61 protein-coding genes, 4 tRNA genes and 1 rRNA gene (1 of these 66 running past the window's edge) are annotated in these 56,381 nt (G+C 47.0%); 53 read left to right on the plus strand and 13 right to left on the minus strand.

Annotated elements, in window-relative coordinates:
• The first annotated feature begins 150 nt into the window (after window positions 1-150).
• The 46 genes from rrf to rplQ all read left to right on the plus strand — a co-directional run bounded on the left by rrf (window position 151) and on the right by rplQ (window position 32,087).
• Window positions 151-266: ribosomal RNA gene (gene rrf, locus B5D26_RS12010) — 5S ribosomal RNA — on the plus strand.
• Between the two features lie 180 nt (window positions 267-446).
• Entirely contained in the window at window positions 447-1,412 is a 966-nt protein-coding gene (locus tag B5D26_RS12015; protein ID WP_078745975.1) for a biotin--[acetyl-CoA-carboxylase] ligase, read from the plus strand.
• Window positions 1,413-1,559: 147 nt separating this feature from the next.
• Window positions 1,560-1,644 (plus strand) — tRNA-Tyr (locus tag B5D26_RS12020).
• Between the two features lie 8 nt (window positions 1,645-1,652).
• Window positions 1,653-1,726: transfer RNA gene (locus B5D26_RS12025), tRNA-Gly, on the plus strand.
• 2 nt (window positions 1,727-1,728) lie between these two features.
• Window positions 1,729-1,804 (plus strand) — tRNA-Thr (locus tag B5D26_RS12030).
• Window positions 1,805-1,937: 133 nt separating this feature from the next.
• A tRNA-Trp gene (locus B5D26_RS12035) sits at window positions 1,938-2,013 on the plus strand.
• Window positions 2,014-2,069: 56 nt separating this feature from the next.
• Window positions 2,070-2,438, plus strand: a complete 369-nt coding sequence (secE, locus tag B5D26_RS12040) for a preprotein translocase subunit SecE (RefSeq protein WP_078745976.1) — start codon at window positions 2,070-2,072, stop codon at window positions 2,436-2,438.
• 13 nt (window positions 2,439-2,451) lie between these two features.
• Window positions 2,452-2,985 (plus strand): transcription termination/antitermination protein NusG, encoded by a 534-nt coding sequence (gene nusG / locus B5D26_RS12045; RefSeq protein ID WP_078745977.1) that lies wholly within the window; start codon window positions 2,452-2,454, stop codon window positions 2,983-2,985.
• 72 nt (window positions 2,986-3,057) lie between these two features.
• A complete protein-coding gene (gene rplK / locus B5D26_RS12050) occupies window positions 3,058-3,489 on the plus strand; it encodes a 50S ribosomal protein L11 (RefSeq protein WP_078745978.1) in 432 nt (143 codons plus the stop codon).
• Window position 3,490: 1 nt separating this feature from the next.
• Window positions 3,491-4,186: a 50S ribosomal protein L1 gene (gene rplA / locus B5D26_RS12055; RefSeq protein WP_078745979.1), complete on the plus strand. Its 696-nt coding sequence runs from the start codon at window positions 3,491-3,493 to the stop codon at window positions 4,184-4,186.
• A gap of 207 nt (window positions 4,187-4,393) precedes the next feature.
• Entirely contained in the window at window positions 4,394-4,894 is a 501-nt protein-coding gene (rplJ, locus tag B5D26_RS12060; RefSeq protein WP_078745980.1) for a 50S ribosomal protein L10, read from the plus strand.
• Between the two features lie 84 nt (window positions 4,895-4,978).
• Window positions 4,979-5,350 (plus strand): 50S ribosomal protein L7/L12, encoded by a 372-nt coding sequence (gene rplL, locus B5D26_RS12065; protein ID WP_078745981.1) that lies wholly within the window; start codon window positions 4,979-4,981, stop codon window positions 5,348-5,350.
• A 200-nt stretch (window positions 5,351-5,550) separates the two neighbouring features.
• A complete protein-coding gene (rpoB, locus tag B5D26_RS12070) occupies window positions 5,551-9,627 on the plus strand; it encodes a DNA-directed RNA polymerase subunit beta (RefSeq protein WP_078745982.1) in 4,077 nt (1,358 codons plus the stop codon).
• An 81-nt stretch (window positions 9,628-9,708) separates the two neighbouring features.
• On the plus strand, window positions 9,709-13,908 hold the full coding sequence (gene rpoC, locus B5D26_RS12075; RefSeq protein ID WP_078745983.1) for a DNA-directed RNA polymerase subunit beta': 4,200 nt from the start codon (window positions 9,709-9,711) through the stop codon (window positions 13,906-13,908).
• A 145-nt stretch (window positions 13,909-14,053) separates the two neighbouring features.
• Window positions 14,054-14,431, plus strand: a complete 378-nt coding sequence (rpsL, locus tag B5D26_RS12080; protein WP_078746032.1) for a 30S ribosomal protein S12 — start codon at window positions 14,054-14,056, stop codon at window positions 14,429-14,431.
• A 76-nt stretch (window positions 14,432-14,507) separates the two neighbouring features.
• On the plus strand, window positions 14,508-14,978 hold the full coding sequence (gene rpsG / locus B5D26_RS12085) for a 30S ribosomal protein S7 (RefSeq protein ID WP_078745984.1): 471 nt from the start codon (window positions 14,508-14,510) through the stop codon (window positions 14,976-14,978).
• Between the two features lie 18 nt (window positions 14,979-14,996).
• On the plus strand, window positions 14,997-17,105 hold the full coding sequence (gene fusA, locus B5D26_RS12090; RefSeq protein WP_078745985.1) for an elongation factor G: 2,109 nt from the start codon (window positions 14,997-14,999) through the stop codon (window positions 17,103-17,105).
• A 28-nt stretch (window positions 17,106-17,133) separates the two neighbouring features.
• A complete protein-coding gene (gene tuf, locus B5D26_RS12095; RefSeq protein ID WP_078745986.1) occupies window positions 17,134-18,357 on the plus strand; it encodes an elongation factor Tu in 1,224 nt (407 codons plus the stop codon).
• Between the two features lie 147 nt (window positions 18,358-18,504).
• Window positions 18,505-18,816, plus strand: coding sequence for a 30S ribosomal protein S10 (rpsJ, locus tag B5D26_RS12100; RefSeq protein ID WP_028304199.1), 312 nt, complete (start codon window positions 18,505-18,507; stop codon window positions 18,814-18,816).
• A 114-nt stretch (window positions 18,817-18,930) separates the two neighbouring features.
• On the plus strand, window positions 18,931-19,572 hold the full coding sequence (gene rplC / locus B5D26_RS12105; protein WP_078745987.1) for a 50S ribosomal protein L3: 642 nt from the start codon (window positions 18,931-18,933) through the stop codon (window positions 19,570-19,572).
• A 12-nt stretch (window positions 19,573-19,584) separates the two neighbouring features.
• The gene (gene rplD, locus B5D26_RS12110) at window positions 19,585-20,190 is read left to right on the plus strand and encodes a 50S ribosomal protein L4 (protein WP_078745988.1); all 606 of its coding nucleotides are present in this window, start codon (window positions 19,585-19,587) and stop codon (window positions 20,188-20,190) included.
• Window positions 20,187-20,483: a 50S ribosomal protein L23 gene (gene rplW, locus B5D26_RS12115; RefSeq protein ID WP_078745989.1), complete on the plus strand. Its 297-nt coding sequence runs from the start codon at window positions 20,187-20,189 to the stop codon at window positions 20,481-20,483. Before rplD ends, rplW begins: the two co-directional genes overlap by 4 nt.
• A gap of 16 nt (window positions 20,484-20,499) precedes the next feature.
• The gene (gene rplB / locus B5D26_RS12120; RefSeq protein ID WP_078745990.1) at window positions 20,500-21,327 is read left to right on the plus strand and encodes a 50S ribosomal protein L2; all 828 of its coding nucleotides are present in this window, start codon (window positions 20,500-20,502) and stop codon (window positions 21,325-21,327) included.
• Window positions 21,328-21,349: 22 nt separating this feature from the next.
• On the plus strand, window positions 21,350-21,625 hold the full coding sequence (rpsS, locus tag B5D26_RS12125; RefSeq protein ID WP_078745991.1) for a 30S ribosomal protein S19: 276 nt from the start codon (window positions 21,350-21,352) through the stop codon (window positions 21,623-21,625).
• A gap of 17 nt (window positions 21,626-21,642) precedes the next feature.
• On the plus strand, window positions 21,643-21,972 hold the full coding sequence (rplV, locus tag B5D26_RS12130) for a 50S ribosomal protein L22 (protein ID WP_078745992.1): 330 nt from the start codon (window positions 21,643-21,645) through the stop codon (window positions 21,970-21,972).
• A gap of 14 nt (window positions 21,973-21,986) precedes the next feature.
• Window positions 21,987-22,667, plus strand: coding sequence for a 30S ribosomal protein S3 (gene rpsC, locus B5D26_RS12135; RefSeq protein WP_078745993.1), 681 nt, complete (start codon window positions 21,987-21,989; stop codon window positions 22,665-22,667).
• Window positions 22,668-22,677: 10 nt separating this feature from the next.
• Window positions 22,678-23,088, plus strand: a complete 411-nt coding sequence (gene rplP, locus B5D26_RS12140; protein ID WP_078745994.1) for a 50S ribosomal protein L16 — start codon at window positions 22,678-22,680, stop codon at window positions 23,086-23,088.
• Window positions 23,088-23,279: a 50S ribosomal protein L29 gene (gene rpmC / locus B5D26_RS12145; protein ID WP_078745995.1), complete on the plus strand. Its 192-nt coding sequence runs from the start codon at window positions 23,088-23,090 to the stop codon at window positions 23,277-23,279. Before rplP ends, rpmC begins: the two co-directional genes overlap by 1 nt.
• Window position 23,280: 1 nt before the next feature.
• Entirely contained in the window at window positions 23,281-23,547 is a 267-nt protein-coding gene (gene rpsQ / locus B5D26_RS12150; protein WP_078745996.1) for a 30S ribosomal protein S17, read from the plus strand.
• Between the two features lie 53 nt (window positions 23,548-23,600).
• Window positions 23,601-23,969, plus strand: coding sequence for a 50S ribosomal protein L14 (gene rplN / locus B5D26_RS12155; protein ID WP_078745997.1), 369 nt, complete (start codon window positions 23,601-23,603; stop codon window positions 23,967-23,969).
• A gap of 17 nt (window positions 23,970-23,986) precedes the next feature.
• On the plus strand, window positions 23,987-24,304 hold the full coding sequence (gene rplX, locus B5D26_RS12160; protein ID WP_078745998.1) for a 50S ribosomal protein L24: 318 nt from the start codon (window positions 23,987-23,989) through the stop codon (window positions 24,302-24,304).
• 17 nt (window positions 24,305-24,321) lie between these two features.
• The gene (gene rplE, locus B5D26_RS12165) at window positions 24,322-24,861 is read left to right on the plus strand and encodes a 50S ribosomal protein L5 (RefSeq protein WP_078745999.1); all 540 of its coding nucleotides are present in this window, start codon (window positions 24,322-24,324) and stop codon (window positions 24,859-24,861) included.
• A gap of 10 nt (window positions 24,862-24,871) precedes the next feature.
• A complete protein-coding gene (rpsN, locus tag B5D26_RS12170; RefSeq protein ID WP_078746000.1) occupies window positions 24,872-25,177 on the plus strand; it encodes a 30S ribosomal protein S14 in 306 nt (101 codons plus the stop codon).
• 27 nt (window positions 25,178-25,204) lie between these two features.
• Window positions 25,205-25,597: a 30S ribosomal protein S8 gene (gene rpsH, locus B5D26_RS12175; RefSeq protein ID WP_078746001.1), complete on the plus strand. Its 393-nt coding sequence runs from the start codon at window positions 25,205-25,207 to the stop codon at window positions 25,595-25,597.
• 9 nt (window positions 25,598-25,606) lie between these two features.
• Window positions 25,607-26,137 carry a 50S ribosomal protein L6 gene (gene rplF / locus B5D26_RS12180; protein ID WP_078746002.1) on the plus strand — a complete coding sequence of 177 codons (531 nt, stop codon included), beginning with the start codon at window positions 25,607-25,609 and terminating at the stop codon, window positions 26,135-26,137.
• 9 nt (window positions 26,138-26,146) lie between these two features.
• Entirely contained in the window at window positions 26,147-26,497 is a 351-nt protein-coding gene (gene rplR, locus B5D26_RS12185; protein ID WP_078746003.1) for a 50S ribosomal protein L18, read from the plus strand.
• 12 nt (window positions 26,498-26,509) lie between these two features.
• Window positions 26,510-27,010: a 30S ribosomal protein S5 gene (gene rpsE, locus B5D26_RS12190; RefSeq protein ID WP_078746004.1), complete on the plus strand. Its 501-nt coding sequence runs from the start codon at window positions 26,510-26,512 to the stop codon at window positions 27,008-27,010.
• Between the two features lie 4 nt (window positions 27,011-27,014).
• The gene (rpmD, locus tag B5D26_RS12195; protein WP_078746005.1) at window positions 27,015-27,194 is read left to right on the plus strand and encodes a 50S ribosomal protein L30; all 180 of its coding nucleotides are present in this window, start codon (window positions 27,015-27,017) and stop codon (window positions 27,192-27,194) included.
• A 2-nt stretch (window positions 27,195-27,196) separates the two neighbouring features.
• The gene (gene rplO / locus B5D26_RS12200) at window positions 27,197-27,631 is read left to right on the plus strand and encodes a 50S ribosomal protein L15 (RefSeq protein WP_078746006.1); all 435 of its coding nucleotides are present in this window, start codon (window positions 27,197-27,199) and stop codon (window positions 27,629-27,631) included.
• Window positions 27,631-28,962, plus strand: coding sequence for a preprotein translocase subunit SecY (gene secY / locus B5D26_RS12205; protein WP_078746007.1), 1,332 nt, complete (start codon window positions 27,631-27,633; stop codon window positions 28,960-28,962). Before rplO ends, secY begins: the two co-directional genes overlap by 1 nt.
• Before the next feature lie 22 nt (window positions 28,963-28,984).
• Complete coding sequence (gene rpmJ / locus B5D26_RS12210) at window positions 28,985-29,098, plus strand: 50S ribosomal protein L36 (protein WP_028304221.1); 114 nt, start codon at window positions 28,985-28,987, stop codon at window positions 29,096-29,098.
• 122 nt (window positions 29,099-29,220) lie between these two features.
• On the plus strand, window positions 29,221-29,577 hold the full coding sequence (rpsM, locus tag B5D26_RS12215; RefSeq protein WP_078746008.1) for a 30S ribosomal protein S13: 357 nt from the start codon (window positions 29,221-29,223) through the stop codon (window positions 29,575-29,577).
• Between the two features lie 32 nt (window positions 29,578-29,609).
• Window positions 29,610-29,996, plus strand: coding sequence for a 30S ribosomal protein S11 (gene rpsK / locus B5D26_RS12220; protein ID WP_078746009.1), 387 nt, complete (start codon window positions 29,610-29,612; stop codon window positions 29,994-29,996).
• Window positions 29,997-30,008: 12 nt separating this feature from the next.
• Window positions 30,009-30,629 carry a 30S ribosomal protein S4 gene (gene rpsD, locus B5D26_RS12225; protein ID WP_078746010.1) on the plus strand — a complete coding sequence of 207 codons (621 nt, stop codon included), beginning with the start codon at window positions 30,009-30,011 and terminating at the stop codon, window positions 30,627-30,629.
• Between the two features lie 40 nt (window positions 30,630-30,669).
• Window positions 30,670-31,671: a DNA-directed RNA polymerase subunit alpha gene (locus B5D26_RS12230; RefSeq protein WP_078746011.1), complete on the plus strand. Its 1,002-nt coding sequence runs from the start codon at window positions 30,670-30,672 to the stop codon at window positions 31,669-31,671.
• 35 nt (window positions 31,672-31,706) lie between these two features.
• Window positions 31,707-32,087, plus strand: coding sequence for a 50S ribosomal protein L17 (gene rplQ, locus B5D26_RS12235; protein WP_078746012.1), 381 nt, complete (start codon window positions 31,707-31,709; stop codon window positions 32,085-32,087).
• Window positions 32,088-32,201: 114 nt separating this feature from the next.
• Here the strand turns inward: rplQ and uvrA are convergent, their stop codons facing one another.
• Window positions 32,202-35,033: an excinuclease ABC subunit UvrA gene (uvrA, locus tag B5D26_RS12240; protein WP_078746013.1), complete on the minus strand. Its 2,832-nt coding sequence runs from the start codon at window positions 35,031-35,033 to the stop codon at window positions 32,202-32,204.
• A 250-nt stretch (window positions 35,034-35,283) separates the two neighbouring features.
• Between uvrA and B5D26_RS12245 the strand changes: the two genes are divergently transcribed.
• From B5D26_RS12245 to B5D26_RS12260, 4 genes are all read left to right on the plus strand, one after another.
• The gene (locus B5D26_RS12245; RefSeq protein ID WP_139776670.1) at window positions 35,284-36,648 is read left to right on the plus strand and encodes an MFS transporter; all 1,365 of its coding nucleotides are present in this window, start codon (window positions 35,284-35,286) and stop codon (window positions 36,646-36,648) included.
• Window positions 36,649-36,688: 40 nt separating this feature from the next.
• Window positions 36,689-37,381, plus strand: coding sequence for a single-stranded DNA-binding protein (gene ssb / locus B5D26_RS12250; RefSeq protein WP_234985290.1), 693 nt, complete (start codon window positions 36,689-36,691; stop codon window positions 37,379-37,381).
• Between the two features lie 113 nt (window positions 37,382-37,494).
• Window positions 37,495-38,403: an SDR family oxidoreductase gene (locus B5D26_RS12255; protein WP_078746014.1), complete on the plus strand. Its 909-nt coding sequence runs from the start codon at window positions 37,495-37,497 to the stop codon at window positions 38,401-38,403.
• Between the two features lie 3 nt (window positions 38,404-38,406).
• Window positions 38,407-39,189 (plus strand): lysophospholipid acyltransferase family protein, encoded by a 783-nt coding sequence (locus tag B5D26_RS12260; RefSeq protein ID WP_078746015.1) that lies wholly within the window; start codon window positions 38,407-38,409, stop codon window positions 39,187-39,189.
• Between the two features lie 73 nt (window positions 39,190-39,262).
• Here B5D26_RS12260 and metF read toward each other — a convergent pair whose 3' ends face one another.
• Window positions 39,263-40,096 (minus strand): methylenetetrahydrofolate reductase [NAD(P)H], encoded by an 834-nt coding sequence (metF, locus tag B5D26_RS12265; RefSeq protein WP_078746016.1) that lies wholly within the window; start codon window positions 40,094-40,096, stop codon window positions 39,263-39,265.
• A gap of 263 nt (window positions 40,097-40,359) precedes the next feature.
• Between metF and B5D26_RS12270 the strand changes: the two genes are divergently transcribed.
• Complete coding sequence (locus tag B5D26_RS12270; RefSeq protein WP_078746017.1) at window positions 40,360-41,466, plus strand: tetratricopeptide repeat protein; 1,107 nt, start codon at window positions 40,360-40,362, stop codon at window positions 41,464-41,466.
• 35 nt (window positions 41,467-41,501) lie between these two features.
• Here the strand turns inward: B5D26_RS12270 and B5D26_RS12275 are convergent, their stop codons facing one another.
• The 7 genes from B5D26_RS12275 to rluD form a co-directional block, all read right to left on the minus strand.
• Window positions 41,502-42,656, minus strand: coding sequence for a hypothetical protein (locus B5D26_RS12275; RefSeq protein ID WP_078746018.1), 1,155 nt, complete (start codon window positions 42,654-42,656; stop codon window positions 41,502-41,504).
• A gap of 157 nt (window positions 42,657-42,813) precedes the next feature.
• Window positions 42,814-43,305 carry an acetolactate synthase small subunit gene (gene ilvN, locus B5D26_RS12280; protein WP_078746019.1) on the minus strand — a complete coding sequence of 164 codons (492 nt, stop codon included), beginning with the start codon at window positions 43,303-43,305 and terminating at the stop codon, window positions 42,814-42,816.
• 1 nt (window position 43,306) lies between these two features.
• Window positions 43,307-45,025, minus strand: a complete 1,719-nt coding sequence (locus B5D26_RS12285) for an acetolactate synthase 3 large subunit (protein ID WP_078746020.1) — start codon at window positions 45,023-45,025, stop codon at window positions 43,307-43,309.
• Window positions 45,026-45,483: 458 nt separating this feature from the next.
• Window positions 45,484-46,647: a hypothetical protein gene (locus tag B5D26_RS16295; RefSeq protein ID WP_200810673.1), complete on the minus strand. Its 1,164-nt coding sequence runs from the start codon at window positions 46,645-46,647 to the stop codon at window positions 45,484-45,486.
• A gap of 296 nt (window positions 46,648-46,943) precedes the next feature.
• Window positions 46,944-49,520: an ATP-dependent chaperone ClpB gene (gene clpB / locus B5D26_RS12295; protein ID WP_078746021.1), complete on the minus strand. Its 2,577-nt coding sequence runs from the start codon at window positions 49,518-49,520 to the stop codon at window positions 46,944-46,946.
• A gap of 119 nt (window positions 49,521-49,639) precedes the next feature.
• Window positions 49,640-50,398 carry a peptidoglycan editing factor PgeF gene (pgeF, locus tag B5D26_RS12300; protein ID WP_078746022.1) on the minus strand — a complete coding sequence of 253 codons (759 nt, stop codon included), beginning with the start codon at window positions 50,396-50,398 and terminating at the stop codon, window positions 49,640-49,642.
• Complete coding sequence (rluD, locus tag B5D26_RS12305) at window positions 50,398-51,363, minus strand: 23S rRNA pseudouridine(1911/1915/1917) synthase RluD (RefSeq protein ID WP_078746023.1); 966 nt, start codon at window positions 51,361-51,363, stop codon at window positions 50,398-50,400. Before rluD ends, pgeF begins: the two co-directional genes overlap by 1 nt.
• A 155-nt stretch (window positions 51,364-51,518) precedes the next feature.
• On the opposite strand from rluD, the gene B5D26_RS12310 reads away from it, so the two are divergent.
• Together B5D26_RS12310 and B5D26_RS12315 are read left to right on the plus strand one after the other, a co-directional pair.
• On the plus strand, window positions 51,519-52,403 hold the full coding sequence (locus B5D26_RS12310; protein WP_234985292.1) for an outer membrane protein assembly factor BamD: 885 nt from the start codon (window positions 51,519-51,521) through the stop codon (window positions 52,401-52,403).
• A gap of 82 nt (window positions 52,404-52,485) precedes the next feature.
• The gene (locus B5D26_RS12315; protein ID WP_078746024.1) at window positions 52,486-52,752 is read left to right on the plus strand and encodes a PP0621 family protein; all 267 of its coding nucleotides are present in this window, start codon (window positions 52,486-52,488) and stop codon (window positions 52,750-52,752) included.
• Between the two features lie 87 nt (window positions 52,753-52,839).
• On the opposite strand, the gene thiO is transcribed toward B5D26_RS12315, so the two are convergent.
• The 4 genes in view from thiO to B5D26_RS12335 are tightly spaced (at most 53 nt apart) and all read right to left on the minus strand, a layout consistent with a single transcriptional unit that may run on beyond the window.
• Window positions 52,840-53,958 carry a glycine oxidase ThiO gene (gene thiO, locus B5D26_RS12320; RefSeq protein ID WP_078746025.1) on the minus strand — a complete coding sequence of 373 codons (1,119 nt, stop codon included), beginning with the start codon at window positions 53,956-53,958 and terminating at the stop codon, window positions 52,840-52,842.
• Window positions 53,959-53,988: 30 nt separating this feature from the next.
• Window positions 53,989-55,353 (minus strand): type IV pilus modification PilV family protein, encoded by a 1,365-nt coding sequence (locus tag B5D26_RS12325; RefSeq protein WP_078746026.1) that lies wholly within the window; start codon window positions 55,351-55,353, stop codon window positions 53,989-53,991.
• 53 nt (window positions 55,354-55,406) lie between these two features.
• Window positions 55,407-55,871, minus strand: coding sequence for a hypothetical protein (locus tag B5D26_RS12330; protein ID WP_078746027.1), 465 nt, complete (start codon window positions 55,869-55,871; stop codon window positions 55,407-55,409).
• Between the two features lie 10 nt (window positions 55,872-55,881).
• Window positions 55,882-56,381: the 3' portion of a PilW family protein gene (locus tag B5D26_RS12335; RefSeq protein WP_078746028.1), read on the minus strand. The gene runs 247 nt beyond the window's last position; only the last 500 of its 747 coding nucleotides appear in the window; its start codon lies off the right edge, out of view; it ends in the stop codon at window positions 55,882-55,884.

A 56,381-nucleotide genomic window follows, 5' to 3' on the forward strand; every position in this document is an offset into this window, starting at 1 on the left:
AGTTTTTGACTTGCTTAACAATCGACGGATACGTCAGAGATTACAAGCGACAAGCTCAGGCTTGGACGTAAGAATACAAGATACGAACAAAGTAGAAGGCCTAATAACAGATAGGCTTAATTGGCAGACATTCAATCTACACCTTTTTTGCTTGACGACAATAGCGTATTGGAACCACCTGATCCCTTCCCGAACTCAGCAGTGAAACGGTACAGCGCCGATGGTAGTGTGGGGTCTCCCCATGTGAGAGTAGGACATCGTCAAGCGCCTTATATAGAACCCCAGTCTAGCGATAGACTGGGGTTTTTTCGTTTCAAGCGTTTGAAAGTTTTGATCGTCTAACTCATTTACACTAGGCAATGGCCTGAGTGTATCGGATTGATAAGAACCTAATCTGGCTAGTAGCTTGCAGCTCATTTGGAGATAATGTGTAAAAAGGAAAGGCAATGGAAGACGATAAAATTATTGAGTTTATGGCAGATGGCCTTTGGCATAGCGGTGTTGATATTGCGGCAAGGTTTGGTTTAAGTCGGGCTGCTGTATGGAAGCGGCTTCAGAAGCTTGAGTCGATAGGTTTAGAAATTCAGAGAGAGCAGGCCAAAGGGTATCGATTGGCATATAGTTTTGAACCGCTTAAATCAGATTACATTGCGGCGCAGATCGCAAACAACACGCTGCTATCGATAAAGCCAATTACTACTTCGACAAATTCTGATGCGTTAACAATGCTGAAGGCATCATCAAAGTTATGGCCTGAACAGGCATACTTATGTTTAGCAGAGCTGCAAACGGCCGGAAAGGGTAGAAGAGGCCGGCAGTGGCAAAGCCCTTATGGTGCAAATTTATATTTCTCATGGGCTGCAACTTTGCCTGTTGGTGTTGCGGGCTTGGAGGGGCTAAGTCTCGCTATCGGGATATTAGTGGCTAAAGTGCTTTCTCAAAATAAAATCAATGATGTAAAAGTGAAGTGGCCGAATGATGTTTATGTTGATGGTAAGAAAGTTGCAGGAATTTTGATTGAGGTTGATGGCGACTTAACTAGTCATTGCAATTTGGTAGTCGGTGTAGGAGTCAATTTTTGCTTTAGCAGCCTGCATTTAGAGACTATAGGTCAGCCCTTCACTGCAATAGACTGTCACTCTACTCTTTCTCGTAATGAAATGTCAGTAATGCTCACAGCTGGTGTCGAAGCTGTTGTTAAAGAGCTTTGTAATGGAAATACTGTTGGCCTCTTAGGTGAGTGGTCGGCGTACGATTATTTGCTCAATAAGCCCGTTAACATTAGCTTGGGCGGGCAGGTGATTACGGGTGTTGCTAGAGGGGTAAGTAATACAGGCAATTTGATTGTTGAGCTTGGTGATGGGGAGTTAAAGCATTTTGCGGGTGGTGAGGTCAGTGTCCGTATTCAATAACAGATATTTTCTTATTAATGAGCTAGTTCTTTGAAGAATAATGAAAAAAAATGAAAAAAGTGTTTGCCAAGGTAATATGGTGTTGGTATAGTACGCCCCGTTGCCAAGCAAGGCAGCAACGCTAGAGCGATTAGTCGTCTATGCTCTGGAGGGGTTCCCGAGTGGCCAAAGGGATCGGACTGTAACTCCGCTGGCTCAGCCTTCGAAGGTTCGAATCCTTCCCCCTCCACCATTTTTTTTGCGGGCATAGTTTAGTGGTAGAGCCTCAGCCTTCCAAGCTGATGATGCGGGTTCGATTCCCGCTGCCCGCTCCAAGGCTCATGTAGCTCAGTCGGTAGAGCACTTCCTTGGTAAGGAAGAGGTCACCGGTTCAAATCCGGTCATGAGCTCCAGAATTTTAAGAAAGCAGGTGCTTTGCTACCTGCTTTTTCCGTATAAAGGCATTGATCTTTAAGTCAATTTGGGCTTGTAAAGGTTTTTTGTCAGGAGTAGAATGCTACGGCTGTTTTTAAGCCTAGCAAGCATAGGTCAGTAGCTCAATTGGCAGAGCAGCGGTCTCCAAAACCGCAGGTTGGGGGTTCGATTCCCTCCTGACCTGCCAACCTTCCTCGGGTTGGTATCCTTCTCGGCAACCGCCGAAATCTAAGGAGTTCATAGATGAAAAGCAATGCAGAAGCTCATACTTCCAATTCTAATGGGTTGAAGTGGGCCGTTGTTGTACTGCTTGTTTCTACCGCAGTGGCAGGCAATCTATATTTTTCTGAGTTACCATTGCTGTATCGCACTATTGCCGTTGTGGTGCTTGGTGTTATGGCTGCACTGGTTGCGCTAAAGACTGATAAAGGTCGTCGTTTTGCTGATATGGCTATCGAGTCTCGAGTAGAAATTCGCAAAGTTGTTTGGCCGACGAAGCAGGAAACAATTCAAACAACAATGATTGTTTTGGCTGCTGTTTTATTAATGGGATTAGTGCTTTGGGGTGTTGACTCACTTCTGAGCTGGTTGATCTCTTTGATTATTGCTTGATTGAGGAATAGACATGGCAAAGCGTTGGTATGTTGTGCATGCCTATTCAGGTTATGAGAAGCATGTAATGCGCTCGTTACAAGAGCGAGTGAAGCTTCATGAAATGACCGAGCTGTTTGGCGAGATTTTGGTGCCAACAGAAGAAGTGGTTGAAATGCGTGACGGTAAAAAGCGCAAGAGTGAGCGCAAGTTTTATCCGGGCTACGTATTGGTGCAGATGGAGATGAATGACTCCACTTGGCACTTGGTTAAAGAAACCCCTCGTGTTCTTGGTTTTATTGGTGGTACGGCAGAAAAGCCTGCGCCGATTACAGAGCGTGAAGCTGATGCAATTCTACAACGTGTTGCAGATAGAACAGATAAGCCGCGGCCTAAAACATTGTTTGAGCCGGGTGAAGTGGTACGTGTTATTGATGGGCCGTTTGCTGACTTTAACGGTGTTGTTGAAGAAGTGAATTACGAGAAGAGCCGTCTGCATGTATCAGTATTGATTTTCGGTCGCTCTACTCCGGTTGAGCTTGAGTTTGGCCAAGTAGAAAAAGACTGATTTCGGGCGATTGCTTTAAGCAGCGTCTTAAACGGGGAGCCGAAAGGCGATAGACCCACTTAGGAGATAAAAATGGCTAAGAAAGTAGAAGCCTATATCAAGCTTCAAGTTGCAGCTGGTAAAGCGAATCCATCGCCACCAGTTGGTCCAGCACTAGGTCAACGTGGTGTGAATATCATGGAGTTCTGTAAAGCGTTCAACGCACAGACTCAAGGTATGGAGCCAGGCTTGCCAGTTCCAGTTGTGATCAGCGTATATAGCGATCGCAGCTTCACATTTGTGATGAAAACACCACCTGCATCAGTTCTGCTGAAAAAAGCAGCTGGTATCACTAGTGGTAGTGCGCGTCCTAATACTCAGAAAGTAGGCACTGTAAACCGTGCTCAGCTGGAAGAGATTGCAACGACTAAACAGCCTGATCTGACAGCGGCAGATTTGGATGCAGCAGTACGTACCATTGCTGGTACTGCTCGCAGCATGGGTCTGAATGTGGAGGGTCTGTAAGATGGCTAAGCTAACTAAGCGCGCAAAACTGATCAAAGAGAAAGTAGATGCAACTAAACAGTACTCTGTTGCTGAAGCGGTTGCTCTGCTGGCTGAACTGTCGACTGTTAAGTTCAAAGAGTCTATTGACGTAGCGGTAAACCTAGGTGTTGACCCACGTAAATCAGACCAAGTTGTACGTAGCGCGACTGTAATGCCAAATGGCACAGGTAAAGACGTTCGCGTAGCGGTATTTACTCAAGGCCCTAACGCTGAAGCTGCTAAAGAAGCAGGTGCAGACGTTGTTGGTATGGACGAGCTGGCTGCCCAAATGAAAGGCGGCGACCTAAACTATGACGTGGTGATTGCTTCTCCTGATGCAATGCGTGTTGTAGGTCAGTTAGGTCAAGTTCTGGGCCCACGTGGCTTAATGCCAAACCCTAAAGTGGGTACTGTGACTCCAGACGTTGCGACTGCTGTACGTAATGCGAAAGCAGGTCAAGTACGTTATCGTACAGACAAAAACGGTATTATTCACTGCAACATCGGTAAAGTTGGTTTTGCTTCTGATGCAGTTAAAGGTAACTTGGAAGCATTGGTTGCAGACCTTAAGCGTCTGAAGCCTTCTACTTCTAAAGGTGTTTACCTGAAGAAAATTACTCTGTCGACTACTATGGGTCCAGGCCTGACAGTTGATATGTCAGATCTAGCGATCTAAGACAGAACAAACTTTGCGGGGCCCTTCGCTATTGCAAGGGTGCCGTCAAAGACCGCAGGAGCGAAAGCTTAATTTTCTGAGTTCAGATATCCTGCGCAGATGGAATGGCCCGCCAGAATTTCTGGTGCCCAACCATCGTTACTTCCCTGAAAAGGGGTGGTGGTAAGAGAAGGTGAAAGCCTTCATTAAAGCTTAGGAGCATATAAAGTGGCACTACGTCTCGAAGACAAAAAAGCAATTGTTGCTGAAGTCAACGAAGCTGCCAGCGCTGCTCTTTCTGTTGTAGTAGCCGATTCTCGTGGCGTTACTGTAGGTGCTATGACTAGCCTACGTAAAAATGCTCGTGAAGCCGGCGTACAGCTACGTGTTGTTCGTAACACGCTAGCTCGCATTGCTGTTGAAGGTACTCGTTTTGAGTGCCTGAAAGATAGCTTCGTTGGTCCAAGCCTGATTGCGTTCTCTATGGAACACCCAGGTGCGGCGGCTCGTCTGCTGAAAGATTTTGCTAAAGCAGAAGCCAACTTCGAAGTTAAAGCACTTGCGTACGAAGGAGAGTTGATTGCTGCGTCAGATATCGATCGTCTGGCAAGTCTGCCGACATACGAAGAAGCAATCGCACGCCTAATGATGACTATGAAAGAAGCATCTGCAGGCAAGCTGGTTCGTACACTGGCTGCTGTTCGCGATCAGAAGCAAGAAGCGGCTTAATCGTCCATCTTGTTGATTTCGCAAATAAACAAATTTTGATTTAAACGAGCGACAATTGCTCTATAACGTTGGGAAGCTAAGATAATGGCTCTGACTAAAGAAGATATCATCAATGCAGTTGCTGAAATGTCTGTAATGGACGTTGTTGAACTGATTGAAGCAATGGAAGAAAAATTCGGCGTTTCTGCAGCAGCTGCTGTAGTTTCTGGCGGTGCTGCTGGTGGCGAAGCTGCTGCAGAAGAAAAAACTGACTTTGACGTTGTTCTGTCATCTGCTGGCGACAAGAAAGTTAACGTGATCAAAGCAGTTCGTGCAATTACTGGTCTAGGTCTGAAAGAAGCTAAAGAGCTTGTAGATAACGCTCCATCTGTTATCAAAGAAGCAGCTTCTAAAGATGATGCAGAAGCAGCTAAAGCACAGCTAGAAGAAGCAGGTGCAGTAGTAGAGCTGAAGTAATAGCTCTTGCTGTACAGCAGACGCTGCTGAAGATCGCAGTGGGCTGGTGGCGTTGTCGCCGCCGGCCTTTTTCTGTTCATAATATCCTTGACTGCTTTATAAATAAGCGGCGTGAAGACATAGCGGCACAGGTTCTACTGGGTGTATCTAGAACACTGTGTACGTCGCCTGAGATCAGATGAACAAGCTGGGGAATACTGATGGCTTACTCATATACTGAGAAAAAACGTATCCGCAAGGATTTCGGTAAACTACCCCATGTCATGGATGTGCCGTATTTGCTGGCCATCCAGCTGGATTCTTATCGAGCTTTCCTGCAACAAGACAAAACAATTGAACAGCGCGAAGATCAAGGTCTTCATGCTGCGTTTAAGTCGGTATTCCCAATAGAGAGCTACTCGGGAAATGCTTCTCTTGAGTATGTCAGCTATCGCTTGGGCAATCCCGTATTTGACGTAAAAGAGTGTCAACTGCGTGGTGTCACTTATGCAGCACCGCTGCGTGTAAAAGTCCGTCTTGTCATTTATGACCGTGAGTCATCAAACAAGGCAATCAAGGATATTAAAGAACAAGAAGTCTACATGGGCGAAATGCCCCTGATGACGGATAACGGCACCTTCGTTATCAACGGTACTGAGCGTGTAATCGTATCTCAGTTGCACCGTTCTCCAGGTGTATTCTTTGACCATGATAAGGGCAAGACACACTCTTCAGGTAAGCTGTTGTACTCAGCTCGCGTGATCCCTTACCGTGGCTCTTGGTTGGATTTTGAGTTCGACCCTAAAGACAGTGTATTCGTACGTATTGACCGTCGTCGTAAACTGCCTGCTTCTGTTCTGCTACGTGCATTAAACTACACTTCTGAGCAGATGCTGGACATGTTCTTTGATACGAACAAGTTCTTCTTTGAGCGTGATGGCCTGTACATGGAGCTGGTTCCTGCGCGTCTGCGTGGTGAAACTGCAACATTTGATATCTGTGATCCAAACGGTGAAATCATCGTTGAAGAAGGTCGCCGTATTACACCTCGCCACATCCGTCAGCTTGAAAAAGCAGGTATGGATAAACTGAAAGTACCTGTTCAGTATCTATTTGGCCGCGTTGTAGCCAAAGATATGGTTGACGAGCGTACAGGTGAACTGATCTGCGAGTGTAACACTGAGATTACAGCAGAAATTCTAGAAAAACTGGCGCAAGCGGGCTGTAAAGTAATCGAGACGTTGTATACCAACGATCTTGATTGTGGTCCATTTATCTCTGACACATTGCGTATTGATAACACACGCAACCAGTTAGAAGCGCTAGTTGAAATCTATCGTATGATGCGCCCTGGTGAGCCTCCGACCAAAGATTCTGCAGAAGCACTGTTCGAGAACTTGTTCTTCAGTGAAGATCGTTATGATCTTTCTGCTGTGGGTCGTATGAAGTTCAACCGTCGTATCGGTCGTGATGAAGATACAGGTTCAGGTGTACTGAGCCATGAAGACATCATTCAAGTATTGCGCGAACTGATCAACATTCGTAACGGCCAAGGCGAAGTGGATGATATTGACCACTTGGGTAACCGTCGTATTCGTTCTGTTGGTGAGATGGCAGAAAACCAATTCCGCGTTGGTTTAGTACGTGTTGAGCGTGCTGTTAAAGAGCGTTTGTCTTTGGCTGAAAGTGAAGGCTTGATGCCACAAGACTTGATCAATGCGAAGCCTGTTGCCGCAGCGATTAAAGAGTTCTTTGGCTCTTCTCAGCTGTCTCAGTTTATGGATCAGAACAACCCGCTATCAGAAGTGACGCACAAACGTCGTGTTTCTGCTTTAGGCCCAGGTGGTTTGACCCGTGAACGTGCAGGCTTCGAAGTACGTGACGTACACCCAACGCACTATGGTCGTGTTTGCCCAATTGAGACCCCTGAAGGTCCAAACATTGGTCTGATCAACTCATTGGCGACTTATGCGCGTACAAATAGCTATGGCTTCTTAGAAACCCCTTATCGCAAAGTTGTCGATAGTATGGTGACTGATGAGCTGGTGTATCTGTCTGCAATTGAAGAAAGCCAATACATCATCGCTCAGGCCTCTGCGAAGATGGATGCGGAAGGTCGTTTGATTGATGATCTGGTTCAGGTGCGTCACAAAGGTGAAACCACCTTTATGATTCCTGAGCAAGTAACCTTGATGGACGTATCACCTCGTCAGGTTGTATCGGTTGCCGCAGCACTGATTCCATTCCTAGAGCACGATGACGCGAACCGTGCATTGATGGGATCGAACATGCAACGTCAAGCTGTACCAACATTACGTGCTGATAAGCCGTTAGTGGGTACAGGGATGGAGCGTTATGTTGCTCGTGACTCTGGCGTTTGTGCCGTTGCGAAGCGTGGCGGCGTAGTTGACTCAGTTGATGCGAGCCGTATCGTTATTCGTGTAAACGATGCAGAAACAGCAGCAGGTGAAGCAGGTGTAGATATCTACAACCTGACTAAGTACACCCGCTCTAACCAAAATACTTGTATCAACCAGCGTGCAATTGTACGTCCGGGTGATGTGGTTGCAGTTGGTGATATTTTAGCAGATGGTCCATCTGTTGATCTGGGTGAGCTGGCTTTAGGTCAGAACATGCGCATCGCGTTCATGCCTTGGAACGGTTACAACTTCGAAGACTCGATTTTGGTTTCAGAGCGTGTGGTGCAAGAAGATCGCTTCACTACGATTCATATTCAGGAATTAACCTGCGTATCTCGTGACACCAAACTAGGTGCAGAAGAGATCACGGCAGATATTCCAAACGTAGGCGAAAGCGCGCTGGGTAAACTTGATGAGTCCGGTATCGTCTATATCGGTGCGGAAGTTTGCGCAGGTGATATTCTGGTCGGTAAAGTGACGCCTAAAGGTGAGACGCAACTGACTCCAGAAGAAAAGCTACTACGTGCAATTTTTGGTGAAAAAGCCTCTGATGTTAAAGATACCTCTTTACGTGTATCAACAGGCGTTAAAGGTACTGTTATTGATGTTCAAGTGTTCACCCGTGATGGCGTTGAAAAAGACAGCCGTGCGCGTGCGATTGAACAGCAACAGCTAGATGAAGTTCGTAAAGATCTTCAGGAAGAATACCGTATCGCCGAAGAAGCCACCTTTGAGCGTCTATCTCGTCTACTAGATGGCCAAGAAGTGCTGAGCGGTGTGCGTTTACTGAAAGGCGACAAACTGACTGCTGAATACTTGGCCGAATTGCCACGTAGCCAGTGGTTCAAGCTTAGCTTAGTCGATGAGTCTCTAAACGAACACCTGCAACAGGCTGAAGAGCAGCTGTTATTGCGTCGTAAAGAGATGGACGACAAGTTTGAAGACAAGAAGAAGAAACTGCAGCAGGGTGATGACCTTGCCCCAGGTGTTCTGAAGATTGTTAAAGTTTATGTTGCCATTAAGCGTCGTATCCAGCCTGGTGACAAGATGGCGGGTCGTCACGGTAACAAGGGTGTTATCTCAGCTATTATGCCAGTTGAAGATATGCCTTATGACGAGAAAGGTGAATCTGTTGACATCGTACTGAACCCTCTGGGTGTACCGTCTCGGATGAACGTAGGTCAGATTCTGGAAACACACCTAGGTCTAGCAGCGAAAGGTCTTGGTAACAAAATCAACGAGATGCTACTAGAACAGCGTGAAACTCAGCTGGCTGATATTCGTGCTTTCTTGGACAAAATCTATAACCAGGTTGGCAGCAAAACTGAAGATATCGACAGCTTGACTGACGAAGAAGTGATTCAGTTAGCACAGAACCTGCGTAAAGGTGTACCAATCGCAACAGCAGTATTTGATGGTGCTAAAGAAGCAGAAATCAAAGAGTTGTTACGTTTGGCAGACCTGCCTGACAGCGGCCAGATGTGGCTGCGTGATGGCCGTACCGGTGAGCAGTTCGATCGTCCAGTAACCGTAGGTTACATGTACATGCTGAAACTGAACCACTTGGTTGACGACAAGATGCATGCGCGTTCTACTGGCTCTTACAGTCTGGTAACGCAGCAGCCTCTTGGTGGTAAAGCTCAGTTTGGTGGTCAGCGCTTCGGTGAGATGGAAGTGTGGGCACTGGAAGCATACGGCGCGGCTTATACCCTGCAGGAGATGCTGACGGTTAAGTCGGATGATGTGAATGGTCGTACCAAAATGTATAAAAACATTGTTGATGGTGATCATCGCATGGAACCGGGTATGCCGGAATCCTTCAACGTATTGGTGAAGGAAATCCGTTCTCTGGGTATCGATATTGATCTGGAAAGCTAATTTTAGCCGTTACAGATTTAGCAGATGAATTCCGATGCGGGCTGAGGCCCGCATCAGCAACTCCATTTGGAGCAGTGGCCGATGAAAGATCTAGTTAATGTGCTAAAAGCACAGGGACAAAGCGACGAATTTGATTCGATAAAGATCACGCTGGCATCACCAGACATGATCCGTGCTTGGTCCTATGGCGAAGTTAAAAAGCCAGAGACAATCAATTATCGTACCTTTAAGCCAGAACGTGATGGTCTGTTCTGTGCCAAAATCTTTGGTCCGGTAAAGGACTACGAGTGCTTGTGCGGTAAGTACAAGCGTATGAAGCACCGTGGTATTATCTGTGAGAAGTGTGGCGTAGAAGTCACTCAAGCTAAAGTTCGTCGTGACCGTATGGCTCACATTGAACTTGCCTCTCCAGTTGCACATATCTGGTTCTTAAAATCGCTACCGTCCCGCATCGGTCTGTTACTCGACATGACTCTGCGTGATATTGAGCGCGTATTGTATTTTGAATCATTTGTTGTGGTTGATCCGGGTATGACTACTCTGGAAAAAAACCAGCTTCTAAATGATGAGCAGTATTACGAAGCGTTAGAAGAATTTGGTGATGACTTCGATGCTCGTATGGGTGCAGAAGCGATCCAAGAGCTGTTGAAAGACATTGAAATTGAAGAAGAGATCAATTTCCTGCGTGAAGAAATTCCGCAGACCAACAGCGAAACCAAAATCAAGAAGCTGTCTAAGCGTCTGAAACTGTTGGAAGCTTTCTTCAAGTCAGGCAACAAGCCTGAGTGGATGATTCTGGAAGTATTACCAGTATTGCCACCTGATTTGCGCCCATTGGTTCCGCTAGATGGTGGTCGTTTTGCGACCTCGGATCTGAACGATCTCTATCGTCGTGTGATCAACCGTAACAACCGTCTGAAACGTCTTCTGGACCTGAATGCACCTGATATTATCGTACGTAACGAAAAGCGTATGTTGCAGGAAGCGGTCGATGCGCTATTAGATAACGGTCGTCGTGGTCGTGCGATTACAGGCTCTAACAAGCGTCCTCTGAAGTCTTTGGCTGACATGATCAAAGGTAAGCAAGGTCGTTTCCGTCAGAACTTGTTAGGTAAGCGTGTTGACTACTCTGGTCGTTCGGTAATTACCGTAGGTCCACAGTTGAAACTGCACCAGTGCGGTCTGCCGAAGAAAATGGCACTTGAGCTGTTCAACCCATTCATCTTCGCCCGCCTAGAAGCGAAAGGCATGGCGACAACCATCAAAGCTGCGAAGAAGATGGTTGAGCGTGAGTTGCCAGAAGTTTGGGATATCTTAGCTGAGGTGATTCGTGAACACCCAGTGATGTTAAACCGTGCACCAACTCTGCACCGTTTAGGTATCCAAGCATTCGAGCCTCTACTGATTGAAGGTAAAGCGATTCAGCTTCACCCGTTGGTGTGTGCGGCCTACAACGCCGACTTCGACGGTGACCAGATGGCGGTACACCTGCCTTTGACCACCGAAGCACAGTTAGAAGCCCGTGCGCTGATGATGTCGACCAACAACGTACTATCTCCTGCGAACGGTGAGCCAATCATCGTACCGTCTCAGGACGTTGTACTGGGTCTGTATTACATGACCCGTGACCGTATCAACGCGAAAGGCGAAGGTATGGTATTCAGTGGCGTTGACGAAGCGGAACGTGCGCTGGGTGCAGGTCATGTTAACTTGCAAGCGCGAGTTAAAATTCGTGTGAACGAAGTGATTCGTCATGAAAACGGTGAAATTGAAAAACGCACTGTAATTTATGACACCACTATCGGTCGTGCAATGTTGTATCGCATCCTGCCAAAAGGCTTGCCTTTTGACTTGGTTAACCGTGCGATGAGCAAAAAAGCGATCTCTCGCCTGATCAACGCGTCTTATCGTCGTGTAGGTTTGAAAGAGACTGTAATTTTTGCGGACCAACTGATGTATACCGGCTTCCGTCAAGCGACACTGTCTGGGGCATCCATTGGTGTAAACGATTTCGTAATCCCTGACGCAAAAGCTGCCATCGTGGCCGCCGCTGAAGCTGAAGTGAAAGAGATTGAACAACAGTTCTCTTCAGGTCTGGTAACTCAGGGCGAGAAGTACAACAAAGTAATCGACATCTGGTCTAAGGCAAACGATAAAGTTGCCAAAGCGATGATGGAAGGTATCTCGAAAGAAACCGTAATCAACCGTGACGGTGTTGAAGAAGAGCAAGACTCATTCAACTCAGTTTTCATCATGGCGGACTCTGGTGCTCGGGGTAGTGCGGCTCAGATTCGTCAGTTGGCGGGTATGCGTGGTCTGATGGCGAAGCCAGATGGCTCGATCATTGAAACGCCGATTGTGGCAAACTTCCGTGAAGGCTTGAACGTACTTCAGTACTTCATCTCGACACACGGTGCGCGTAAAGGTTTGGCGGATACCGCACTGAAAACAGCAAACTCGGGTTATCTGACACGTCGTTTGGTTGATGTGGCACAAGACCTTGTTGTGACAGAACATGATTGCGGCACTGAAAACGGTCTGACGATGCACCCGCTGATTGAGGGTGGCGATATCGTTGTACCACTTGGTCATCGTGTATTGGGTCGTGTAGTTGCTCAGGACGTGGTTAAGCACGATACAGGCGAAATACTGATTCCTCATGGCACGTTGTTAGACGAAGCTTGGTGTGAAAGCTTAGACACCATGGGTATCGACGAAATTATCGTACGTTCAGCAATTACCTGTGACACTCGTTACGGTGTATGTTCGAGCTGCTATGGTCGTGACCTTGCGCGTGGTCACTTGGTTAACGTGGGTGAAGCAGTTGGTGTTATCGCTGCTCAGTCGATCGGTGAGCCAGGTACGCAGTTAACGATGCGTACGTTCCACATCGGTGGTGCGGCATCACGAGCGTCTGCAATCGATAACGTACAAGTTAAGCATGGCGGTACCGTGCGCTTCCACAACATCAAAGTGGTAGAGCGTAAGGATGGTAAGTTAGTTGCAGTTTCTCGTTCTGGTGCATTGGCTGTAGCTGATGAAACAGGCCGTGAGCGTGAATACTACAAGCTGCCTTACGGTGCTGAGATCAGTGCGCGTGAGGGTGACAAGGTAGAAAGTGGTCAGATTCTGGCGAAGTGGGATCCGCACACTCACCCAATCGTGGTAGAGATGGCGGGTCGTGCCAAGTTCAATGGTATGGAAGATAACATCACCATGAACCGCACCACAGATGAATTGACAGGTCTATCTTCTATTGAGGTTCTAGACCCATCAGCACGCCCTGCTGCGGGTAAAGACATGCGTCCAATGATCATGCTGGTAGATGAAGCTGGCAATGAACTGACCATGCCAAACTCACAGTCGCCTGTGCACTATTTACTGCCAGGTAAAGCGGTTGTGACGGTAGAAGATGGTGCTGACGTCGGTATCGGTGAAATTATCGCGCGTATTCCTCAGGAATCTGCGGGTAACAAAGATATTACTGGTGGTCTGCCACGAGTGGCCGACCTATTCGAAGCGCGCCGTCCAAAAGAGCCTGCATTACTGGCAGAGATTTCAGGTGTTGTAACCTTCGGTAAAGAAACCAAAGGTAAGCGTCGTATCCTGATCACGCCAGAAAGCGGTGATACATATGAAGTGCTGATTCCTAAATGGCGCGTGATGAACGTGTTTGAGGGTGAGAAAGTTGAACGTGGTGAGGTAATCTCTGACGGTCCATCTAACCCGCATGATATTCTACGTCTATTAGGTGTGAGCAAGCTGGCTGAGTACATCACGACAGAGGTGCAAGAAGTTTACCGTCTACAAGGTGTAGGCATTAACGATAAGCACATCGAAGTAATTGCTCGTCAGATGCTACGTAAAGCAGAAATCACAGAGTCAGGTGATTCAAGCTTCATCCATGGCGACCAAGTCGAGGTTGCGCAATTATTGGATGAAAATGAAGCGCTGATGCAAGCGGATAAATTCCCTGCAAAATACGAACGTGTATTGCAAGGTATTACCAAAGCATCTTTGGCAACAGAATCGTTTATTTCTGCTGCATCGTTCCAGGAAACCACGCGCGTACTGACAGAAGCGGCGGTAACTGGCAAGCGCGATCATCTGCGTGGCTTGAAAGAAAACGTAGTGGTAGGTCGTCTAATTCCTGCGGGAACAGGTCTGACTTATCACCGTAATCGTAAGAAAAAACGCCAAGAAGTTGAGGCATTACTAGCAGGTCCAAGTGCAAGTGATGTGGAAGCTGCACTGAGTGAAGCGCTAAATAGCGAAGAGTAACTCAGTCTGGCAATAGAGTAATCAAGGCTGGACGATAGTCCGGCCTTGACTGCAATGGGGAGGCAACATACAATGCGCCTCCTTAATTAGTATGGCGATGGTTTATCCAGCGTCTTTTTTTGTGTACAACGTGGAGTCTGCTTGCATGGCAACCATCAATCAGTTGGTACGCAAACCTCGTAAGCGTCAAGTTGAGAAGAGCGATGTTCCTGCTCTTCAAAGCTGCCCGCAAAAGCGCGGTGTATGTACTCGTGTATACACGACAACTCCTAAGAAGCCTAACTCAGCGCTTCGTAAAGTGTGTCGTGTACGTTTGACTAACGGTTTTGAAGTTTCTTCTTACATCGGCGGTGAAGGTCACAACCTTCAAGAGCACTCTGTTGTTCTGATCCGTGGCGGTCGTGTAAAGGATCTACCTGGTGTTCGTTATCACACAGTTCGTGGTAGCTTGGATACTTCTGGTGTTTCAGACCGTAGACAGGCTCGCTCCAAATATGGTGCGAAACGTCCTAAGTCAAAATAATTTAATCTTTGTCTGATAAGAGTAAGGCTAGGGTTTATTCCTAGGGTTACCTGAAGACCTTGAAGAGGGCTTATCGATGCCTAGACGTCGTGTTGCTGCCAAGCGTGATATTATTCCGGATCCTAAGTTCGGTAATGAGCGCCTAGCTAAGTTTATGAACCATGTAATGGTTAGCGGTAAAAAATCTGTTGCTGAGCGTATCGTATACGGCGCACTTGCTAAAGTAGAAGAGCGCAGCAAAGAACAGCCGCTAGATATGTTTGAAAAAGCGATCGAAGCTATTCAGCCGCTGGTTGAGGTTAAATCTCGCCGTGTGGGTGGTGCTACATATCAAGTACCCGTTGAAGTGCGTCCTGCTCGTCGTATGGCTCTGGCTATGCGTTGGTTGGTAGATGCTGCACGTAAGCGTGGCGAGAAGTCTATGGATTTACGCCTAGCTGGTGAAATTCTTGATGCGGCAGATGGTAAAGGTGCTGCAGTTAAGAAGCGTGAAGACGTTCACCGCATGGCTGAAGCTAACAAAGCGTTCTCGCACTACCGCTTCTAATCAAACGGGAGGTATGTCGTGGCACGTAAGACCCAAATTGATCGCTACCGTAATATTGGCATTTGCGCGCACGTTGATGCGGGCAAAACAACGACTACAGAGCGAGTTTTGTTTTACACGGGTCTTTCTCATAAGATCGGTGAAGTGCACGACGGCGCAGCTACAATGGATTGGATGGAACAGGAGCAAGAGCGGGGGATTACTATTACCTCTGCGGCAACAACTTGCTTCTGGTCCGGCATGGATAAACAGTTTGAGCAGCATCGGGTTAACATTATCGATACCCCTGGGCACGTAGACTTTACTATTGAAGTTGAGCGCTCTTTGCGAGTATTAGATGGTGCGGTGGTTGTTTTCTGTGGATCTTCTGGGGTAGAGCCTCAGTCTGAAACAGTTTGGCGGCAAGCTAACAAATACGAAGTGCCTCGCATTGTATTTGTAAATAAGATGGATCGTGCTGGTGCAGACTTTCTGCGCGTAGTCGAACAGATTAAGAAGCGCTTGAATGCGACGCCAGTGCCAATACAGTTAAATATCGGTTCGGAAGAAGCTTTTGAAGGCGTGATCGATTTGATCCGCATGAAAAGTATTTACTGGAATGAAACTGATCAAGGTATGACCTACGAGTTGCGCGAAATTCCAGCTGAGTTGCAAGACTTGGCAGAGGAATATCGCGAGAAGATGGTTGAAGCTGCGGCTGAAGCCTCTGATGAGCTGATGGATAAGTACCTTGAAGGCGAAGCGCTGACTGTTGAAGAAATCAAGTTTGGCCTGCGCAAGCGAACGTTGAATAACGAAATCGTTCCTGCTCTTTGTGGTTCGGCATTTAAAAACAAAGGTGTTCAAGCGATGCTTGACGCTGTAGTTGAATACTTGCCAGCACCAACAGAAGTTAAGGCGATTGAGGGCACGCTTGAAGGCAGTGATCAAATTGAAACACGAGAGGCGGATGATGATGCTCCGTTTTCAGCGCTAGCGTTTAAAATAGCGACTGATCCTTTTGTGGGTTCGCTGACCTTCATTCGTGTTTACTCGGGTGTTCTGAGTTCTGGTGATGGCGTGCTAAACGCTGTTAAGGGCAAAAAAGAGCGTGTTGGGCGCATGGTTCAAATGCATGCCAACGACCGAGATGAAATTAAAGAAGTGCGTGCGGGTGATATCGCGGCCATTATTGGCCTGAAAGATGTCACTACAGGGGATACGTTGTGTGATATCAACAAAAGTATCATCCTTGAGCGTATGGACTTCCCGGAGCCTGTAATCTCCGTAGCTGTTGAGCCGAGATCGAAAGCTGACCAGGATAAAATGGGTATCGCACTGAGCAAATTGGCTCAGGAAGATCCGTCTTTCCGGGTTAAGACTGACGAAGAAACCGGCCAGACTGTAATTTCCGGTATGGGTGAGTTACACCTTGATATTATCGTTGACCGCATGCGTCGCGAGTTCAAGGTTGAAGCCTCGATCGGTAAGCCTCAGGTTGCGTATCGTGAAACTATTCGCTCATCCGTTGAGCAAGAAGGTAAATTCGTACGTCAGTCTGGTGGTCGTGGTCAGTTTGGCCATGTCTGGGTTCGCATAGAGCCGCTAACAGACAAAGGCGAAGACGGTGATAAAGTCTATGAATTCAGCAATGAAATCGTAGGTGGTGTGGTGCCTAAGGAATACATTCCTGCAGTTGACAAAGGTTGTTACGAGCAGCTGCAAAATGGTGTTCTGGCCGGTTACCCAATGATCGACGTTAAGGTGACATTGTTTGATGGCTCGTACCACGATGTGGATTCCAATGAAATGGCGTTCAAGATCGCAGGTTCTATGGCTGTTAGACAGGGTTGTCTCAATGCGAATCCAGTACTTCTTGAGCCTATAATGAAGGTTGAGGTGGTAACGCCTGAAGATTACATGGGTGACGTAATGGGCGACCTGAACCGTCGTCGTGGTTTGGTTCAAGGTATGGATGATACTACATCAGGTAAAGTAGTCCGTGCCCTGGTACCGCTAGGTGAAATGTTCGGTTATGCAACCGATCTACGCTCTGCAACTCAAGGTCGTGCAAGCTATAGCATGGAGTTTGAGAAATATGCAGAAGCACCTTCAAGCATTGTTGAAGCTGTTATTAATCGTAAATAACCGCTAAATATGAAAAGAGGTTTTAGCTGTGTCTAAAGAAAAATTTGAACGTAATAAACCACACGTAAACGTTGGTACTATCGGCCACGTTGACCACGGTAAAACAACTCTAACTGCTGCTCTGACTCGCGTATGTGCTGAAGTTTTCGGCGGTAAAGCAGTTGCATTCGACGGTATCGACAACGCTCCAGAAGAGCGTGAGCGTGGTATCACTATTTCAACGTCTCACGTTGAATATGATTCAAATATTCGTCACTACGCACACGTTGACTGCCCAGGCCACGCTGATTATGTAAAAAACATGATCACTGGTGCTGCACAGATGGACGGCGCGATTCTGGTTTGTGGCGCGACTGACGGCCCTATGCCTCAGACTCGTGAGCACATCCTGCTGTCTCGTCAGGTTGGTGTACCGTACATCGTTGTATTCCTGAACAAAGCTGACTTGCTGGCTGAAGATTGCGGCGGCGTAGGTTCTGAAGAATACGCAGAGATGATCGAACTGGTTGAGATGGAACTGCGTGACCTGCTGTCTACTTATGACTTCCCAGGTGACGATACTCCAATCATCGCAGGTTCTGCGTTGATGGCTCTGAACGGCGAAGATGCTGATGAGCTAGGTACAACTGCTGTTAAGAAGCTGGTTGAAGCTCTAGATACTTACATTCCTGAGCCTGAGCGTGCGATCGACGGTGCATTCTTGATGCCAATCGAAGACGTATTCTCTATCTCTGGCCGTGGTACTGTAGTAACTGGTCGTGTAGAGCGTGGTATTGTTAACACTGGTTCTGAAGTAGAAATCGTTGGTATCGTTGATACTGTTAAGACGACTTGTACTGGTGTTGAAATGTTCCGTAAACTGCTTGACGAAGGTCGTGCAGGTGAGAACATTGGTGCACTATTGCGTGGTACTAAGCGTGATGATGTACAGCGTGGTCAAGTTTTGGCTAAGCCAGGTTCGATCAAGCCACACACTGTATTCCAATCAGAAGTTTACGTACTGTCAAAAGAAGAGGGTGGTCGTCACACTCCTTTCTTCAAAGGCTATCGTCCACAGTTCTTCTTCCGTACTACTGACGTAACTGGTTCTTGCGAGCTACCAGAAGGCGTAGAAATGGTTATGCCTGGCGACAACGTTCAGATGACTGTTACTTTGATCGCTCCTGTTGCGATGGAAGAAGGTCTACGTTTCGCGATTCGTGAAGGTGGTCGTACTGTAGGTGCTGGTGTTGTAGCTAAGATTGTTGAGTAATCTCAACTGATCTAAATAAGGGATCTTCGTTTTTTGCGAAGATCCCTTTTTGTCATTGCTTGACATCTAATCTCCCTCCTCTTACAATGCGCTTCCTTTTTATCAAGGGTGAGCGAATTACGCTCGTATCCAATTGGGGTTTTTGGAATGCAAAATCAGAAAATTCGTATTCGTCTGAAAGCATTCGATCATCGTCTGATCGATCAGTCTGCGCAGGAAATTGTTGATACTGCAAAGCGTACTGGTGCTCAGGTGCATGGTCCAATCCCGCTGCCAACCCGTAAAGAGCGTTTCACTGTGTTGATCTCTCCGCACGTGAACAAAGATGCTCGTGATCAGTACGAAATTCGTACTCACAAGCGTGTTCTCGATATTGTAGAGCCAACTGAAAAAACAGTTGATGCGCTGATGAAACTGGATCTGGCTGCTGGTGTTGATGTGCAGATCAGTCTTGGCTAATTAGCCATAAAGAAATTAGGCGCTCGTCGAGAGACGACACACAATTTATCAGTGGAATGCAATGAAAAGTGCAGCCATAGCGGGTGACAGCCCCGTACACTAAGGAGTCGAAATATGACTATCGGTCTTGTCGGTAAGAAAAGCGGTATGACTCGCATTTTCACCGAAGATGGTGTTTCTGTACCTGTAACAGTTATCGAGGTTTCTCCAAACCGCGTAACTCAGGTGCGTTCACTTGAAAAAGACGGCTATGCAGCGATCCAGGTTACTTCTGGTGAGCGTAAAGCAAAGCATTTGACCAAAGCTGAAGCAGGTCACTTCGCAAAAGCGGGTGTTGCTGCTGGTAAAGGTCTTGTTGAGTTCCGTCTGGCGGAAGGTGAAGAATCACTGGAAGTTGGTGCAGAGCTGAACGTATCCCTCTTTAAAGCTGGTCAGAAAATTGACGTGACCGGCACATCTAAGGGTAAGGGCTTCCAAGGTGCTGTTAAGCGCTGGAATTTCCGTACTCAAGATGCAACTCACGGTAACTCTCTATCTCACCGTGCTCCAGGTTCTATCGGTCAGTGTCAGACTCCAGGTCGCGTTTTCAAAGGTAAGAAAATGGCAGGCCACATGGGTGCTGAGCGTTCAACTGTACAAGGTTTGGAAGTTGTACGTGTTGATGCTGAACGCAACTTGTTGCTGGTTAAAGGCGGCATTCCAGGTGCTCCAGGCAGCCAGGTTATTGTCCGTCCAGCTGTTAAAGCTCGCGGCTAAGGGGTAAAGAGAATGAATCTGAATCTTGCAGGCGGAGTTGATGCAGTAGAAGTATCAGACGCAACATTTGGTAAAGAGTATAACGAAGCTCTGGTACACCAAGTTGTTACTGCATACCTTGCAGCAGCCCGTCAAGGCACTCGTGCACAGAAAACTCGCTCAGAAGTGAGCGGCGGTGGCGCTAAACCATGGCGTCAAAAAGGTACTGGTCGCGCTCGTGCGGGTACTATCCGTAGCCCAATCTGGCGTACAGGTGGTACTACTTTTGCTGCTAAGCCACAAAACTTTGCGCAAAAAGTTAACAAAAAGATGTATCGTGCAGCAATGCGCAGCATCTTGTCAGAGCTGGCTCGCCAAGATCGCTTGATCGCTGTTGAAGCGTTCACAGTAGACGCGCCTAAAACTAAGGCTCTGGTTGCTAAGCTGAAAGAGATGAACTTATCTAAAGTTTTGATCGTGACAGCTGAAGTTGATACCAACCTGTTCCTTGCAGCACGTAACATTCCATATGTAGAAGTGGTTGATGTTGCAGCAGCGGATCCAGTGAGCTTAGTTGCTTACGATAAAGTGCTGGTAACTGTACCTGCTCTGCGTCAGTTCGAGGAGAAGCTGGGATGAACCAAGAGCGCGTTTTCAAGGTTCTGCTAGGACCTCATATTTCTGAAAAAGCAGCAATCATCGCTGATGAAAGCAATCAGTATGTATTTAAAGTTGCTGCAGATGCGACAAAGCCAGAAATCAAAAAGGCTGTAGAGCAGTTGTTTGAAGTTACCGTTACAGGCGTAAGCACTGTTAACGTTAAAGGTAAAACAAAGCGTACTGCCCGTGGTATTGGTCGTCGCAAAGGTTTCCGCAAGGCTTATGTGTCTATAGCGGAAGGTCAAGAAATCGACTTTGCTGGCGCTGAATAAGCGAGGAGTTGGGATAATGGCAGTTGTTAAATCTAAACCCACATCAGCAGGTCGTCGCCACGTTGTTAAAGTTGTTAACACGGATCTGCATAAGGGTGCACCTTACGCTCCACTGTTAGCGCCAAAGCAAAAGACAGGTGGTCGTAATAATAACGGACGTATTACTACACGTCACATTGGTGGTGGCCATCGCCAGCACTACCGTATGGTTGATTTCCGTCGTAATAAAGATGGTATCCCAGCGGTTGTTGAACGTATTGAATACGATCCAAACCGTACAGCGCATATTGCTCTGCTGAAGTATGCTGACGGTGAGCGTCGTTACATTATTGCACCTAAGGGTGTGAAAGCGGGTGATGCACTACAATCTGGTGTTGGTTCTCCAATTAAGCCAGGTAACTCATTGCCGCTGCGTAACATTCCAGTAGGTAGCGTGATTCACTGTATCGAACTGAAACCAGGCAAAGGTGCTCAAATTGCACGTTCTGCAGGTGCTTCAGTACAGTTGGTAGCACGTGAAGGTGCTTACGCAACAGTACGTCTACGTTCTGGTGAAATGCGTAAAATTCTGTCTGAGTGTCGCGCAACACTAGGCGAAGTAGGTAACTCTGAACACAGCCTGCGTCAGTTAGGTAAAGCTGGTGCTAAGCGCTGGAGAGGTGTTCGTCCTACTGTTCGTGGTGTTGCAATGAACCCTGTTGACCACCCACATGGTGGTGGTGAAGGTCGTAGCTCTGGTGGTCGTCACCCAGTGACTCCATGGGGCGTGCCGACTAAAGGTTACAAGACACGTAAGAACAAGCGCACTGACAAACTGATTGTTCGTCGTCGCGGTTCTAAGTAACAGTTTTTAAGAGGATACAGCTGTGCCACGTTCACTGAAAAAAGGTCCATTTGTTGACCTGCATCTGTTGAAGAAGGTTGAAGCTGCACTGGGTCAAAACGAGCGTCGTCCAATCAAAACTTGGTCTCGCCGTTCTATGATCCTGCCAGAAATGGTAGGTATGACCATTGCAGTTCATAACGGTCGCCAGCATGTGCCTGTACTGATCTCTGAAGAGATGGTAGGACACAAGCTGGGTGAATTTGCTGCTACTCGTACCTATCGTGGTCACGTAGCAGACAAGAAAGCCAAGCGCTAAGCCGAGGGGAATAAGAGATGGAAGTAGCCGCTAAATTACGGGGTGCTCGCTTATCCGCACAGAAGGCTCGTTTGGTTGCTGACCAGGTTCGCGGAATGCCAGTTGCTAAAGCACTGAATCTGCTAACCTTCAGCCCGAAAAAGGCTGCGGTTCTGATCAAGAAAGTTCTTGAGTCAGCTATTGCCAATGCCGAGCACAATGAAGGTGCGGATATCGATGAGTTGCGCGTGTCAACCATCTTCGTAGATGAAGGTATGACCATGAAGCGTATCAGACCACGTGCCAAAGGCCGTGCTGATCGCATTCTTAAGCGCACTTGCCATATCACGGTTAAGGTAGCAGATTAGTAGGAGACGACCAGATGGGTCAGAAAGTACATCCAACTGGCATTCGACTGGGTATTGTCAAAGATCATACTTCGGTATGGTATGCGGACAGTAAGTCTTACGCTGACAACCTGAATAGCGATCTTAAAGTACGTTCTTTCTTGGAAGAGCGTCTGAAGCAAGCTTCGGTAAGCCGTATTCAGATTGAGCGTCCAGCTCAGAATGCTCGTATCACCATTCACACAGCCCGTCCAGGCATCGTGATTGGTAAAAAAGGTGAAGATGTAGAAAAACTGCGCAACGAAATCACTAAAATGATGGGCGTTCCAGTACACATCAACATCGAAGAAATTCGCAAGCCAGAGTTAGACGGTAAATTGGTAGCAGAAAGTGTTGCTAGCCAGTTAGAGCGTCGTGTTATGTTCCGTCGTGCGATGAAGCGCGCGGTACAAAACGCAATGCGTCTAGGTGCTAAAGGCATCAAGATCCAAGTGTCTGGACGTCTGGGCGGTGCTGAGATTGCACGTACTGAATGGTATCGCGAAGGCCGTGTGCCTCTGCATACGCTGCGTGCTGACATTGACTACGCGACTGCTGAAGCTCACACCACTTATGGTGTAATCGGTGTAAAAGTTTGGATTTTCAAAGGTGAAATTCTAGGCGGCATCGAAGAGGTTCGTGCAAAGCAGAATGCGCCTCAGAAAAAAGGCAAGTAGGAGATAGACAATGTTACAGCCAAAGCGTACCAAATTCCGCAAGATGATGAAGGGCCGCAACCGTGGCCTAGCTCGTGGAAATAAAGTGAGCTTCGGTGAGTTCGGTCTGAAAGCAACAGGTCGCGGCCGTATTACCGCACGCCAAATCGAGGCGGCACGTCGTACGATGACTCGTCACGTAAAACGTGGTGGTAAAATCTGGATCCGCATCTTCCCTGATAAGCCGATCACTGGTAAGCCTTTAGAAGTGCGTCAAGGTAAAGGTAAAGGTAACGTTGAATACTGGGTATGCCAGATTCAACCAGGCCGCGTCCTTTATGAGATGGAAGGGGTGTCTGAACAGCTAGCTCGTGAAGCTTTTGGTCTAGCTGCTGCGAAGTTACCTGTGTCAACCACCTTTGTTAAGCGGACGGTGATGTAATGAATACAGCAGAACTGCGTGATAAGTCTGTTGAAGAGCTTAACGAACAGCTGAATAGCTTGCTTCGTGAACAGTTCAACCTGCGTATGCAAAAAGGGACTGGTCAATTGACTCAGACTCACCTGCTACAACAGGTTCGTCGTAACATCGCTCGTGTTAAGACTTTGCTGAACGAGAAAGCAGGTAACTAAGATGGCTGAGACAGAAAAGAACGCCCGTACACTTACCGGTAAAGTGGTAAGTAATAAGATGGACAAGTCCATCACAGTACTGGTTGAGCGTCGTGTACCACACCCCATCTATGGTAAGTATGTCCGCCGTTCAACCAAGCTACATGCACATGACGCTGACAATTCAGCGAATCACGGCGATGTAGTGACTATCCAAGAGTGCCGTCCTTTATCTAAGACGAAAACTTGGACTTTGGTGAGCATCGATGAGCGTGCAGTAGAGGTTTAATCCTCGGCACAAATCGAAGTTTTGTTAAGCGTATTTGGTTTGGAGAAGAACCGATGATTCAAACGCAAACCATGCTTGATGTTGCCGACAACAGCGGCGCTCGTCGTGTGATGTGTATTAAAGTGTTGGGAGGCTCCCACCGCCGTTATGCACGTGTTGGTGACATCATCAAAGTTACTGTGAAGGAAGCAATTCCTCGCGGTAAGGTTAAAAAAGGTCAAGTCCTGAAGGCTGTAGTAGTTCGCACCAGTCATGGTATTCGTCGTCCAGACGGTTCTGTGATCCGTTTTGATGGCAACGCAGCAGTTATGCTGAATGCCAACGACGCTCCAATCGGAACCCGTATCTTCGGCCCGGTTACGCGTGAACTACGTGGCGAAAAGTTCATGAAGATTATTTCCTTGGCGCCAGAAGTGCTGTAGGGAGCGAGAGACCGGCTATGCGTAAGATTAAACGTGAAGACGAGGTAATCGTCATTGCGGGTAAGGACAAAGGCAAAACAGGTAAAATTAAGCGTGTGCTTAAAGATGACCGTATTGTCATTGCTGGTGTGAACATGATCAAACGTCACACCAAACCAAACCCGATGTTAGGCAGTCAAGGTGGTATTGTTGAGCGCGAAGCGCCAATTCATGCATCGAACGTTGCCATATATAACAAAGAAACCAATAAAGCTGATCGCGTTGGTTTCAAGGTCTTGGAAGATGGTTCCAAGGTTCGGATTTACAAGTCGACCCAGAAAGAGATCGACGCCTAAGCGAGTCAGGTTACATCATGGCGAGACTGAAAGAGTTATATAAGTCAGAAGTTGTAGCCAAGTTGCAGGAGCAGTTTGGTTACAAAAATGTGATGGAGATCCCTCGCATCACTAAAGTGACTCTTAATATGGGTATTGGCGATGCAACCAGCGATAAAAAGCTGATTGACAACGCAGTTGCAGATCTTGAAAAACTGAGCGGCCAAAAAGTGGTCGTGACTTTAGCTCGCAAGTCAGTTGCAGGCTTTAAAGTTCGCGAAGGCTGGCCAATCGGTTGTAAAGTGACATTGCGCGCCGACCGTATGTGGGAGTTCCTAGATCGTCTGGTAGACATCTCTATTCCGCGTGTTCGTGACTTCCGTGGTCTGAACCCGAAGTCTTTTGATGGTCGTGGCAATTACAGCATGGGTGTACGTGAGCAAATTATCTTCCCGGAAATCGAATACGATAAGATTGATCGTATCCGCGGTTTAGATATCACAGTTACTACCACTGCTAAGACCAACGAGGAAGGTTTAGCACTGCTAAGTGCTTTACAGTTCCCGTTCAAGAAATAAGGGTAGGATCATGGCAAAAGTTAGTATGGTTCAGCGTGAGCTGAAGCGGGCAAAGCTGGTTGAGAAATTCGCACAAAAGCGTGCTGAGTTGAAAGCGTTGATTGCGAGCCCTGCAACTTCTGAAGAAGCACGTTGGGAAGCCCAACAGCAACTTCAAGCGTTGCCGCGTGATTCTAGCGCGTCACGTCAGCGTAACCGCTGCCGTGTGACTGGTCGTCCGCATGGTTTCTACAGCAAATTCGGCTTGAGCCGTATCAAGCTGCGTGAAGCTGCCATGCGTGGTGATGTTCCAGGCTTGCGTAAAGCAAGCTGGTAACCGCGTACAAATAGGAGCGCGAGCCAAATGAGCATGCAAGATACACTAGCGGATATGTTCACCCGTATTCGCAACGCACAGATGGTTGCTAAGGAGTCTGTCTCCATGCCTTCATCAAAAATGAAGGTAGAGTTAGCCCGCGTGCTGAAGGAAGAAGGTTACATTGCAGAATATTCTGTTGATAGTGACACTAAGCCTTCATTAACAATTGTTCTTAAGTACTTCGAAGGCAAGCCAGTAATCGAAAAGATTGAGCGTGTCAGTAAGCCGAGTTTACGTCAGTATAAGGGCGTTGAATCTCTGCCGAAGATCGAAGGTGGTTTGGGTGTTGCGATCGTTTCTACCTCTAAAGGTGTGATGACTGATCGTGCAGCACGCCAAGCCGGTGTTGGTGGCGAAGTCATCTGCACCGTATTCTAGGAGATCGAAATGTCCAGGGTAGCAAAAAGTCCTGTTGAACTACCAAATGGCGTAGAGTTTTCGATCAATGGCCGTGTTGTGTCTGTTAAAGGCAAAACTGGCTCATTGAATCTAGAGCTTCACCCAGATGTGCAAGTTGAGCAAAACGATAACGTGCTGACCTTTGCCCGGGCTAATGAGAAAGCGTCATGGGCACAGGTAGGTACTGCTCGTGCCTTGATCAACAACATGGTAACCGGTGCAAGCGTAGGCTTCACCAAGACACTGAATATTCTTGGTGTTGGTTACCGTGCTCAGGCTAACGGCAGCGTAATTAACCTGTCTCTCGGCTTCTCACATCCGGTAGAATACAAACTACCAGAAGGTGTTACTGCTGAAGTTCCAAGCAACACTGTTATCGTACTGAAAAGTGCCGACAAACAGCTGCTTGGTCAGGTTGCTGCAGAGATTCGTGCTTATCGTCCACCTGAGCCTTATAAGGGCAAGGGAGTCCGTTATGCGGACGAGCAAGTACGTCGCAAAGAAGCTAAGAAGAAGTAAGGCAGGGTTATGAACGCTAAGAAAGAGTCTCGTTTACGTCGCGCGCGTCGTGCACGTGCCAAAATGCGTGAGCTTGGCGTCCATCGCCTGTGTGTGAACCGCACTCCGCGTCACATTTATGCTCAGATCATCACTCCAGACGGCAGCCAGATTCTGGCTGCAGCATCAACAGTTGATGCAACGTTACGTGATGGCGCAACTGGTAACGTAGAAGCAGCTGGCAAAGTAGGCAAGTTAATTGCTGAACGCGCTTTGGCTGCTGGTGTTTCCAAGGTCGCATTCGACCGTTCTGGCTACAAGTATCATGGCCGTGTTAAAGCACTGGCTGACGCTGCTCGTGAAGGCGGTCTGGAATTCTAAAGGTATAAAGCGATGTCGAATATTGAACAGAAAGGCGGTGAACTGCAGGAGAAGCTGGTTCAGGTCAACCGCGTCGCTAAGGTAGTTAAAGGTGGCCGTATTTTCGGTTTCACAGCTTTAACTGTTGTAGGCGATGGCAATGGCCGTGTCGGTTTTGGTCGCGGCAAAGCTCGTGAAGTTCCAGTTGCTATTCAAAAAGCAATGGAACAGGCACGCCGTAATATGGTGCAAGTTCAGTTAGATGGCAGCACGCTGCAATATCCTGTAAAAGCCCGTCATGGTGCTTCTAAGGTTTATATGCAGCCTGCATCAGAAGGTACCGGTATTATTGCCGGTGGCGCGATGCGTGCTGTTCTAGAGCTTGCTGGTGTACATAACGTTCTAGCTAAGTGCTATGGCTCTACCAACCCTGTGAACGTTGTTCGCGCGACCGTTAAAGGTCTTGCAAACATGAACGCTCCAGAAGGTATCGCAGCTAAGCGCGGCAAGACTGTTGAGGAAATTCTGGGGTAAGCACATGGCAAAAATCAAGGTAACTCTTACCCGTAGTACGATCGGCACACTACCTAAGCACAAACTTTGTGTTAAAGGTCTAGGTCTGCGTCGCATCGGCCACACAGTTGAGCTAGAAGATACACCCGCAGTACGCGGTATGATCAACAAGGTTAACTACCTTGTTAGTGTAGAGGGAGAGTAATCATGCATCTGAATACTCTAAGCCCAGCTCCGGGCGCTAAGCACGCTAAAAAGCGTCTTGGTCGCGGTATCGGTAGCGGTTTGGGTAAGACTGGTGGCCGTGGTCACAAAGGTCAAAAATCCCGTTCTGGCGGTACAGTTAAACCAGGTTTCGAAGGCGGTCAAATGCCTTTGCAGCGTCGTCTGCCGAAATTTGGTTTCACTTCTCGTCAAGCTGCATTCACTGCGGAAGTTCGTTTGAATGAACTGGCTAATGTGAAGGCTGAAGTTGTTGATATCGCTGCGCTTAAGCAAGCTGACATCATCAAAGACAACGTTCAACGTGTACGTGTTATTTTGTCTGGTGAAATCGATCAGGCAATCACTGTTAGCGGCCTAGAGCTGACTAAAGGTGCACGTGCTGCGATTGAAGCAGCAGGCGGAAAGGTCGAAGAATAATGGCTAAATCAGGATCTATACCAGCAGGTGCACAAAAAGGGTTGGCGGAACTTTGGTCTCGTCTTCGCTTTGTGATAATCGCAATTGTGGTTTACCGCATTGGCGCACACATTCCTGTTCCTGGTATCAATCCTGAGCGGTTAGCTGCTTTGTTTGAGCAAAGCCAGGGCACCATTTTGAGCTTGTTTAACATGTTCTCTGGTGGCGCCTTGGAGCGTATGAGTATCTTGGCTTTAGGTATTATGCCTTATATTTCAGCCTCGATTATCATGCAACTGCTGACGGTCGTTTCCCCTCAACTTGAGCAGCTCAAGAAAGAGGGGGAAGCCGGTCGTCGCAAAATCAATCAATATACCCGTTATGGCACTGTTGTTTTAGCAACTGTGCAATCGATAGGTATGGCAGTTGGCCTTGCTGGGCAGGGCGTCGCGTTTGCGACGGACTTCAGCTTCTATTTTGTGGCTGTAACTACCCTCGTCTCAGGTGCGATTTTCCTGATGTGGCTTGGCGAACAAGTAACAGAACGCGGTATTGGTAATGGTATTTCCATTCTGATTTTTGCAGGTATTGTTGCAGGTTTGCCAGGGGCCATTGGCCAGTCATTTGAACAGGCACGTCAAGGTGATATTAATATCTTGGCATTGCTAGCGATCGGCGTAGTTGCTGTTTTAACTATCGCTTTTGTTGTATTTATGGAACGTGGCCAACGTCGCATTACCGTAAACTATGCAAAACGCCAGCAAGGAAATAAAGTCTTCGCCAAGCAGTCAAGTCACCTGCCTTTGAAAGTGAACATGGCCGGTGTGATTCCGCCCATTTTTGCTTCAAGCATTTTGCTGTTCCCTGCCTCTATTGGTCAGTGGTTCGGTCAAAGTGAAAATATGGCATGGTTGCAGGAAGCTTCTTTAGCACTTGCACCAGGGCAGCCATTGTATATCTTGCTTTTTGCGCTCAGTGTTGTATTCTTCTGCTACTTTTATACAGCTCTGGTATTTAACCCCAAAGATGTCGCGGACAACCTGAAAAAATCAGGTGCGTTCATTCCTGGCATCCGTCCTGGGGAGCACTCGGCACGCTATATCGATGGAGTAATGTCTCGTCTAACTTTGTTCGGCGCGTTATACATTACTGCTGTGTCATTAATGCCACAGTTCCTGGTAGTTGCTTGGAGTGTACCGTTCTATTTCGGTGGTACTTCCCTGTTGATTGTCGTAGTCGTTGTCATGGACTTTATGGCTCAAGTGCAATCGCATTTGATGTCGCATCAATATGAGTCTTTGATGAAAAAATCGAACTTAAAAGGTTATGGTAGCGGCGGTATGCTGCGATAGCCCTTAATTTTTGGAGTTGGTGATGAAAGTTCGCGCATCTGTGAAAAAGATCTGCCGTAACTGCAAGATCATTCGTCGCCGCGGTGCTGTGCGTGTGATTTGCACAGAACCTAAGCACAAACAACGTCAGGGTTAATCCTGACTTGGGTCACGAAGAGCAATACTCCTTGATATTTTTGATATCAAGGAGTATTCTTTTGCGCCCTTCGTGGACAATAAAACTGGAAGAGCAACTGCTCGTATATCGGAGATAGCTGAATGGCCCGTATTGCAGGTGTCAACATTCCCGACAATAAGCATGCGGTGATCTCGCTGACCTATATCTATGGTATTGGTGCTACAACAGCAAAGAACATCCTTGCTGCTGTTGGTATCGCACAAAATACTAAGATCTCAGAACTTTCTGAAGAAGTTCTTGATGAGGTTCGTAACGAGGTAGGCAAATACACTGTTGAAGGTGATCTGCGCCGCGAAATTAGCATGACTATCAAGCGTCTTATGGACCTTGGTTGCTATCGTGGTTTGCGTCATCGTCGTAGTCTGCCTGTCCGTGGTCAGCGCACCAAGACTAACGCGCGCACTCGTAAAGGTCCGCGTAAACCGATTCGCAAGTAATTTTGTGAAGCTTGTAACAGGAAACATACATTATGGCTAACCCAGCACGTAACCGTAAAAAAGTTAAAAAGACTGTGGTGGACGGTGTAGCTCACATCCACGCATCTTTTAACAATACGATTGTTACGATTACTGACCGCCAGGGCAATGCTCTATCTTGGGCAACTGCCGGTGGTTCGGGTTTTCGTGGTTCTCGCAAGAGTACCCCGTTCGCAGCTCAAGTAGCTAGTGAACGTGCTGCAGCCGCAGCAGCCGAATATGGTCTCAAAAACGTTGATGTACTAGTTAAGGGTCCAGGACCAGGCCGTGAGTCTGCTGTTCGTGCACTTAACGCTGCTGGCTTTAAAGTTGGTAGTATTACAGACGTGACACCAATTCCGCACAACGGTTGTCGCCCACCTAAGAAACGTCGCGTGTAAGGAGGCTGATAGATGGCTCGTTATATAGGCCCTAAGTGCAAACTTTCACGTCGTGAAGGTGTTGACTTATTCCTAAAAAGCGGTGTAACCGCTTTCGAAAACAAGTGCAAGTCTGAAACTGCTCCTGGTCAACACGGTCAGCGTCGTGGTCGTCTTTCCGATTACGGTCTGCAGTTGCGTGAAAAGCAGAAAGTTCGTCGTATCTACGGCGTTCTAGAGAAGCAGTTCAGCAACTACTATAAAGCTGCAGCGCGTCAGAAAGGCGCTACTGGTGAAAACCTGCTTCAGCTTTTAGAAGGTCGTTTAGACAACGTAATTTATCGTATGGGTTTCGGATCTACTCGTTCTGAAGCACGTCAGCTTGTTAGCCACAAAGCTATCCAGGTGAACGGCCGTACAGTAAACGTTGCTTCTTTCCAAGTGAAAGCTGGCGATGTTGTTTCAGTTCGTGAGAAAGCTAAAGGTCAACTGCGTATTCAGAATGCGCTTCAGTTGGCATCTCAGCGTGCTGAAGTACAATGGGTAGACGTTGACAGCAAGAAAATGGAAGGTGTGTTCAAGGCTCTGCCTGAGCGTTCTGACCTGTCTGCTGACATCAACGAAAACCTAATTGTTGAGCTGTACTCTAAGTAATCTCTGAGTATTCATCTGGCAGCTAAGTAAAGGTAGTTCTATGCAGCGTTCAGTAACAGAATTTCTTCGTCCGCGTGAAATCAAGGTCGAAGAAGTAAGCGCTACTCGTGCGAAAGTGATCCTCGAACCGTTCGAGCGTGGCTTCGGTCATACTCTAGGTAATGCTTTACGTCGTATTCTTTTGTCTTCTATGCCAGGCTGTGCCGTTGTGGAAGCAGAGATCGAAGGTGTATTGCATGAGTACAGCGCGGTAGAGGGCGTTCAGGAGGATGTTATTGAGATCCTTCTTAACCTGAAAGACATCGCAGTTATTTTACATGGCCGCGATGAAGCTGTACTGACGCTGAATAAGAAAGGTCCTGGTGCGGTGACCGCTGGTGATATCCAGCTGGATCATGATGTTGAAATCGTTAATCCAGAGCACGTAATTGCGCATTTGAATGACGGTGCTGAGCTTAAAATGCAGCTTCGTATTCAACGTGGTCGTGGTTATGAGCCTGCTGATGCCCGCCAATCTGCTGAAGATGAAAGCCGTTCTATCGGTCGTCTTCAGTTAGATGCAACCTTCAGCCCAGTACGTCGTGTATCTTATGTTGTAGAAAGCGCTCGCGTTGAGCAACGTACAGATTTGGACAAGCTGATTATCGATCTTGAGACTGATGGCACTTTAGATCCTGAAGAAGCGATTCGTCGCTCAGCAACAATTCTTCAGGAACAGTTGGCTGCGTTTGTTGATCTTGAGACTGACAAAGAGCAAGAACCAGAGGAAGAAGAAGATCAAATTGATCCAATTCTTCTGCGTCCGGTTGATGATCTGGAACTGACTGTTCGTTCTGCAAACTGTCTGAAAGCCGAGAACATCTACTACATTGGTGACCTGATTCAGCGCACTGAAGTAGAACTACTGAAAACGCCTAACCTTGGTAAAAAGTCTCTGACTGAAATCAAAGATGTTTTGGCGTCACGTGGTTTGTCTCTAGGTATGCGGTTAGAAAATTGGCCGCCAGCAAGTTTGAAGGGTGATGAGAAGGCTTCTGCCTGATTATTCCATCATCACGGTTTGTAAGGAACTGAGAAATGCGTCATCGTAAGAGTGGTCGTAAACTTAATCGTAACAGTTCACACCGCAAGGCCATGTTCAAAAACATGTGCGTGTCCCTTGTTGAGCATGAACTGATTAAAACTACACTGCCTAAAGCTAAAGAGCTTCGTGGTCACATTGAGCCACTGATCACTTTAGCTAAGAACGACTCTGTAGCCAATCGCCGTCTGGCGTTTGACCGCACCCGTTCTGATGCAGCGGTAGGTAAACTGTTCAATGAGCTTGGTCCTCGTTACCAAGGTCGCCCAGGTGGCTATGTTCGCATTCTAAAATGTGGCTTCCGTGCTGGTGACAATGCGCCAATGGCGTTTGTTGAGCTAGTTGATCGTCCAGCTGTAGAAGCTGACGAAGAGTAAGCGATTACTCAATCAAAAAACCGGTCTTTATGACCGGTTTTTTTTCGCCTATGAAACAGTGCCTTTGGTCTGGTTCCCTGCCAGTCACCTTAGCAGGGAACGCTATCTCATGAGTTAAGCTTTCTTTACCAACAAGGGCTGTAAGAAACGGCCTGTGTGCGACTGTGACATTTTGGCGACTTGCTCAGGTGTGCCCTCTGCAATGATCAGGCCGCCACCGCTGCCGCCCTCTGGCCCTAGGTCAATAATCCAATCCGCAGTTTTGATCACGTCTAAATTATGTTCGATCACAACAATGGTGTTGCCATGATCTCTTAAGCGCTGTAAAACCTGCATCAGCTGCTGAATATCTTCGAAATGTAAGCCTGTGGTGGGTTCGTCCAAAATATAAATCGTTTGCCCTGTGTCGCGTTTTGACAGCTCTTTGGCCAGTTTAACCCGCTGTGCTTCACCGCCTGATAATGTGGTGGCACTCTGACCGAGTCGGATATAAGAGAGACCGACCTCCATCAACATCTGTAACTTGCGAGCTAAGGCAGGTACTGCACTGAAGAAGTTCATTGCATCTTCGATGGTCATCTCCAGCACTTCGTGAATATTCTTACCTTTGTAACGTACTTCCAAGGTTTCTCGATTGTAGCGCTTACCTTTACACACATCGCAAGGGACATAAATATCAGGTAGGAAGTGCATCTCAACCTTGATCAAGCCATCCCCTTGACAGGCTTCGCAACGACCGCCTTTGACGTTAAAACTGAAGCGCCCCGGTTTGTAACCCCTAGACCGTGCTTCCTGCGTGCCTGAAAATAACTCGCGAATTGGGGTAAATAAACCAGTATAAGTTGCAGGGTTGGATCTTGGTGTTCGGCCAATTGGGCTTTGATCAATGTCGATTACTTTATCGAATAACTCTAAACCTTCAATGGAGTGATACGGAGCTGGGGTTAAAGTAGTGTTACGGTTTAATTCTCGTGCCAGAATTGGGTATAAGGTACCGTTGATCAGTGTTGATTTGCCCGAACCAGAAACCCCTGTAATACAAGTCATTAAGCCTGCGGCAATGTGTAGATCAGTATTCTGTAAGTTGTTGCCCGTTGCCCCTTTGAGTTTTAGCATTTTTTCAGGGTTGGCCGGAATACGATACTTCGGAATTGCAATACAGCGTGTACCGCTTAGGTACTGGCCTGTGATCGAGTCTTTGTTGGCCATAATTTCAGCAGGTGTGCCTTGCGCAACAATCTGGCCACCGTGTACGCCTGCGCCGGGGCCAATGTCTAATACATAGTCAGCACAACGTATTGCATCTTCGTCATGCTCAACGACGATGACGGTATTACCTAAATCTCGTAGGTGCGTCAGCGTGCTAATCAAGCGTTCGTTGTCACGCTGATGTAAGCCAATGGATGGCTCATCCAAAATATACATCACGCCCACTAAGCCTGCGCCAATCTGGCTTGCTAGTCGGATACGCTGCGCTTCACCGCCAGATAAAGTATCAGCACTGCGTTCTAATGTGAGATAGTTGAGCCCCACGTTGACTAAAAACTGTAGGCGCTGTTGGATCTCGGTGACAATTTTACTGGCGATTTCACCTTTGCGGCCTTCAAGCGTTAGCTGCTGATAGTATTCATAAGCGCTACCAATTGGGAGCCGCGTAATCTCGGGTAAGGTGCGTTCAGCAATGCGTACATGTCGCGCCTCTTCTCGTAGACGTGTGCCGTGGCAGCTTGGGCAAGGTTGTACGCTGAGATATTTACTCAGTTCTTCGCGTACCATCTGAGATTCAGTCTCGCGATAGCGGCGCTCCATATTGGGCACCACCCCTTCAAAGGGGTGCTTGCGAATGACCTTGTCACCGCGATCATTGATATAGATAAACTCTAACTCAATTTTGCCGCTGCCCTGTAATACAGCCTCTTGTGCAGACTTCGGGAGTTCTTGCCAAGGGGTTTCTAACTTAAAGCCGTAATGGCGAGCGACCGCAGAAAGCATGGAAAAATAATATACGCTGCCACGATCCCAACCCCTAATCGCACCTTCAGCTAAGCTGCTGTGTGGATTACTAATCAGCTTCTCTTGATTGAAAAACTGATGCACGCCCAATCCATCACAACGCTGACAAGCTCCAGCGGGATTGTTAAAAGAGAATAGGCGCGGCTCTAATTCTTGAATGGCATAGCCACACTCAGGGCAAGCAAACTTAGAGGATAGATTAATCTCAGGGCGATCTTCATCCATAAAGCTGACGATTGCGATGCCATCGGCTAACTGTAGCGCGGTTTCAAATGATTCAGCTAAGCGTTGTTGCTGGTCTTGTCGCACCTTAATGCGATCCACGACGACATCAATATTATGTTTTTTGTTCTTATCAAGCGTGGGAACCTCATCGAGTTCCCATATCTGATTATCGATTCTGACGCGCACAAAGCCTTGGCCTTTTAATTCGGCCAACAGATTTAAATGCTCACCTTTACGCGCACGCACTACAGGTGCTAACAGCATAATTTTGGTGTCTTCTGGTAGCGCTAGCACCTGATCAACCATTTGACTGATCTCTTGTGCCTCTAGCGGTAAATTGTGCTCTGGGCAAAAAGGTGTACCGGCACGGGCAAACAGAAGTCTTAGGTAATCGTAGATCTCGGTAATAGTTCCAACGGTAGAGCGTGGGTTATGACTGGTGGATTTTTGCTCAATGGAAATCGCAGGTGATAAACCTTCGATGTGATCAATATCTGGCTTTTCCATCATGGATAAGAACTGACGGGCGTAAGTTGAAAGAGATTCAACATAACGGCGTTGTCCTTCGGCGTACAAAGTGTCAAAAGCCAATGAGGATTTACCCGAACCTGATAGCCCTGTAATGACCACCAGCTTGTCACGAGGAATTTCGACATTGATGTTTTTGAGATTGTGGGTGCGTGCCCCGCGTACCACGATCTTATTCATTGCATAGTTCCTTAGCCATTAAACTCTACCGCTGTCATTTTAAGGGCAATCATTATAGAGGCAGAGGGTTTGCACTTATAGGGGTAAACCTAAAACAACCTGTATGTCTGAACAGCAAATAGTTCAGCTTCTTCTCGGCTAAGGTAGTATTACGCCTACTATCCAGAGTAAAATGCTCGGCTCTGTTCATGTGGCGTAGACTGCATAACATCAAGGTTGAATGAGATCATCAAGAGGTTAAAGAGTAGCCATGAGTATTGAGTCGATGACCACTGGCGAACGCCGTGCGGTTTCCGGATTAGCCGGGCTGTACGCGTTAAGAATGCTGGGTTTGTTTATGGTGTTACCCGTATTCTCGATTTATAGTGCCGATTTAGAAGGCGCAACGCCCGCATTAATCGGCATGGCAATTGGTGGTTATGGTTTAACGCAAGCGCTACTACAGATTCCATTTGGCTTTTTGTCTGATAAGTTAGGGCGCAAAGTCGTTATCGTCTCAGGATTACTGCTGTTTGTTCTGGGCAGCATTGTGGCAGCGATGTCTACAACTATCGAAGGTGTCATCATAGGGCGCTGCTTACAAGGCAGTGGGGCTATTGCCAGTAGCATTATGGCATTGCTGTCTGACCTTACCCGTGAACAGATGCGAATGCGCGCAATGGCTGCGGTAGGTATGAGTATTGGTATCTCATTCTCTGTGGCAATGGTGTTGGGGCCAATTGTTTCTCAGCCCTTTGGCTTGTCTGGGCTGTTTTGGTTTACAGCAGTTTTGGCTTCGCTGGGTATCTTAGTCATTTGGAAATGGGTGCCAACGCCAAAACTTTACGCTAGCCATCGTGATACTAATGTGCAAAAAGGCGATATCAAAGCCATTTTAAAGCATCCTGAATTACTGCGTTTGGATCTGGGAATCTTAGTGTTACACCTGATTCTAACCGCAACGTTTGTAGTGATTCCTTTACGTCTACGTGATTTAGGTTTTTTACCTGAAACGCACTGGATGATTTATTTGCCTGTTATGATTGTCGCCTTTATTGCTATGGTGCCCTTTATTCTTGTGGCTGAGAAGAAGCGTAAGATGAAGCCTATTTTTCTCTTTGCTATTAGCTTAATTGCCATTTCACAACTGTTAATGGGCTTGATCTCAGCCAGTGGTAGTGTGATCTTAATCGCGCTACTGTTTCTATTTTTTATGGCCTTTAATTTACTAGAAGCCTCGTTGCCTTCTTTGATCAGCAAATTGTCACCTGCTGGACAAAAAGGCACCGCAATGGGTGTTTATTCAAGCTGTCAGTTTATGGGCGCTTTTTTGGGCGGTCTATTGGGTGGCTATCTTTATGGTGAAAAAGGCATTGATGCCGTTTTATTGGTGTCGGGTGCTTTGGCCTTGTTATGGTTGGCCTTCGCCTTCTCAATGAAAGCGCCAAAGCAGATGACAGGCAAGGTAGTTCCCTTACTGGAGCTGAGCCAAGAATATACCGACGACCTGAGTAAAAAGCTGTTAGCAATTGCTGGGGTTGAAGAAGTTGTGATTGTCGCAGATGAAAAAGCTGCTTATTTGAAGGTTGATAAAGACGCATTTGATGAACAGGCGTTAGCCACGGTTCTAGCCTGATCTCGAGCCCCTATATCAAAAGCCACTATTGGAGAAAATTATGTCTCGTGGAATTAACAAAGTTATTCTGGTAGGTAACGTGGGCCAAGACCCAGAAGTACGCTATCTGCCAAGTGGTGGCGCAGTTGCCAACGTTTCTATTGCCACTAGCGAAAGCTGGATGGACAAGAATACCAACCAGCGCCAAGACAAAACTGAATGGCACCGTGTGGTATTTTTTGGCAAATTGGCTGATATTGTCAGCCAGTATGTTAAAAAAGGCTCAAAGCTTTATGTTGAAGGCAAACTGCAAACACGTAAATGGCAAGATCAAGCGGGCCAAGACAAATATACAACAGAGATTGTAGTTGATGGTTTCACTGGTGTGATGCAGATGTTAGATGGTCGCGGTGAAGGTGGGGCAGGTCAAGGCCAGCAAGGTATGCCTTCTTCATTACCGCCACAGGGTGGTTATGGTCAGCAACCACAATACCAGCAGGCACCACAGCAGCAAGCGCCGCAATATCAGCAGCCTGCCGCTCAGCCTCAGTATCAACAGGTGCCACAGCAAGCCCCACAGTACCAGCAGCCAGATTACAATCAAGCAGCGCCTGCAATGCAGCAGCCTGCGCAAGCTCGTCCTGCGCCACAACAGGCACCACAGAGTAACTTTGGTTCTCCGGCAAGTAATCCAGCGCAAAGTCCAGCTCCAAGCCAAAGCTTTGACGATTTTGACGATGATATTCCATTCTAAATACTGCTTTAACCTTGCTCTGGTTTGATTTCTTCTTCATGCCAGAGCTTGGTAGAAACAAGCTGTTTTAATGATATGGCCCGTCAATTTGCACTCAAACTCAGGAGATAAGGATGCACATTTTTTTCGTAGAGGGTGAATCCCACTTGGCGCGGGCGCTGATTCATTACGCTCAATCCATCCGTGGTATTCGCGTAGAAGTTTATCAAGGTGATCTTGAGAACCTACGTGAGCTAGAGCTGCAACTAACCGCACTAAGTCCTGACTTTGTTGTAAACAGCTATGAGTTCTCTGACTACTTAAAAGCAGAGCAGCGTCAAGACCAAGCTTGGCAGATCAACGCCATATTCCCTGACCATTTGGCGCATATCTGTTTAGAATTGAGTGCAGGTTTATTACATATCTCTTCAGACGAGGTCATCGGTGAAACCCGTGGTATACCTTTTCACGAGAAAGACACTGTTCACCCGATTAATGCCTATGGTGAGAGCAAATGGCAAGGCGAAGAAGCTGTACGCCAATTATTAAAACGCCATATCATTCTGCGCTTAGGCTCACTGTTTAGCGGTGATGAAAACGGTTGGACTCACCAGCTCATCCAAAAAGCAGCCTCTGCACAAGGTTTACAAGAAGCTGCGGATATTACACTGTCGCCGACTGCTACCTCAGATGTCGCAAGGGTTGTAATTGGTATCTTGCAGCAGCTTGATGCGGGAGCAGATTGTTGGGGCACTTTCCAGTATGCGGGAGTCGAAGCGGTCAGCAGAGCAAGCTTTGCTGAACAAGTGATTCAGCTGGCGCAAGATAGAGGCCTGTTGACGGGAATGGAGGCAGTGCGCTCTGTCTCTGCGGCAAGTCTTGGTCTAGCTGGTCTACAGGCACTGCATCGAGAGATGAACTGCCAAAAAATTATGGATCATTTTGGCATTAAACAGCGCAGCTGGCGGCCAGAATTGGTAGCTTGTTTAGAATATCTGGCAGATAGCTTAGAAGCTAAGGCCGCAGCAGAAGAGGAAAACTAATAGATGATCACGGCGATTCGTTCGGTCTTCTTTTATATCGGTTATGTAATGGCATTGCTGCTAGTGTCCTGCATTATTATGCCCTTGTCGTTACCTTTGCCGCAGCCTGCTCGTGCTTGGCTTATTTTGCGTTATAACTGGTTTGTGCTGTTATGGTTACGCATTACCTGCGGTATTCGCTACGAGGTTGAAGGTGTAGAGCACCTACCCAAGCCTGACCAGAATGTTGTGATTTTGAGTAATCACCAGTCTGAATGGGAAACAATCTATCTACAGCTGGTGGCTCAACCAATGAGCACCGTTTTAAAGCAAGAGCTGTTGAAAATCCCATTCTTTGGCTGGGGTTTACGTGTGCTCAAACCTATCGCTGTTGATCGCAGCAAACCTGCGGCGGCAATGAAGCAAGTGTTGAAGCAAGGTAAGGATCGCTTAGAGGAAGGTCTATCTGTACTGGTTTTCCCAGAAGGTACGCGTACAGAGCCAGGCTCAAGAGGAGACCATAAAAAAGGCGGTGCGATGTTGGCCGTCAACGGCAAAAAGATGATTTTGCCAGTGGCACACAATGCGGGTGAGCATTGGACCTCAAGTCCGTTACAGAAGAAGTCAGGCACTATCAAGGTAGTGTTTGGTGAACTGATTGCAACAGAAGGGCGTCACGTGAATGAGGTGCATGCTGAGGTTACGCAATGGCTGGAAACGCAAGTGAACCGCATCTCGGCTTACCCTGTGCCAGAGGTGACAGCAGAGCAACAAACCGTTGAAGCAAAAGCTGATATATCCCAGTAAGTGAAACCAGCCTAAAATACAGAAAGCCTATTTGTGAGATCACAAATAGGCTTTCTTCTGTAAAATGGTTCTACTAGAAACCTAAGTTTTTACAAATAGCGATATTAGGCTCCGCTTGATTCATGGTGTAGAAGTGCAAACTAGGCGCACCACCTGCAATCAGTTGCTCACATAGACGAGTAATCACCTCTTCCCCAAACTGACGAATGCTTGCACTATCATCACCATAAGACTCCAGTTGCTTACGTACCCAACGTGGAATTTCAGCACCACAAGCATCGCTGAAGCGGGCTAAGTTACTGTAGTTAGTGATAGGCATGATGCCTGGAATGATGGGGGCAGTAATCCCCAGCTTTTGACAGCGTTCTACAAAGTAAAAATAAGCATCTGGGTTAAAGAAGTACTGCGTAATTGCACTGTTGGCGCCGGCATCAATTTTTCTCTTGAAATTAAGCAGGTCGGCTTCGAAGTTTGAGGCTTGTGGGTGAGTCTCAGGATAAGCCGCCACTTCAAGGTGAAAATGATCGCCTGTTTCGGCACGAATAAACTCGACTAGCTCATTAGCATAGCGCAGCTCACCGGCAGACCCCATGCCAGAAGGCAAATCACCACGTAGGGCGACAATGCGGTTAATGCCTTTTACGATATAAAAATTCAGTAATTCGCGCAGGCTTTCTTTGCTGCTACCCACGCAGGACAGGTGAGGGGCTGTATTGATGCCCGCCTCACGCATTTCAAGTACAGTTTGAATGGTACGCTCTTGAGTTGAACCGCCTGCACCATAAGTCACAGAGAAGAATGCAGGGTTCATAGCCGCCAGTTGATCGCGCACAACTTTAAGTTTTTCTTGCCCTTGAGGGGTTTTGGGTGGGAAAAATTCAAAACTGAAATCAATAGACTGGCTCATGGCGATATTCCAAAAAAGATGTACTGGTAAAATTCTTATTACTTTTTACAGGCTTTGTTCTGCTTTGGCTAATGAATCTTTTGATGGTTTTTATGAATATATCTCATAATGCCTAGTATAATTTCCTCGAATTCATTCATGCTGAGACAATCATCTTTGTTCAATAGCACTAAGCTGTTTACTTGGACTAGGCAAAATAGCCTTAATCAGGTACAAACAATAGCCTCCGTCTAACTGCATTCATAACCAAAAAGGTAGGGAATATGAGCCAAGCACCTCTGGCAGCACAAGCAACTGATTCAGCGACCTCTATTGAGTTATCTGCGGCTAGCATGGACTGTTTATTGCTCAGTCAAAGCTTGGCTGACTTACCTATTCAGCAGCAGATATTGCAAACGGCTTTCGAGCGAGTGGGGCAGAGTGCAGATTTAGAGCAGGCGCTTAGTCGCTGTCAGAAACTAGGATTAGCGCTGCAAGTTGATCTTGGTTTATGGTCGATTGATCAAAATGTCAGTCGGTATCCAGTGGCGTTAACGTCTGAGCATTTACTACGTATAGCAGAGTTAAAGCAGGCTCTGATTAGCTATCTAATAGACGCGATTGACGGCAAGGTAGATGCGAATCTGACGCTTGATGATATTGAGCATATCCGTTGTTTAAGCGCAGACCCTCAAGATGATCTGCAATGTGATCTTTTAATCTGGCTGGCAGATTTTGATTATCAGGGTGGTCGTTTTGATCTTGCGGCTCAGAACTGGCAATCGGTTTATCTGTTTGTTAAACAACAGCAGGGTGCAGAGCATCCAGACACATTGGCTTGTATGAATAATTTTGCAGAAAGCCTGCAACAGCAAGGGGCATACGTTGAAGCTCAAGAGCTTTACCAAGAGCAACTGAGCCTTTGTCTCTCAGCGTTAGGTGAAGAGGATGACTCAACTTTAACTTGTATGAACAACTTGGCGGCCGTATTGAAGCGATTGCACCAGTTAGATGAGGCCAAAGCCTTAGAGGAGCGGGTTGTAGAATTAAGGTTGCGTCTATTAGGTGCAGAACATCCTGATACTTTAGGCAGTCAAAACAATCTTGCTAGTACCTTAAAGGCGTTGGGCAATATTGCTGAGGCTAGAGCATTACAAGAACAGGTGCTGAGTGTCCGCAGACAAATCTTCCCAGAGAGGCATCCTCATATTACTGAAGCGGCTTGGAACTTATTGCAGACCTTGTTTCAGCAGGGTGAATACCAATCAGACTTGTGCCAAGAGGTATTGTTTGATGACTTGCTTTGGTTATTGGAAGATAAAGCAGTATTGCAACATAACACTGAGTTTCAGATAAAAGAGCTGTTGCAGAAGTTGTTGAATCAGGGCTAGTGCAAAAACTCTAGCCCTGCTATATAGCCTGAACCTTATGTTGTAGGTTTAGGCTCATTAACCTCTTTGTTTTCTTTTGCTGGTTCTGTCTGACTGGCTCTTTGAGCTTCTATCTGAGCTTGAGCTGTTTTTAACTGAATTTTTAAAAGCTCAATATGGCGCTTTAAATCCAACACTTCTTGTAGAATAGCTTCGTGGGATTGACTCAAATTGTTTGCCCGTTGAGCTACTTGCTGAAACTGCTTGCGTAAAGGTGTGTCACGAAAGTCGGCTTTGTCAAAAACTTTCGAAATAGATAGTAGTTGACCTTCTAAGTCTAATACCAAGCTTTCAAGCTCATTAGGCTTTGTGATTTTAAGGTTACGTACTTCAGCTGCGACGTTAGTTGTATGAGCTAGCTCAAATTTAACTTTTTTAACGGCCTCACTGATAAGCTGACTGTTACGAGGGTTGGATTTTACGGTTTGTGTTGCTAACGCAAGTTCTGCTTTGGCTTTTAAGTAGCTAATAGGTGCCTGCTCATTGATTTGCTGGCTTTTCAATAAATTGAAGTCTTCTTCCAATGGCTTAATATTAGCCTCGAGCACAGTCTCTATTTCTAGCTTTTTTGCCTGATTTAAAAATTCAGCTTGCTTATTTTGAGCATCTGCTAGCTCTTTGTCTGCAATATAAGCAAAAAGAGACTTGTACATTGACTTCATCTCTTTGAATCTTTCAGGATAGTATTTCTCGCTGTTGATTTCTTCAAGATAAGCCATTTGCTCTATAGACGGTGAAAGAACTTCGTCTGCTCTAGCTTTTAGTTTTAATAGTTTATCGTATTGAGCATCAACTTTGGCTATTTCGGCTTGAAATCGCTCGGCATAGGTGCCTGATGAGAAAAATGAATAGCTTTTTACCGCGACAGCTGGATCTTCAGCAAAGTCTTCGTAGATATCAACCGCCTTTGACCAAGCTTGCATGGTATCTTGGTAGAGAGAGGGAGAATAAAGCTTCAGTGATTCTGATGACTCAAGCTTAGCTAACCATGTATTGTATTGTATTTTCGCTTCATCGTAGACACTTTGTGCACTGATACTCGTATCCGGTGGCGTACCTTCAATCTTTCGAATACCTTCATTAATTGTGCTACAAGCTGAAATAGCTGCGCTGGAGAACAGTACAAGAGCCAGTTTTTTATAATTGCCCATGGTTTATCCTTGTAACTTGCATGATTAATACTCTGAACTATCTAATTAACGTATTCAATTTTCAAGTGTTAATATGTATTTGTTATGATTCAATAATTCTTGTGGTAATAAAAAACCCGCTGTTTTGCAGCGGGTTTTTTTAAAGCAATATGAGTGCTTACAAGCTCAGAACTTTCTCGCCACGAGAAATGCCCGATACCCCAGTACGTACCACTTCCAGTACCGCACCTACGCCCATCGCTTGGATAAACGAGTCTAGCTTTTCGCTGTCGCCTACCATCTGCACTGTATAAGTGGTATTGGTAACGTCAACAATCTGTCCACGGAAAATATCCGTGGTACGTTTGATCTCGGCACGTTGTGCACCAACCGCTTTCAGCTTAATCAGCATCAGCTCGCGCTCAATATGCACACCTTCAGTGAGATCAACCAGCTTGACCACATCAATCAGCTTGTTCAACTGTTTGGTGATCTGCTCAATTACTTGATCAGATCCGATAGTGGTTAATGTCAAACGTGACAAAGTTGGGTCTTCTGTTGGCGCGACGTTCAACGATTCAATGTTGAAGTTACGCTGAGAAAATAAACCCACCACTCGTGACAGCGCACCTGCCTCGTTCTCCATTAGGATAGAGATAATATGTCTCATCTTAGGTACGCTCCGTCTTACTCAGCAACATGTCGCGCATTGAGCCTTGTGGAATCTGCATTGGGTAAACGTGTTCTTTTGGATCTACCATGATGTCGATAAACACCAGTTGATCTTTTAGAGCAAACGCCTTTTCTAATGTAGGTTCTAGGTCTTCAATACGTTCAACACGCATCGCAACGTGGCCGTAAGCTTCGATCAGCATTTTGAAGTCAGGCAACGACTCCATATAAGAGCTTGAATGACGCTCTTTATAGTTCAAATCCTGCCATTGACGTACCATGCCCAACGATTGGTTATTCAGGTTCAGAATCTTCACCGGAATACCATATTGCTTACAGGTCGACAGCTCTTGCAGCATCATCTGGAAGCTGCCCTCACCCGTTACCAACGCCACATCATTGTCTGGATAGTTCAGCTTGATACCCATTGCCGCAGGCAAGCCGAAGCCCATCGTGCCTAAACCACCTGAGGTGATCCAACGGTTTGGTTTATCAAACTTGTAATACTGTGCAGCAAACATCTGGTGCTGGCCTACGTCGGTTACAACGTAAGAGTCGCCTTTGGTCACGCGCCACAGTGCTTCAACTGCTTGCTGAGGTTTGATCTTGTCGCTGTCATCCGTGCGGTATGGCACAGCGCGGGTGCGCCACTCTGCAATCTGCTTCCACCATTCTGCCAGCGCGGCTGGGTCAGGTTTGGTTTTGCTCTGGTCGATTAGATCCAGCATCTCAGTCAGTACAGAGTCAACTGGGCCTACAATCGGCACATCTGCGCGTACGGTTTTAGAGATCGACGTTGGGTCGATATCCACATGTACGATCTTCGCAGTTGGACAGAATTTGCTGACGTTGTTAGTGGCACGGTCATCAAAACGTGCACCGATACACACGATCAGATCTGCGTGGTGCATGGTCATGTTAGCCTCGTAGCTACCATGCATTCCCAACCAACCTACGCTTTGTTTGTCGGTTTGTGGATATGCGCCAATGCCCATCAAAGAACTGGTCACAGGGAAGCCTAAAGTTTTGGCCATCTCTGTAAACTGTGTGGATGCCTTGCCCAAAATCACACCACCGCCCGCATACAAAATTGGACGCTTGGCTTTCATCATCATCTCAACCGCTTTCTTGATCTGACCAGTATGGCCGCGAACAATCGGGTTGTATGAGCGGATTTTCACCTTTTTCGGATATTCGTATTCGAAACGATCCGTTGGTGCGGTCATATCTTTAGGTACATCAACGACAACTGGGCCTGGACGGCCTGTTGACGCAATATAGAAAGCTTTCTTGATGATTTCAGGGATTTCAGACGCGTGCTTCACGGAAAAACTGTGCTTCACCACAGGGCGTGAGACACCAATCATGTCTGTTTCTTGGAATGCATCTTCACCAATAAGATGGCTCATTACCTGACCACAGATCACGACCATTGGGATCGAATCCATGTAGGCAGTGGCAATACCTGTTACGGTGTTGGTTGCACCAGGGCCTGACGTCACAAGGACGACACCTGGCTTGCCAGAAGCACGAGCATAACCGTCGGCCATATGAGCAGCGCCTTGCTCATGGCGAACTAGAATGTGTTTAACTTTATCTTGTCGGAATAAGGCATCATAAATATGAAGAGCCGAACCGCCGGGATAACCGTAGATATACTCAACGCCCTCATCCTGCAAGGATCGAACGAGCATGTCGGCGCCAGAAAGTAATTCCACCGCAGTGAACCCCCTAAAAAAAATAGTTCGAGTGCAAAAACGAACAGTTATTCAAAAATGTGGCTGTGATTAAGGACAGCCATCTGAATGATTACTTGATCATGCAGGCTCATGACAAGGCTGCCTTACCTGGCACATAGAACCGGATAGGTTCTGCACTCTTCTTCGCACTGGGTCGGTGCGGGTCGGGGCGTCAGCCAGGCCTGGCGGATAACCTGGGCCTGCTTTCCTTCGGGTGGGTAAAAAAGCCTGTTTACCCTTCGCAGTAGTGGGGGTGTCCCAATGTCTCTGCGCCCGTAAAATAAGGAGGGGTAGGTTCTAACAGAGTTTGACAGATGTCAATAGAACAATAGCGCAAGTGCACAATGACTAGAGCATATTGCTATTTCTGGGTAGGACAATAAACGTTTACGCTAAAAGGAGCCTGTTACTGGTAACAGGCTCATAAAACACTGCCCCTATTTTGCGATATATAAATAGTTTGTTAGGTAATTAATAGAGGTATTGAACCCAGCTACGCTGATGTTGGCTTTGGCGGCGATGTTACCTTCATTGCCACTGAAGTTACAGCTTACGATTTCCCAAGTATAAGAGCCTCCGTTACTTGTATTCTGGAATTGGCTGTACTGATCTGCGGAGCAAAACTCTGACTGCGAGCTTGGCTTGGGAACACCTGAAAGTGTTGTTACAGTTGATGTCCCACTCACATTCACAGTGACTTTTAAATCATAACTTCCAGGCGTAGGTGTTACAGGCGTAGGTGTCACAGGTGTAGGTGTCACAGGTGTAGGTGTCACAGGTGTAGGTGTCACAGGTGTAGGTATCACAGGTGTAGGTGTTACAGGTATCGCACTTACAGGTGTAGGTATCACAGGTGTAGGTGTTACAGGTGTAGGTGTTACAGGTGTAGGTATCACAGGTGTAGGTGTTACAGGTGTAGGTGTTACATTGTTTCCTGCTGCAACAAATGCAGGGAAACTATTCGTGCCGTCAAGAAAAACAGTTACCAGCTCTGAGTAACTCTTAAATGATGTGCTGCTATTTATGGATGCTGCTAAGTTATCTAATACCTTGTCCCATGGATCTCCTATAACAAACTGCGTTGTAATAGGATTTCCAGTCGGCAAAGTGAAACCTGAGGTTGTTAAAGAGGTTGTTAGGCTTTGTACTGCATTATTGAACGCGGTGGTGTCTATCTTAATATTGGTACTCTTAAACCATTCGTCAGGTAAGCTTGATGTTGCTCTGGCTACTGCAAGATTAGTCAGTGGAGAGATATTAACAGTGCCTTGTGTTTCAGCAAAACTATAAAGCATAGTACCTAAGACTGTGCTGTTGACTTTTAGAGCGCAGGGGAGGCTTGTGGGTGCCACTGTCCCTACCCACTTTCCATCAGACCCTGTAGTGACTGCATTTAAGAACCCTGAACCATCTACGCATTTTGCCGTCACGGTTTCATTTGCTATAGCTGCCCCAGTTGCAGCAGTACCCTCCAGTGTGGCGGTTTTAATGTTTGAGTCAGTAGTGCTGTTACTATCAGCGTCAGTACTGCTAGAATTGCCGCAAGCCGCTAGATTCAACACTGTCAGGCCTACAAGTGTACAGGTGGTCAGTCTATTCATTTCAGGAACCCCTTAAATCCATATTAATTAGGTGTGATACTTTATAAGGTGATAACTTTACAGCTATTGAGCCTTTTAAGTGATCTTTAATATAGTAGTCTAGCTTTATTAGTATTGTCGATAGAGGGTGGTAACAAAACGCTACAATATAAGACTTGCTTATCCCTGGTATATGCTCTGATCTTTTCATGGAAAAGATATCTACTTTGATCTGACCACTTTTAATACAAAATCCCCGCTGCTCACTTCTGCAAACAGCGGGGATGATTAGGCGCTAAAACTCAGAATAAGGCTGATCAAGCAAACACTAGATCATGCCCTTTAAGTTGCACATGAATGGTCTGGCCGACGGTAAATTTACCTGACAGGATCTCTTGTGCCAGTGGGTTTTCAATCCAGCGTTGAATGGCGCGTTTTAGTGGCCGCGCGCCATAGACGGGATCAAAACCAACTTCAACCAACTGGTCTAAGGCATCTTCGGCGATCTCTAAGTTCAGCTCACGTTCGGCTAAACGCTGTTGCAGGCGTTGTAGCTGAATGCGGGCGATGCCTTTAACGGCTTCTCGACCTAGGCTGTGGAACACCACCACTTCGTCAATACGGTTGATCAGTTCAGGGCGGAAGTGACCGGAAACCACCTCCATCACTTTGTTTTTCATCTCATCGTACTGTTCGTCTTTACCGCCATAGGCTTGGATCACATCTGAGCCTAGGTTTGAGGTCATCACGATGACGGTGTTACGGAAGTCAACCGTGCGGCCTTGACCATCGGTTAAGCGGCCATCTTCCAGCACTTGCAGCAAGATGTTGAACACATCAGGGTGTGCTTTTTCAACCTCATCCAACAACACAACCGAGTAAGGCTTGCGGCGTACGGTTTCGGTCAGATAACCGCCCTCTTCATAGCCAACATACCCCGGTGGCGCACCGATTAGGCGTGCAACCGAGTGCTTCTCCATAAACTCGGACATATCAATGCGCACCATCGCCTCTTCGGTATCAAACAGATACTTCGCCAACGATTTGCACAACTCTGTTTTACCCACACCCGTTGGACCTAAGAACAGGAATGAACCGTTTGGGCGATTCGGGTCAGATAAGCCCGCCCGTGAGCGACGCACCGCATTGGCCACAGCGATAACGGCTTCATCTTGACCGATGACGCGTTCGTGCAGCGCTTCTTCCATACGGAGCAGTTTTTCACGCTCAGATTCGAGCATTTTACTGACGGGGATGCCTGTCCATTTGGAGACCACTTCGGCAATCTCTTCATCAGTGACACGATTACGCAGTAAAACGTGGCTTTCTTTCTGTTCCTCTTGTGCGGCCATTTCTAGGCTGCGCTCAAGGTCAGGAATAATGCCGTATTGAATTTCAGACATTTTGGCCAAATCACCGGCTCGGCGAGCCACGTCTAAATCCAAACGTGCTTGTTCCAGTTCAGTTTTGATCTGTTGTGCGCCATAAAGGGCTGATTTTTCGCTTTTCCAGATTTCGTCTAAATCAGCGTATTCACGCTCTAACTCTGTAATTGAAACTTCTAAATGCGCTAGACGTTTACGGGTGCCTTCGTCGGTGTCTTTTTTCAGCGCTTCGCGTTCGATTTTCAACTGAATCAGACGACGCTCTAAACGATCCATCTCTTCTGGCTTAGAGTCCATCTCCATACGAATACGAGAACCCGCCTCGTCAATTAGGTCAATCGCTTTGTCGGGCAGTTGGCGGTCGGTGATATAACGCTGCGACAATTTAGCGGCAGCAATCAAGGCGCCATCGGTAATGTCTACGCCGTGGTGTAGTTCGTAACGCTCTTTTAAGCCGCGCAGAATAGCAATGGTGTCTTCTTCGGTTGGCTCATCAACCTGTACTTTTTGGAAGCGGCGCTCTAAGGCGGCATCTTTCTCGATGTACTGACGATATTCATCAAGGGTGGTCGCCCCAACACAATGTAGCTCGCCACGAGCCAGTGCAGGCTTGAGCATATTGCCTGCGTCCATCGCACCTTCGCCTTTACCTGCGCCCACCATCGTGTGCAGCTCGTCGATAAATAGAATAATCTGGCCTTCTTGTTTGGCCAGTTCATTCAATACTGCTTTCAGGCGTTCTTCAAACTCACCTCGGAATTTCGCGCCAGCAATCAGCGCGCCCATATCCAGAGACAGTACCTTTTTGTTTTTCAAACCTTCCGGTACTTCGCCATTGATAATGCGTTGTGCCAATCCTTCAACAATGGCGGTTTTACCCACACCCGGTTCACCGATCAATACCGGATTGTTTTTGGTGCGACGTTGCAGTACTTGAATGGTACGACGGATCTCATCATCACGACCAATAACAGGGTCAAGTTTGCCTGCCAGTGCCCGTTCGGTTAGATCAACGGTGAAGCGGTCTAACGATTGGCGCAGCTCTTCTGCATTTGGGTCATCCACACTTTGCCCGCCTCTAGTTTGATCAATCGCTTTAGTCAGATTGTCTTTGGTTAAACCACAAGCCCGAATAATTTTACCCGTGTCACTTTGATCAGAAGCTGCTGCCAGTAAGACCAGTTCGCTAGAAATATATTGGTCTTTACGCTGCTGAGACTCTTTGTCAGCCAAATTTAAGATACGCCCCAACTCTGGAGACATATTGATTTGGCCATCGTTATTGCTGATCACAGGCAGAGCGTTAAGCTGCTCTTTCAGGTCATTACGGAGTTTGGTGAAGTCGCCGCCTGCTTGCAAAATCAACGGTCGAATGGCGCTGTCACGTTGTTCCAGCATCGCCAGAACAAGGTGCACAGGCTGCATTAAATTATGATCACGTCCAACCGCCATTGATTGGGCGTCAGCTAGGGCTTGTTGAAGTTTTCCGGTTAAACGGTCAACACGCATACTCTTATCCTCATTGCAGCTTGTCGGCCTCAGTAAATAACGGATTACATTGGCGCGACAAGCAAATCATTCTGTTAGAGCATTAAGTGAGGCCGGATCAAGGAAGTTCAAGTGGTCAATTATTCAGAGGGATCTGAATTAGAGAGCCAAATGACACTGGCCATACGTCCTGTGACCCCATCACGTCGGTAGGAGTAAAAACGGGTATGGTCGGCATAAGTGCAGAAGCCGCCGCCAAATATCTGTTTAACCCCTTGTTTTTGTAAGGCTAAACGAGCGAGCTGGTAGAGATCCGCCATATAATGTCTTAGGCGAAAAGGGCTAGGAGAGAAGCAGTTCACCGCTAAAGAATTTTGATCAATAAAGCGTGCCCTAACCTCTTCTCCCACTTCAAAATGCTTGCTGCTGATGGCAGGGCCTAACCAGACCATTACTTTTTCTGGCGGCAGCTGTAAGCGAGCCAAAGTGTTTTCTAATATGCCATCCGCTAGGCCGCGCCAACCTGCATGAGCTACGGCAACACGATCACCATCGGTTGAACAGAAAAATACAGGTAGGCAATCGGCAGTCATCACAACGCAGGCGTAATCATCGCTGAACGCCACTGAGGCGTCCGCTTCTATGTTGGGCGTAAATTGATCAGCAACAAGGGTGCTATGGGTTTGGTTCAGCCAAAGTAATGGATGCTGGGCTCCTACAAAGCTTTGCAGGTCAGCTCGTGCCTGCGCGACTAAGTTAGCCTCATCGCCCACATGCTCAGCCATATTGAAATAATGGTAAGGCTGAGCACTACCGCCACGCTCGCGAGACGTGACGAGTGTGCGAACATTACTAGGCGCAGGCCAATGTGGTGAAATAAAAGCAAAGGCGTTACGCATTATGCGTCCTTATCGGCCGCCATATCGGCTTCTAATATTGCTAACATCTGCTTCATGTCTTCTGGTAGATCAATTTCCCACTCCATCCAGTCACCTGTTACAGGGTGCCAAAGTTCAAGGCGTTTGGCGTGCAGGGCTTGGCGCGGGAATTGACGGATGCTTTCTCTTAACTCTTCTGTACAACCCGCAGGTAAACGTAAGCGACCGCCATAAACTGGATCACCTAGTAGAGGATAGTTGACATAAGCCATGTGCACACGAATCTGGTGTGTACGACCTGTTTCTAGCTTACAGCGTACATGGGTATGGCCTCTAAAGCGTTTGACCACGCGATAGTGGGTTACGGCATGCTTGCCGCCTTCAACTACTGCCATGCGTTTACGGTCGCGTTGATGGCGAGCAATAGGAGCGTCAACTTTACCCCCTCCCGTCATAAAACCTGTGGCGATGGCTTCGTATTCACGTCCCATCGAACGGTCTTGTAACTGTTCCACCAAACCGTTTTGCGCGATTAGGTTTTTAGCGACTACCATTAGGCCCGTAGTGTCTTTATCTAAACGGTGCACAATACCCACACGTGGTAAGTGCGCCATCTCAGGGGCATGGTGCAAAAGGGCATTTAACAAAGTGCCGTTGTGATGGCCTGCGGCAGGGTGAACGACTAAACCTGCTGGCTTGTTAATCACCAAAATATCGTCATCTTCGTATACGATATCCAGCTCAATGTCTTGTGCCTGCCAAGCTTCACTGTTTTCAACAGTAGCATTTACTACCAAAAGCTCGCCGCCGATCAGTTTGTCTTTAGGTTTATGTACGACGCCATTGGCTGTCAGCGTGCCTTCCTTGATCCATGACTGAAGGCGAGCGCGTGAATATTCGGGAAACAGTTCTGCTGCCGCTTGGTCAATACGTGAGCCTGTCAGCTCAAAGGGCACAGTAGCCTGTAGGGAGATGGATTCAGCCATGGGAACAATATATCCGAGAACAAGAGTGATAATAACGAGACTAATAAAACAGCAACAGGCATAGTTTGACCAACTTAGAATGCTCACGTAATTAGGCAAAGCCTGTGCTATAGTCGGTCGCCTGTTGATTCTACCATCTAATAATGATTTTTTTGATGATTATGCGTAATTTAGTCCAGTCTCTTATTTCTCGTGTACCTTTTACCAAAGCTTCTTTGTTGGGTATCGCATGCTTGTCTAGCTTTGTGCTGTTAAGTGGTTGTGCGAAAGATCGCACCGCAGAAGATTTAGCCAAAGCTGAGCGCACTTTGTATATAGAGGCGCAAGACTCGCTTAAAGGTGATAACTACATTCGTGGCTTAGAGCTATTACAAACCTTAGAAACCAAATACCCGTTGGGGCGGTTTTCTGAGCAAGCTCAGTTAGAACAAATTTATGCACAGTTTCAAAGCCAAGATTATGAAACCGCGCGGATTGCCGCTGAGCGATTTATTCGTCTGAACCCACGTCACCAGCATGTTGACTACGCGTATTACATGAAGGGCTTGTCTGCTTATATGGCAGGTCGCTATATGTTAGAGGGCATGGAGTTAGTTGATATTTCTGAGCGCGACTTAGGCTCTACCCGTGATGCTTTCACCGATTTTGATACACTTATCAAACGCTTCCCAGAGAGCCGTTACGCAACCGATGCTCGTCAACGGATGCTGTTTATTCGTAACGTGCTGGCGCGTAATGAAGTATTTATTGCTAAGTTTTATATCCAGAAAGGCGGTTATCTTGCGGCAATTAACCGTAGTCGCTACGTGCTAGAAAACTACCCCACGGCACCGACTACAGCAGATGCCTTAGCCACATTGACAGAAGCCTATTTGCATTTGGGTATGAAAGACCTTGCGCGTGAATCATTGGCACTGTTGAAAGCGCAGTACCCGAAACATGCACAGCTGACCGAAAAAGGTGAGCTAAAACTGATAAAACCAATTGGCGAGAAAAGCAAAGCCCCTTGGGAAGCGTTAATACCTGATCTGTTTAGTTAATTCTGCATTGGTGAACCAAAGACCATTGCGTTGATCTAAATTGGTTGAAAGGCGTTGGTAGGTGTCAAAAGGATAACAAGTGATGGGATTTATGATTTTTCGACTGATAATTTTTATTGCAATTGTTTGGTTTGGCCTACGTATTCTAAAAGCCTATAACCAAAAGAAATTGACCAAAAACAGTGCGGAAACGAACGCAGAGGCAGATCAAACGCCGGAGCAAATGGTGCAGTGTCGTTTCTGTAATCTACATTTACCGCAGAAAGATGCCGTAAAACATGAAAAACTTTGGTTTTGCTGCCACGAGCACTTAAATCGATTTTTAGCCCACGGGCCAGAAAAGAAGTAATAAGCCTTAATCCTCTCTCTCTACTCTTATTCAACCAGCTCAGCGATGAGCTGGTTTTTTTATTTAAACAGAAAATAAAGTCCGTTATTAAATCATCACGCCTTGTTCTGCTTGCTTCAAACGTAAAGCGGGCTGATAAGGCGCTGGGTCAATAATCGGTGTGTTGCCTAATAATTGATCGCAAAGCAGCTGTGTGGCGGCTGGCGCCAGTACTAAGCCGTTACGGAAGTGTCCCGCGTTGAGATGTAATTTACCTACGCTTGGTATTGCACCGATAAAAGGGATGCCATCTGGTGAACCGGGGCGTAAGCCTGCCCAATGATATTCAGGCTCTAGGTCTTTCAGCGCGGGTAATATCGCGTGGGCTGAAGCAATTAACGATTGTTTGGCTTCTTCTGTTGTTTGCTTGTCAAAATCGGCATATTCCAATGTAGAGCCCACTAAAATACGGCCATCATTACGCGGAATCACATAACGGCCATCTAACATGACTACGCGGTTGACCAAGCCTTTTGGCGCGTTATACACCAGCATTTGTCCCTTTACGGGTGCAATTGGCAAGTTGGGTATGATTGGGGCTAACAGAGCTGAACTCCAAGCCCCTGCGGTCACGATCACTTGGCCTGCGCTGAGCACTGAGTTTGCGGTATCCACACCAATAGCTTGGCCGTCCATCTGACGAATCGCTTTAATTTCGACATGTTCAATGATGCGTATGTTTGGCCTCAGTTCTAAGCTGCGCTTTAGAGCTTGCCCCAAGCGAGGATTGCGGATGCTACCGACTTCAGGCATCCAAATGGCTTGCACTTTACCAGCGGCGATATTCGGCTCAGTTTGGTAAATAAAATCAGCTTCCACTTGAGTCAGAGGCTGTTGGTGACGCGCGGCCCACGCCAGTGCTTCGGCCTCATCTTCAACCCGCAGCATCAGCATACCACCAGCACGGTACTCGGGGTCTATTTCTGTTTCAGCCAATAACTGTTGGGCCAATTTGGGATAAAAACCTTGTGACCAATTGGCAAGTGCGGTGATCTCTGGACGATAGCGCCAAGGATATAGCGGCGACACAATACCACCGCCCGCCCAAGAGGACTCTTGGCCTAATGCATTTTTGTCTACGATGGTGACATCTGCACCGCTATCCGCCAGTGTGCGCGCCATCATCATGCCGATAACACCGCCGCCTACAATTAAAAAATCGTTCAAAATGGTCTCTTCCGCTCTGATAAGTGGTTGTTAATTACAAGCCGTATCTTGTATTGAAATTTCCAATTCGCTGTAATCAGTGCCAGTCCATGTTGCACAGCCTTGAATTTGGTCTTTAGCCAGTATTTTGGTTGGTGACTCAAGGGTAAAGTGAACATTTTTTACAAATTTACCGAGGTAGTCACCTGTGCCTGGCTCAGCGGTGATGGTATTCAGATATAAGTGATAAGTGATACCGCTGTAAAATACTAATAAGCTACCCTCTTCGAGCAAGGTAATATTATTGGTGTTGTTCGTCACTATGGCTTGACCATCTCTGTTGGCGCTTTCTTCTGTTGGGAATGCTAGGGCTATGCTTACAGGGTAACGGTAAACTAGGTCTGCCACCCCGCCAGAGCCGCAACCATAAGGTAAATTACTGGCATCGGTAGAGTAGCCGTTCAAGAATTGATGACTGCCGTCATTAAATAACAGTATCTCAACACCACTTATTGCAAAGGCTTTTCCTGACAAACTTGACCAGTTAGAGAAGCAGATCGTATCAATACCACTACCTCCAGTAACACTAGCCGCACCTTTTATTTCAGCGACCATTAACAAGTCATCACCAGCCCCTAAATTAATACTGGCAGACCCCGTTAAGCTGTCATTGATTTGCACAGTATCATCACCTGCACCCATATTTAGGCTTAGAGACCCGTTCGCTTTTCCCGTTACCAAAAGTTTGTCGTCGCCAGACGTGCCGTTAAGAGAGGCTGAGCCGTTGAGCTTGTCGATGTAGTCTCGACCCGTTAAATAGGATGCCTTTTTACCTAACGCCTTTAAATTATCTTTAGCGATATCAAGACCTGTTAGCGGTGTGCCAATGGAAATTTCTTGCTCGTTATCAATATCAACCTCAACAACTGTTGTTGGAGGTGTTGGATCTGGTTCTGGTTCTGGTGTTGTTTGGCAGTTGGTCGGGGTGAAAATACACTTCCCTGCTGTAACTCGTTCGCTATCTGTGGCTGAGAGCATATTGTCAGGATAAAGCACGGCGCTCAGTTGTAGATTTTGTGTGCGATTTTGGCTGTCGGTCCAAGTTATGCTGCTTTGATATTGTTGAGCACCAGCAACCCCAGCAAAGCCTGTTACTGTCCAGCTTCGGTCATACTCTGCATTGACGCCAGCCACATCATCCTCTGTACCATTGGCTGCGGTATCGTGATTGATTCTAAGGTTTTCGATCTCTTGCTGCGCTAAAGCTAAAGCTTGTGTTCGGGCTTTGGTCGCACTACCAGTATGTAGTAGATCCGCTTGAAATTTTGCGGTGGTGATCATGCCGACTGACACCACCAGTACAATCACTAGTATTTCAATCAGGGTCATGCCTGATTGTTGGCTGTGCTTTATCATGATTACCTCTACTGCTGTCCTTAGCTCTATTTTACGTAGGTCTTGCAGGCTTACTACCAATCTCGCCAGCTGCCAGGCACTCGAATATAAAGGTTGTTATTGCGATCTTCTAATAACCGAATCACTTGAGTGCGGGTGAGATCTGAGTCGTTATTAGCAACAGCGGTAGCAGTAACTTCAACCAGATATAGATCACAAGCTCCACTTAAGCAATTGCGCTCATACTGCACGCTTAGAGTATAGCTGTCGCTACCTGCGGTAATAGTAGTAGGGGTGGCAGTAGTCGTGTTCGCCGCTGACCATACAACCGTGCTGAAATTACTGTTAAACCAACCAATGCCATATTCAAGTGCGGCCTCTGCTGCATAGCCAACTTCTTTGCCCCGCAGCTCATTGGCTGAAATCGTTTGTTCGGTTAACAGGGTTTTAGCCGTCGTAAAACTCAAAATTGTGAGCGTGATCATCAGCACTACGGTGAAAAGCAAGGTGACCATGCCTTGTTGAGATTTCCGATTCATCATCATCTCCTTACGGCACTGTAAATAAGCGGTCATTACGGACGCGCACACGATTGCTAACGGTTAGGCTATAATCCCCCACGCTGCCCGTAATGCTAATGGCGATATTACGGGTTTCAAGGCAGTTTGTGCCTGACTCGCAGGTTGTGTCGGTATTGGTAATATCCAGTTGCTCAGGTGCTGCAATAACAGTGCCTGCGGCATTGATATAGCTGAGAGTGAAGCTAGTGATTTCGACTTCATCTTCTGTCAAACCTTCCCATTGGCCATTACTGCAATTCAATACATCACCAGGTGCCACTGCGCCGCCTTTACGCATTTTCAGGCCTTTGTTTTGTAGCTTAAAGCCGAAGTGATTCATCCCTCCATTATAGGGATCACCGTCTAAGTTTCTGTCATAGCTGTATGTGACGCAGTCACATAAGTTGTTGGTGCAGTTTAGGGTGTTATCTGCGGCATTCCATAAGGTCAGATTACTGGTACTGTCCATAAAAGGGTTACTGCCGTATT

Source organism: Oceanospirillum multiglobuliferum, assembly GCF_900167095.1.
In the GTDB taxonomy this organism is placed as follows: domain Bacteria; phylum Pseudomonadota; class Gammaproteobacteria; order Pseudomonadales; family Halomonadaceae; genus Oceanospirillum; species Oceanospirillum multiglobuliferum.

Bases quoted from the DNA above. Each gene is read 5' to 3' on its own strand.
- rplD (WP_078745988.1), top strand. From the start codon at position 19,585: ATGAATCTGAATCTTGCAGGCGGAGTTGATGCAGTAGAAGTATCAGAC.
- rluD (WP_078746023.1), bottom strand. From the start codon at position 51,363: ATGGCTGAATCCATCTCCCTACAGGCTACTGTGCCCTTTGAGCTGACA.
- B5D26_RS12330 (WP_078746027.1), bottom strand. From the start codon at position 55,871: ATGAATCGGAAATCTCAACAAGGCATGGTCACCTTGCTTTTCACCGTA.
- rplB (WP_078745990.1), top strand. From the start codon at position 20,500: ATGGCAGTTGTTAAATCTAAACCCACATCAGCAGGTCGTCGCCACGTT.
- rpsQ (WP_078745996.1), top strand. From the start codon at position 23,281: ATGGCTGAGACAGAAAAGAACGCCCGTACACTTACCGGTAAAGTGGTA.
- ssb (WP_234985290.1), top strand. From the start codon at position 36,689: ATGTCTCGTGGAATTAACAAAGTTATTCTGGTAGGTAACGTGGGCCAA.
- rpsC (WP_078745993.1), top strand. From the start codon at position 21,987: ATGGGTCAGAAAGTACATCCAACTGGCATTCGACTGGGTATTGTCAAA.
- rpsN (WP_078746000.1), top strand. From the start codon at position 24,872: ATGGCAAAAGTTAGTATGGTTCAGCGTGAGCTGAAGCGGGCAAAGCTG.
- pgeF (WP_078746022.1), bottom strand. From the start codon at position 50,398: ATGCGTAACGCCTTTGCTTTTATTTCACCACATTGGCCTGCGCCTAGT.
- rpsH (WP_078746001.1), top strand. From the start codon at position 25,205: ATGAGCATGCAAGATACACTAGCGGATATGTTCACCCGTATTCGCAAC.
- B5D26_RS12310 (WP_234985292.1), top strand. From the start codon at position 51,519: ATGATTATGCGTAATTTAGTCCAGTCTCTTATTTCTCGTGTACCTTTT.
- rpoC (WP_078745983.1), top strand. From the start codon at position 9,709: ATGAAAGATCTAGTTAATGTGCTAAAAGCACAGGGACAAAGCGACGAA.
- rpsG (WP_078745984.1), top strand. From the start codon at position 14,508: ATGCCTAGACGTCGTGTTGCTGCCAAGCGTGATATTATTCCGGATCCT.
- rplL (WP_078745981.1), top strand. From the start codon at position 4,979: ATGGCTCTGACTAAAGAAGATATCATCAATGCAGTTGCTGAAATGTCT.
- B5D26_RS12270 (WP_078746017.1), top strand. From the start codon at position 40,360: ATGAGCCAAGCACCTCTGGCAGCACAAGCAACTGATTCAGCGACCTCT.
- rplO (WP_078746006.1), top strand. From the start codon at position 27,197: ATGCATCTGAATACTCTAAGCCCAGCTCCGGGCGCTAAGCACGCTAAA.
- rplK (WP_078745978.1), top strand. From the start codon at position 3,058: ATGGCTAAGAAAGTAGAAGCCTATATCAAGCTTCAAGTTGCAGCTGGT.
- rpmC (WP_078745995.1), top strand. From the start codon at position 23,088: ATGAATACAGCAGAACTGCGTGATAAGTCTGTTGAAGAGCTTAACGAA.
- rplF (WP_078746002.1), top strand. From the start codon at position 25,607: ATGTCCAGGGTAGCAAAAAGTCCTGTTGAACTACCAAATGGCGTAGAG.
- rpsM (WP_078746008.1), top strand. From the start codon at position 29,221: ATGGCCCGTATTGCAGGTGTCAACATTCCCGACAATAAGCATGCGGTG.
- rplP (WP_078745994.1), top strand. From the start codon at position 22,678: ATGTTACAGCCAAAGCGTACCAAATTCCGCAAGATGATGAAGGGCCGC.
- clpB (WP_078746021.1), bottom strand. From the start codon at position 49,520: ATGCGTGTTGACCGTTTAACCGGAAAACTTCAACAAGCCCTAGCTGAC.
- uvrA (WP_078746013.1), bottom strand. From the start codon at position 35,033: ATGAATAAGATCGTGGTACGCGGGGCACGCACCCACAATCTCAAAAAC.
- B5D26_RS12015 (WP_078745975.1), top strand. From the start codon at position 447: ATGGAAGACGATAAAATTATTGAGTTTATGGCAGATGGCCTTTGGCAT.
- rplQ (WP_078746012.1), top strand. From the start codon at position 31,707: ATGCGTCATCGTAAGAGTGGTCGTAAACTTAATCGTAACAGTTCACAC.
- rplR (WP_078746003.1), top strand. From the start codon at position 26,147: ATGAACGCTAAGAAAGAGTCTCGTTTACGTCGCGCGCGTCGTGCACGT.
- ilvN (WP_078746019.1), bottom strand. From the start codon at position 43,305: ATGAGACATATTATCTCTATCCTAATGGAGAACGAGGCAGGTGCGCTG.
- rplX (WP_078745998.1), top strand. From the start codon at position 23,987: ATGCGTAAGATTAAACGTGAAGACGAGGTAATCGTCATTGCGGGTAAG.
- rpsD (WP_078746010.1), top strand. From the start codon at position 30,009: ATGGCTCGTTATATAGGCCCTAAGTGCAAACTTTCACGTCGTGAAGGT.
- B5D26_RS12230 (WP_078746011.1), top strand. From the start codon at position 30,670: ATGCAGCGTTCAGTAACAGAATTTCTTCGTCCGCGTGAAATCAAGGTC.
- rplV (WP_078745992.1), top strand. From the start codon at position 21,643: ATGGAAGTAGCCGCTAAATTACGGGGTGCTCGCTTATCCGCACAGAAG.
- B5D26_RS12275 (WP_078746018.1), bottom strand. From the start codon at position 42,656: ATGGGCAATTATAAAAAACTGGCTCTTGTACTGTTCTCCAGCGCAGCT.
- rpsJ (WP_028304199.1), top strand. From the start codon at position 18,505: ATGCAAAATCAGAAAATTCGTATTCGTCTGAAAGCATTCGATCATCGT.
- rpsK (WP_078746009.1), top strand. From the start codon at position 29,610: ATGGCTAACCCAGCACGTAACCGTAAAAAAGTTAAAAAGACTGTGGTG.
- secY (WP_078746007.1), top strand. From the start codon at position 27,631: ATGGCTAAATCAGGATCTATACCAGCAGGTGCACAAAAAGGGTTGGCG.
- rpmJ (WP_028304221.1), top strand. From the start codon at position 28,985: ATGAAAGTTCGCGCATCTGTGAAAAAGATCTGCCGTAACTGCAAGATC.
- B5D26_RS12260 (WP_078746015.1), top strand. From the start codon at position 38,407: ATGATCACGGCGATTCGTTCGGTCTTCTTTTATATCGGTTATGTAATG.
- B5D26_RS12315 (WP_078746024.1), top strand. From the start codon at position 52,486: ATGGGATTTATGATTTTTCGACTGATAATTTTTATTGCAATTGTTTGG.
- rpoB (WP_078745982.1), top strand. From the start codon at position 5,551: ATGGCTTACTCATATACTGAGAAAAAACGTATCCGCAAGGATTTCGGT.
- secE (WP_078745976.1), top strand. From the start codon at position 2,070: ATGAAAAGCAATGCAGAAGCTCATACTTCCAATTCTAATGGGTTGAAG.
- B5D26_RS12255 (WP_078746014.1), top strand. From the start codon at position 37,495: ATGCACATTTTTTTCGTAGAGGGTGAATCCCACTTGGCGCGGGCGCTG.
- rpmD (WP_078746005.1), top strand. From the start codon at position 27,015: ATGGCAAAAATCAAGGTAACTCTTACCCGTAGTACGATCGGCACACTA.
- rplC (WP_078745987.1), top strand. From the start codon at position 18,931: ATGACTATCGGTCTTGTCGGTAAGAAAAGCGGTATGACTCGCATTTTC.
- rplE (WP_078745999.1), top strand. From the start codon at position 24,322: ATGGCGAGACTGAAAGAGTTATATAAGTCAGAAGTTGTAGCCAAGTTG.
- B5D26_RS12325 (WP_078746026.1), bottom strand. From the start codon at position 55,353: ATGATAAAGCACAGCCAACAATCAGGCATGACCCTGATTGAAATACTA.
- nusG (WP_078745977.1), top strand. From the start codon at position 2,452: ATGGCAAAGCGTTGGTATGTTGTGCATGCCTATTCAGGTTATGAGAAG.
- metF (WP_078746016.1), bottom strand. From the start codon at position 40,096: ATGAGCCAGTCTATTGATTTCAGTTTTGAATTTTTCCCACCCAAAACC.
- rplA (WP_078745979.1), top strand. From the start codon at position 3,491: ATGGCTAAGCTAACTAAGCGCGCAAAACTGATCAAAGAGAAAGTAGAT.
- rpsE (WP_078746004.1), top strand. From the start codon at position 26,510: ATGTCGAATATTGAACAGAAAGGCGGTGAACTGCAGGAGAAGCTGGTT.
- rplW (WP_078745989.1), top strand. From the start codon at position 20,187: ATGAACCAAGAGCGCGTTTTCAAGGTTCTGCTAGGACCTCATATTTCT.
- rpsL (WP_078746032.1), top strand. From the start codon at position 14,054: ATGGCAACCATCAATCAGTTGGTACGCAAACCTCGTAAGCGTCAAGTT.
- B5D26_RS16295 (WP_200810673.1), bottom strand. From the start codon at position 46,647: ATGAATAGACTGACCACCTGTACACTTGTAGGCCTGACAGTGTTGAAT.
- rplN (WP_078745997.1), top strand. From the start codon at position 23,601: ATGATTCAAACGCAAACCATGCTTGATGTTGCCGACAACAGCGGCGCT.
- B5D26_RS12245 (WP_139776670.1), top strand. From the start codon at position 35,284: ATGAGTATTGAGTCGATGACCACTGGCGAACGCCGTGCGGTTTCCGGA.